Origin of the sequence: Bacillus cereus group sp. N6 (genome assembly GCF_016483705.1) — a bacterium.
Lineage (GTDB): Bacteria > Bacillota > Bacilli > Bacillales > Bacillaceae_G > Bacillus_A > Bacillus_A wiedmannii.
Window position 1 is genome coordinate 1 of sequence record NZ_JAEHBI010000011.1, and the last position, 57,671, is coordinate 57,671.

The window sequence follows — 57,671 nt, forward strand, 5'->3', positions numbered from 1 at the left end:
ACAGTGCGAAAATATAAAGCAACAACCAATAGTAATCATCCTTACAATGTGTACGCAAACTTGTTAAATCAAACTTTTATAGCGAATAAACCGAATCAAGTATGGATGTCAGATATCACGTACATTCATACAGATGAAGGTTGGTTATATTTAGCAAGTATTATGGATTTGTACACACGAAAAATTGTCGGTTGGCACATAGATGTTCGTATGACGAAAGAATTAGTAATCCAGGCATTACAACGCGCTTTAACCCAGGAAACGATTGCCGAAGGCATCATTCATCATAGCGATAGAGGAAGTCAATATGCTTCTCATGAGTATCAAAAAATCTTAAAAAAAGAAAAATTCCAAGTAAGTATGAGCCGTAAAGGAAATTGTTATGATAACGCAGTAATCGAATCTTTTCACAGTGTATTAAAAAAAGAATGGGTCTATCCGAAAAAATATAAAACTCGAGAAGAAGCGAAATCCAGTATTTTTAAATATATTGAGGTATTTTACAATCGAAAACGCAGTCATTCTGCACTGAAGTATGTATCACCGATCCAATTTGAAAAAAAGTTTTATGAAAAGCAACAATCTCAAGCTGCTTAACGAATAAAATGTCTCTGTTTGATTTGTCTATTTTCTTGACATAGTACCAATAATTGAAACTATTTACATCTTGTGGAATCGGATCTGTTATAATCTTATCTCCGGTGTCGTTGTATAAGGTGAAATTCCCCTCCGTAGTTGTACTGCCAATTGTGACATAATTATTGTCTAAACGTTCCTTCAAATTCTGCCCTGCAGCATAAGGGTATAATTCCTCATCGATAATTCCTTTAGCATTGTGTCCCCATACTATCGTTTTACCACCCAATGTCTCTTGTGCCCACATTGCATGATCGGCCAAGTATTGCTCATGTAGCTTTAACATACTTGGATAGTCGTTAGGAATTAGCATTGTTGTATATTTCTCTATTGCACTTGCCGTTGCTTTCGCCCAGATGTACTCGGGTGAAGCCATTTCTGTGTTGGCTTGCCCATTCTCATCTTTTAGTAATTGGGCTACTCTCTCAGCGTTTGCTTTGAACTTTTCTTTTATTTCAGGAGCGAGGTCCATATATTCCTTTGTACTTCCATTAAAAGCCGACAATTCTTTATAATTTTCTTCTACTTCTGCCAGCAAATCTGGTCGATGCAGCCTTACATAATCAATTACTTTATTAAAGCAACCTTGGTCCATCTCCTTTAAGTCAAGCCCAATAAATTGTATCTTTTTTTTATTGGATGGATTAGCATTATAATCTTTCATCCACTCAATCATAGCTATAATTTCATCAGTAGGATATAAATAATTTAAAAATTCCCTAGGGTTTCCTTTTCCTGTTTGGATATATTCATTTAGTTTTAAGCCGTTTCCCCAATCTTCTTCCATTGTGAAATTTGTAAAACCCATCTCAGTAACCAAATATTTCACAAGGCGAAACTTCATAGTGAAAATTTCAGAGCTTCCATGAGTAGTCTCTCCTAATCCTACATATTGTGCGCTCCCAATCATTTTCTTAAGTGGTTTTAAATCCTCAAATTTTTTTGACGGCTCTATCGTTTTTAATGGGTAAGCCTGTGATTGTATGGATTTAACTATATTTTTTTGGATTGATTGATCTGAATTTTCGACTGCTACTGTTTGAGCCTTTCCTACTTCTACACATCCTGTGACTAATAAAGCTGTACTAACCATTGCAATTATTCTTTTCTTATTCATTTTTTTCCACCTCAATTGAATTATTTGTAAAAGCAAGATTGATTCATGTACTTGCACGAATCAATTGCCTTAATTCAATTGTTATCTATCCCATATCATATTTTCTAGTTACATATTGTCATAAGGTTAATTGACACAGGTCATATGCTAATCATTACACTTTTGTACTATCGGCTATGACAACTTATAAATAATAATTACATTGATGAGTCGTAAGTAAGACTAGATTATAAATTGGGGAGGGATTTTAAAGATGAATGGATTTGTATACAAAAATATTTTTATTCTAAGTTGTGTCTGTGGAAATGACAAGAAGTATATTCGATAAACAAGTGAATTATAGGGGAAGGGCGGATTACAATGATATTACACGCAAAATCGTTCCACAATAAAGATAAAATCCAACGTGCTAAAGTAGGACTTCAACTTTTTCTGAGTATTTTAATCATTACTTCTATTATCCTAAATGTAGTAGTAATAATTACGAAAAGTATGCCGCTTATTGTGGTATATATGTTTACCCCAGCATTATCTTCTATTTTGACTCGCATAATACTGAAAGAAGGGTTTAAAGATGTATCTTTTAGTCTCGGTAACTTAAAGATATGGAAGGGGATTGGTTTTGCTCTGCTAATCCCTATGATTATTTGTGGAATTACTTATTCTATCGCCTGGTTGAGCGGAATTGCGGGGTTTCAGCATCCCGAAGGTGGTATGTTAGAACCGATCTACAATTTACTTGGGCTTCAGTATGTAACGGCACCATTCAGTTTCATTTATCTAGTAGTATTGAGCGGCATTTTCGGAAGTTTGCTTAACTTAATCCCAGTTTTGGGAGAAGAAATGGGTTGGCGAGGTTATATGCTCACAAGGCTAGTCGATGCAGAGTTTTCACGGCCTATCCTTATTAGTGGATTGATTTGGGCAACGTGGCATGTTCCAATAGTTATTGCTGGTCTATATGTAGAGGGACCATCTGTCGTTCTTTCAGTACTGGGCATCTATCTTTGTATTGTACCATTCGGTTATATTACAGCTTATTTACGACTTATCACAGGTAGCGTTTGGCCTTCGGTTATCATCCATACTACTTGGAATGCCATTATTCAAGGACCTTTCGCACGTGCAAGTACAGGGTATCAAACTGAGATTTGGATTGGAGAATCTGGCTTGATAACCGCCCTTATTATCTTGATTACGGCAATAATTGTGTCTCGGATAATAAGATTTACTAAATATTGATTTTTCACATAAATTTTTAAAAAATGATTGTTAATCAGAAAAAACGGACTCTCAGATTGCTTTTTAAGGGTTTTTAGCGGTCGTGTGAATGTCATATGTATCGATAAGGATTAAATTTCACACGATTGAAAACAGGGTGTTTAAACGTTATTTTGTTTTTATTCGTAATTTTAAATCTGAAATACTGAAGCCAATGTAATACAATTTCATTGGCTTCAGTATTTTGATTCTTAACTAAAAATAGAGTGGAAAATTAAGGGTGTCATATATATTAATTAAAAGTAGCATACAAAGAATGCTTAAGTGACATTTCTTTTGTTATAGAATAAACAAATCCTGATATTGCAGTAACTATTATTTTGAGGTCAATTTACTGTGAAATAAGTGTCTAATGTCTACTATTAATTTGGATCTATGTGACTGCATCTCTTAATTAGGGGTGTTGTTTTTGTTAAGTAATAGCCATTGTACTTAGAAAATAAATAATATGTTTATGTGATGGAGTAATAAAGCTAGGTAGCATAAAGATTGATACTACAAAGATTAACAACATATAAAAAAATATTTATATGTTGTGTCACCGCTGCTATCCCTAATAATTTTTGAATCTATTTATTTCTTCCGCTTTTGCGGAAACTAAAACTAATGTTGCGACCAGTAATATAGTGCCAATTAGATAAAAATAGTTGGCACTATATCGTCAGTATTTTTAATATTCCATTCGCTTTTTGTGTTTTCTATTTTTATTTTTGTACTGATGATAAGACCTTTCCCTCAATTAGATCTTTAAATAACGTAGACCTATTTGGTGCTTGAATTTCTTCCAACGTGAATTTTCCGAAGCACAGTGGTTCAGAAATAGCTTTATCATTTTTATCTGCTGTTAAATTTTCGACTTCTTTATTATCTTTGTCAAAAATTTGGAATACAGCAGTTTATCAGTTTTATATTCGAATTTGCAGCATCCACTTTTTTAATCTCAGTTTGTCCAAGTGATTGAATTTTTGGCTGTTAGTTCTTACGGTGATACAGTATCTCCTTGGACTTTCACTGTATTTTTAATCTTTTTTCCAGCTTGTCCCTCGCATGGAGTACCATTGTATGCCACTCTGTATGTGTCACATCCCAAAATTCTTCGTTTTCTTTTCCTACATTAAATTTACTTTTGTCTGTATCAAATTGTATCTGTCACTGTTTAGCCTACTATTTGTAATGTACCTGGGGCATATTCTAGTTCGTCTGGCAATGTATCCGCAAAGGCTAGATTTTTCGCAGGATTAGCAAGAAGCTATTACTTACTAGAGTTGTATACTCCAATCATCCCTTGTTTCTGTATTTTGTAGGTTCTTCACTGTTTTCCCAAGTTCTATGATTAGATCTTGGAGAATTAAGAAACGACCTCAGCTCATTTCATTGTCGTTTAGAAAATTATAAGAAAAGAATCTATTTCTTTCACACTTTTCCTAACTACTCTGATATTTAGATGCTACTTACAAATAAATAATATATGATTTTCATAAAAAAAATATAGTAATATTTTGTCGTGAATTGTACTAATTTGATATTTTATAGTAATATTTTGTCTTGAGTTATACCTGACGGAAAATAATTTATGAATTTATACAGGAACGATGTGAAAATTTATCAGTAATCTAATTAAGAGGAGAAGGTAATGAATAATTCAATCGATATACAACACTTGTGTGATCTCGCACATAAAGCCTTTAATGTACCTGTTCACATTTTATCCACAGACAAAAAAATCTTATATCATTCTAATTCTGAGGATATTTGTAGTCCTTTTTATTCTTCTAAAGAAGAATATCTTAGTGACATTTATCAAGAAAATGATCCCTATAATTTGCCCCTTTTCAGATGTAACAGTTATCTTGAAAATTTTATCCTAATTCATATAGAAAATCATGATTATATAAAAGGGACTATAATAATTGGCCCCACTATACATCCAAAGGGATCGGATGATGTAACCTTTAAACTTCGAAAAGAATTTAACTCAAATGATAATATTCAAGAAAGACTAACCTATTTTCAATCCCTACCTGAGGTTAAAAAAACTTCTTTAATTGATATGGGAATTTTATTGCATTACATGATTTTCAATGAAAAGTTAGATGTTGATATTGTGGTAGAAAAAAATAAAGTGTTAGAGGAAGTTCCCTATAAAATTGTGAAACCTGATCTATATATTTTAAAACGTCAACAAAATAAACCAAAAACTCACAACATGGCATTAGTACATAATTATTTTTCAGCAATCAAAGAGGGAAATAAAAAGAAGTTGTTGCAATATATGTATGCAGTTTCGCAGGAAGATACGGAATTAATTTTAACAGCGGATCCACTCAGAAACCAAAAAAACCATGGGATTATTGCGATTACTTTAGCAACTCGATATGCGATAGAAGGTAATCTCCCACCAGACATTGCTTTTGCTCTTAGTATTTTGTATATCCAAACCATGGAACAACTAGAGAACGTGGACTCTGTAAGGCGATTGTCAGGAGATGCCTTACGTACTTTTGCAGATCGAGTGAAAGAATTCAATGCGCAAAAATTTTCAAATGCGGTTACTACATGTATGAACCATATTAGTAAAAATGTTTACGATGGAATATCTCTCAATGAACTCGCTAATCATTTGGATATTACGCCTACTTATTTATCTAAATTATTTAAAAAAGAAGTGGGAATTCCTTTAAGTGAATTTATTCAAAGGGAACGAGTGGAAGAAGCAAAAAAATTATTAACACTCACTACATATCCACTATCAGATATTTGTGCTTGGCTTAATTTTAACGACCAAAGTTATTTTACAAGGGTTTTTAAAAAATCAACTAACATGACACCTAGACAGTATCGTGAAAAATATACCGTAATATAAGCTTAGTATCAGTTTCTTGTGAAAAAACTTTAATATACGCGCAAGTAACTCTAAAACTTGAGCATACTGTTTCTTTTACTCTAGAAAGGGTATGTGATTGATCTAGAAAAGGAATATGTATTCAAATAGATCTTGAAGAGTCCATGAAACATTTAGTGAAGCCAAAGGACAAGGGTAAGATTTATAACATGTTGTTAATTTTAAAGAGTACACTATCCATTATTTTTCTAAGGAGATAAAAAAACAGAAGGCTGCAAAGGTTCTTCTCGAGAAAGCTTTGCGGCTTTTTTTATATTTTAAAACCCATAGTTATAACGAGGAATAAGTTTATAGATTAATATCTTCATGTTAAGTATTTAATAATAGTGATATTAGGGACTATTACATAAAGTTTAATAATATAACATATATCACTTGATATATCTATATTATATGCAATTATACATAACCAAATAAAAGGAAAAAAGTATAAAAAAACCTATTAAATTATTCTATAAGTATTTTTTTAAAAATAAAATTGCTTGGTTGAGCTAAAATGGTTATTTACTAACCGTATACACTTTAATTTGTAATCATTACAATTACAGAGCTGTAATTCCTAATTAATTATATTGGTATAATTAATTAGACTCATATTTTTACTTAATAGTTAAATTATCGAGCTCAATCGACAAAATTTTGCTATTTACGCATTGGAAATTTAATGTTTTAATGAACAACATAACTGGTATGACCATACAGAAGGGAGAAGAGCAAGCTAATAGAGATAGAGGTTATTAAATTTGCAAGTAACATTATGTTGTGAATAATTTTCTTAATAATCAGTTTATTTTTAAGGTATTTAGAATCTCAAAAGTAGTATTTTTGTAAAAATGGGTTTTAAGTTTCTACATAGCAAAAGTGAATTTATTCCGCAATAAAAGTATAAGCAATGTACAGTATAATTTCATCTTTTGTAGTCTTGTAAGGCTATTGCTGACAAAACTAAAAACCATATTATGAAATTGATATTAAAAAAAGGTCATGACAGGATTAACTCTAGAAGCAATGGTTATCTATCTTCACGGATCTGTAAGTTAAACAGCAGCTCTAAGGGGGAAATAATATTTTACTACTCATTGGGCAGCTAATTCAAATATAGCTGATGAATTTTTATCGTTTACTATTTGAAAAATAGAGTATCTAAATGAGAGGGAAGTAAAATCCTTAGATCCTCTTAGAAGTAAATAATAACGATAACACCCTATCCGAAAGACTTCCCATTCCCCATGCGTGTGCAAGGAGAGAGCCTAGCGCTAGGGCGTACAAGTTATATGAATCAAGTTATAAAAAACAATGGTAAAGGAGTGTACGGAATGAAAAATAAAATAATGACAGGATTTTTAATAACATCCATTGTAACTGGAGCAACTATTCCTATCAATACTCTCGCAGCAACAATCGTTCAAGCAGAAACTCAACAGGAAAGCATGGATATTTCTTCATCATTACGAAAATTAGGTGCGCAATCTAAATTAATCCAAACGTATATTGATCAATCTTTAATGAGTCCTAATGTACAGCTAGAGGAAGTCCCAGCTTTAAATACCAATCAATTCCTAATTAAACAAGATATGAAGGAATGGTCATCGGAACTCTATCCACAGTTAATTCTATTAAATTCAAAAAGTAAAGGATTTGTAACGAAATTTAATAGCTATTACCCGACATTAAAATCGTATGTAGACAATAAAGAAGATGGAGAAGGGTTTTCGGATAGACTTGAAGTTCTTCAAGAAATGGCTATGACGAATCAAGAAAATGCGCAACGACAAATTAATGAATTAACAGATCTTAAATTACAGCTTGATAAAAAATTAAAAGATTTCGATACTAATGTGGCAACTGCGCAAGGCATATTAGGTACAGATGGAACAGGAAAAATAGATCAGTTAAAAAATGAAATATTAAATACCAAAAAAGCAATTCAAAATGATTTACAACAAATTGCATTAATACCAGGAGCTTTAAATGAGCAGGGATTTGCTATATTCAAAGAAGTTTATAGTCTTTCAAAAGAAATTATTGAACCGGCTGCTCAAGCAGGGATGGCAGCGTATAACAAAGGAAAAGAAATTAACAACTCTATTCTAGAAGCGGAGAAAAAAGCGGCGCAAGAAGCGACAGAACAAGGTAAAACTGCTCTAGAGATTGAATCGGCCAAAAAAGCAGCTCGTGAAGCAATTGAGAAAAGCAAACAAGGTGAAATAGCTGCAGCTGCAGCCGCAAAAACGCAAGAATATGACCTGATGAAAGCCATTGATACTGAAAAGATTAAGAAAACATTTGGTGTCTTCGCAGAAGTAAATAAACTAACAGCAGAGCAGCGAGCATATTTAGATGACTTAGAGAAACAAAACCAAAAAATATATGATTTAACAACGAAACTATCAATAGCAGATTTACAAAAATCAATGCTTCTTCTTTCACAAAATGATTTGCATACGTTTGCAAACCAAGTAGATGTAGAACTTGACCTACTAAAGCGCTATAAAGAAGATTTGGATCTAATAAAAAATAACATTACAAAATTATCTACTAATGTTGATGCAACTAACGAGCAGTCTCAAAAAGATACATTAAGACAATTAAAAAATGTAATAAGTTACCTTGAAGAACAGGTATATAAATTTTGATATTACGTTTTTCAAAAAAACTATAAAGATTATAAGAATCTAGCGAAAGAAGGAGAATAGTTATGAAAAAATTCCCATTCAAAGTGCTAACTTTAGCCACTCTGGCAACGGTTATAACTGCTACTACTGGTAACACTATTCATGCATTTGCACAAGAAACGACCGCTCAAGAACAAAAAGTAGGCAATTATGCTTTAGGTCCCGAGGGACTGAAGAAAGCATTGGCTGAAACAGGGTCTCATATTCTTGTAATGGATTTGTACGCAAAAACAATGATTAAGCAACCGAATGTAAATTTATCTAATATCGATTTAGGATCAGAAGGAGGGGAGTTGCTCAAAAATATTCACCTTAATCAAGAACTGTCACGAATCAATGCGAATTATTGGTTAGATAAAGCGAAGCCACAGATTCAAAAAACAGCTCGTAATATTGTAAATTACGATGAACAATTTCAAAATTATTACGACACTTTAGTAGATACTGTACAAAAGAAAGATAAGACAGGTCTAAAAGAGGGCATAAGTGATTTAATTACTACAATTAATACAAATTCAAAAGAGGTTACAGATGTAATTAAGATGCTACAAGACTTCAAAGGGAAACTATATCAAAATTCTACAGATTTTAAAAATAATGTTGGTGGTCCAGATGGCAAAGGTGGATTAACTGCAATATTAGCAGGTCAACAGGCAACGATTCCACAACTTCAAGCTGAAATTGAGCAACTTCGTTCTACTCAGAAAAAACATTTTGATGATGTATTAGCATGGTCAATTGGTGGTGGATTGGGAGCAGCTATTTTAGTTATTGCAGCTATTGGAGGAGCAGTTGTAATTGTTGTAACTGGTGGTACAGCAACACCAGCTGTTGTCGGTGGACTTTCAGCTCTTGGAGCAGCTGGTATCGGTCTAGGAACTGCGGCGGGTGTCACGGCATCTAAGCATATGGACTCCTATAACGAAATTTCTAACAAAATCGGAGAATTAAGTATGAAAGCAGATCGTGCTAATCAAGCAGTTCTTTCGCTTACTAACGCGAAAGAAACATTGGCATATCTATATCAGACTGTAGATCAAGCGATATTATCTCTAACAAATATTCAAAAGCAATGGAATACAATGGGCGCAAATTATACAGATTTACTGGATAATATCGATTCTATGCAAGACCACAAATTCTCTTTAATACCGGATGATTTAAAAGCTGCTAAAGAAAGTTGGAATGATATTCATAAAGATGCAGAATTCATTTCAAAAGATATTGCTTTTAAACAGGAATAGAACTGAAAATTAAAACCTAAATTGGAGGAAAATGAAATGATAAAAAAAATCCCTTACAAATTACTCGCTGTATCGACGTTATTAACTATTACAACCGCTAATGTAGTTTCACCAGTAACAACTTTTGCAAGTGAAATTGAACAAACGAACAATGGAGATACGGCTCTTTCTGCAAATGAAGCGAGAATGAAAGAGACCTTGCAAAAGGCCGGTTTATTTGCAAAATCTATGAATGCCTATTCTTATATGTTAATTAAAAATCCAGATGTGAACTTTGAAGGAATTACTATTAATGGATATGTGGATTTACCTGGTAGAATTGTACAAGATCAAAAGAATGCAAGAGCACATGCTGTTACTTGGGATACAAAAGTAAAAAAACAGCTTTTAGATACATTGACTGGTATTGTTGAATATGATACAACATTTGATAATTATTATGAAACAATGGTAGAGGCGATTAATACAGGGGATGGAGAAACTTTAAAAGAAGGGATTACAGATTTACGAGGTGAAATTCAACAAAATCAAAAGGTTGCACAACAACTAATAGAAGAATTAACTAAATTAAGAGACTCTATTGGACAAGATGTTAGAGCATTTGGAAGCAATAAAGATCTCTTGCAGTCGATTTTAAAAAACCAAGGTGCAGATGTTGAAGCCGATCAAAAGCGTCTAGAAGAAGTATTAGGATCAGTAAACTATTATAAACAATTAGAATCTGATGGGTTTAATGTAATGAAGGGTGCTATTTTGGGTCTACCGATAATTGGCGGTATTATAGTAGGAGTAGCAAGAGATAATTTAGGTAAGTTAGAGCCTTTATTAGCAGAATTACGTCAGACCGTGGATTATAAAGTAACATTAAATCGTGTAGTTGGAGTTGCTTATAGTAATATTAATGAAATGCACAAGGCACTTGATGATGCTATTAACGCTCTTACTTATATGTCCACGCAGTGGCATGATCTAGATTCTCAATATTCGGGCGTTCTAGGGCATATTGAGAATGCAGCTCAAAAAGCGGATCAAAATAAATTTAAATTCTTAAAACCTAATTTAAATGCAGCGAAAGACAGTTGGAAAACATTAAGAACAGATGCTGTTACATTAAAAGAAGGGATAAAGGAATTAAAAGTGGAAACTGTTACTCCACAAAAATAGGGAAATATTAATTCTGTTGCAAAGTGAACCATAACATAGAGAGTCTATGATTACACTGTTAAACAGTAAAGCGATAATTAATAAATCCTTATATATTAAAAAGGCGGAGTCTCATTAAAGACTGCGCCTTTCACTTATATATAAGTTTTATCCAAATAAAAAGATAGCCATGTAGTTTACTTGTTTTTAAAAATTTGTAACAGAATCGATTAATAGGGGACAGTTTATATAGATTCGCTTAATAATATCGAATCTATGCAACTACATCGTCTTTTAATAAGAATAGGACTTGAAATCATACTCTATACAGGAGGAATAAGAAAAGATGAAAAAAAAACCTTATAAAATACTGGCTGTATCAGCATTTTTAATTATGACAACTACCTATGCAGTCACACCAGTAGCAACCTTTGCAATTGAAACTGAACAAACGAACACTGGAGATATGTCTCTTTCGGCAAATGAAGAAAAGATGAAAAAAACTGTACAAGATGCTGGGTTATTTGCAAAAGCTATGAATGAATATTCTTATTTGCTAATTAATAATCCGGATGTGAGTTTTGAAGGAATTTCTATTAATGGGTATGCAGATTTACCTAGTAAAATTGTACAGGATCAAAAGAATGCAAGAGCACATGCTGTTACATGGAATACAAAATTTAAAAAACAGCTTTTAGATACATTGACCGGCATTATTGAATACGATACAAAGTTTGAAAATTATTATGAAACATTAGTAGAGGCGATCAATAATGGAAATGGGGATACTTTAAAAAAGGGGATTACTGATTTAAGGGGGGGAATTCAACAAAACCAAAAGTCTGCAAAAGCATTAATAGAAGAATTAACTAAATTTAAAAACGCTATTGGAGAAGATGTTAGAGTATTTGGAAGCCATAAAGAGACCTTGCAATCGATTTTAAAAAACCAAGGAGCTGATGTGGAGACTGATCAAAAGCGTTTAGATGAAGTTTTAGGACAAGTAAACTATTATAAGAAATTAGAATCTGATGGATTAATAATGGTGAAAATACCTTTTATCCCCACGCTTATTTCTGGTGGCATAATGATAGGTGCTGCTAGAGATAATTTAGGTCGATTAGAGCCTGCTTTAGCAGAATTACGTAAAACTGTAGATTATAAAATTACATTAAATCGTGTAGTCGGAGTTGCATTTCATAATATTAGTGATATGCATAGTACGATTGATAGTGCTATTACTGCTCTTACTTATATGTCCACACAATGGGATGATTTAGACTCTCAATATTCGGGTGTACTGGGGCATATTGATAAAGCAGATGAAAAAGCTGATCAAAATAGATATAAATTTTTAAAGCCTAACTTGAATTCAGCTAAAGATAGTTGGAAAATATTAAGAACAGATGTTGTCACATTACTAGAAGGCATAAAAATTGCAGAGAAGAAAGAACAGGATTTTATGAATCTACTTCGTCCATCAAACGTTTTTTACTTTTATAAAAAAATCCATAACGCATACACTTTTGAAATAAAGACTGGAACAAATGCACTAAATGCGTCTTATAAAGTTATGAATTTAACTAAAAACACTGTTCATCATATGTGGAGTGGAGGTGCTAATACAAGCATGTGGGCTGACTGGCTTTCATTCAATCCAAATGATGAATTTGCGGTGGTAGCAGTAGTGGATGGGAAAGAATATGTTGTGTATAAAGACAAAGTAGAAAATATAATGAACTGAATCTGAAAGTAACGAAGTAATTGGAGCTGGACAATAAACTAGACACCAAGTTAATTGAAAAATTGCAATGGCATATATCTCCTTATATCCTAGAATAATTTGCTCAAGAAAAAGAATTTGTTCAGCGAAAAAGTAAATATTGAACCAAGGAGTTAGTTGTATTATGTGTATGGTTTTACCGAAAGGTTTCAAGTACATTACTCATACAATTATGTAGTTATCCTGAAGCATCTACAGGTGTTCTTATCGACCTTGAAGAACTACTTAGCTTCCTAAGTGGAGTGATTTTATGCAAAATTAAGTGAACGTTTTTGTACATAGATTAGTTGACATTTATATAGGTTTTTTCCATTTTCAAAGATAGTTTTGTTTTTTATGTTATTTTTCAAAAATTACTGCTGAAATTTCTATATTCATGACTCAGCATATAATCATTGTTTGATGAAATGACATACCACGTCCCTTAGAGTTTCAGACATATTACGATAACTTAAAGAAAAAAGATAATAGTAGTCAACGGTTACTATTATCTTTTTTGAACTATTTTTCATTAAAATATCTCATCTGCTGTGCTCCTTATTTACTTTTCTAGATTTTATCCTAGTTTAAAATTTATGCATTTGAACTGTTTATACAATTTGTAGGATTTTCAGTTTTTTTGTCGAATATATCTTTAATGCAAGGAGGGACATTACATGATTATTAAAGACTATTTTATCAATCTTTCTATTTTTTCTTTATTAGTTAGCGCAGCGATATTTATTCAAGTGTTTTTGATTCATTCCAGGCGATATTTCGAAAAATTCTATGGAGGGATTATTGCAGTTACTTTGATGCTCTTTTCTTTTCCATACATGGGATTTTCCTACGATCTTCGAGTTGTTCCTCTTATTCTATCTTTTATTTACTTTGGTCGCATTGCTGGTTGGATTACATTAATTAGCATTATTATAATGCGTATCTTTTACATTGGAGGTTACTGGGAACCTCCTGTGATTGCTTATTTAGGTTTGGGTATCCTATTTGTTACTTTTAAAACATATTTTAAAAACCTTCATCCTTTTAAAAGTGCATCTTTATATTTTTTTGTTTTTGTCGGAATAAAGTGGTTAGTTGGTGTATTCTTTAATACTAAGTTACTTTACACTGGAGGCTTATTATATATAGCTTTAGGGCTTTTAATTGGGCTATTTCTTATGGAAGCCTACCAGAGATTATATTATTTAACACAGGACTTATCTAAAATGAATCGGGAATTAAAAAAATCCAAGCAAGAACTCACAGATACCGTACATGAGCTTCAAGGAGGGATTTTTAAATTTAAAAAAGTGGGTAAGCACTTTATACACACTTTATGTGATGGACAGTTTTATTATCAAAAAGGATTTTATTCTGAACAGGTGGTAGGGAAAAGCTTACGGACTATTGATGCTTCTATTGTTCCACCACATTTAGTTCCACAATTGATGAAGTATTATCTTCAGGCATGGGAAGGGAAAGAAATTATATTCGAATTACCCTGGCCAGATGATAAAACGATTATTCTTATTGCACTTAGGCCGATTAAACGAAATGGACAAGTTATGGAAGTTGTTGGTTCTATAGTCGATATAACCGAAAGGAAAAAGGTAGAATCAGAATTAAGGGCTACCAAAGAATTACTAGAATCATTTATAAAGCATAATGTAGATGCTATTACCATTTCTGATCGAGAAGGGCATATTTTACAAGCAAATAAAGCTTATGAAAAGATATTTGGATGGTCATTACAAGAAATCATAGGTAAGAGATTACCCTGTGTACCAGATTTCTTAATGGAAGAATCACTTAAAAATATTCAGAAAATTCTAACAGGAGAATCCGTAGTTACCAGATTAGAAACTGTTAGACGACGTAACGATGGAAGTCTTCTTGATGTCAGTCTGACAGTTTCTCCTATACTAGACGTAAGAGGAAATGTGATAGCTTTATCTGCAATATGTAGAGACATCTCTGAAAGAAAACAAGCAGAAAGAGAGCGACAGCGATTACACCAACAATTAAAAGATAGTGAAATGAAGTACCGTGCACTAATCGAACAAGCAACTGATGCAGTATATGTAGTAGAGCTGAATGAAAATCATGTTCCAAGTCGATTCATTGAGGTAAACCCTGTTGGTTGTAAAAGATTTGGATATAGTAGAGAAGAGCTGCTCTCGTTACCATTTCCAAATGTAGTACCACAAGATTCTAAAATGATTGTAAGGTTGTTAGAAAAAATTAGAGAGGGACAAACTTCCTTCACTTTGCAAGATGAATATGTTTTTCCAACAGGAAAAATAATAACAACTGAGTTTAGTGTCCGTGTTTTTAACTTAAATGGTAGAAAAGTTTTCCTAAGTATTTCTCGTGATATCACTGAACGGCTAAAAACAGAAGAATTACTACGGAAATCTGAAAAACTTGCTGTCGTAGGACAATTAGCGACTGCAATGGCTCATGAAATTAATAATCCATTAACCGCAATGAAAGGGTTTATGCAATTACTAAAATCAACGGAAACTGAGAATAATCGGGGTTATATAAATATAGTATCATCAGAGATTGAGCGTATAGAAAGTATTACTAATGAATTTATGGCGGTAGCTAAACCACAGGTGGTAAAGATACAACCTAATGATATTAGTGTGCTAATGGATCAAGTTTTAATGTTACTGCAACCCCAAGCAATGATGAATAATATAAAAATTAGAATTGATTTTACACCTGGTATTCCACTGATTCCATGTGAAGGAAATCAATTAAAACAAGTATTTGTTAATATTATAAAAAATGCAATTGAATCCATGCCAACAGGAGGAGAAATTTTGATTCAATTTGATAAACTTGATAATAATCAAATAAGGATTCGCTTTATCGATCAAGGATGTGGGATTCCAAAAGAACGTATACCATATTTAGGAGAACCTTTTTACAGTATTAAGGAAGAGGGAATCGGCTTAGGATTAATGGTCTGTTATAAAATTATTGAAACACACCAGGGGAAGGTATTTATTGAGAGTGAAGTGAATAAAGGGACTATAGTTGAAGTCACTCTCCCAATTTGCACACTTCAAAATTAATACATTCTTTTACTGAAATTTTGTAAGTTAGTGAGCAGTTAGCTTTGGCTAGCTGCTTTTTTGTATATATTGTAATCGATTCTTCATATTACGGCTTTTTGATGTTTCATATATATATTTTATGGCTTTTAAAAACTCTGTAAGTGTTTTGTAATATTTACGAGAGACTTTTTTAACAGTTATGAGAGAGAAAAGAAAGATTTGTTATATATGATGAAATTAATCTTACTAGTAGGTGTTCTAATGGATCTAGAAACAAAGGAGGAAAAATAACAATGAAACAATTGAAGCCAGCAATTAGTGTATTAGGTAGTGTATCGATGGCACTGACTTTAGCATCTCCTGCTTTAGCAGATGTAAAACAACCGAATCCAGGAGGTACAGTTGAAATATTCAAAGAGAATGCAGATGTAAAAAAAGAAGATAAGAATTTCACGCTCGGATCTGATGGGGAAATAGGTTCACTCATTACACAAAACATTGAAATGGCAAACAAAGATTGGGATAAAGATGGTATTTCCAACGACTTAGAGATTAATGGATATAAAATTGAATTCAATTCACAAACTGGAAAAAATGAAGCGAAAGCATGGGATCCCGAGAAGGATAAAGGGAAACCAAAATTTATATCGAATCCTATGAATGCAAATACGGATGGTGATCCTTTTACTGATATGTATGAGGTTGAGAATTATAACAACGATTCTGATACTAATTTCAATCCGATAGTTGCCAACATGCCGAATTTGCAAATTGGTGTCAAACGAATTGAAGTAATTCCTATTGCAACCATTACGGATAATAATGGTGGATCAGTTAGTAGAGGATGGGAAAAAAGTGTATCTACACAACATTCATTTAATGTAGGTTTAAGTGGTTCAGGTGGTGTAGAAGGCTCAGCAGCCGGTCCTGTTCCTTCCGGAAGTGTTTCAGCAAATGTGGGATACGGATATTCAAAAACAACTACGGAAACGGAGAGTTATACAAATAATTTTGATTGGTCTACTGCAACAACTGTGGATACAGCGAACGCAGCAAAATTACGTGTACATTTGGAATATAAGAATGTAGGAACAGCATCCGCTGAAAATGTTTCGCCTCATTTTAATATTCGTTTAGGAAACAAAATTATTAATACTGTAAAGGCAACACAAGATCGTTATAAAGCAAACTATTTAAGTACAGAAAAAGGTGGACGGAATAAAACAGAAGTCGTAATTGACAGTTTAGAAGGACAAGCAGATGCGAATATTGTCTTATCTTTGGATGAATTGAAAGCTGTTGAACAAGGGGAACTTCTTTCGATTGAAGTTTTACCTACAAGTACAATGGATTTATCTATTGAAAAAGGTGAAGAAATTATGCATTTGGGGGATTCAGGGAGATATGAGTCTAGAGTAAATGCAGCTACTGAACAATTAGAAACAGATATAGGAAATATACCAAAGTTTAGGGTATATACTCCTAAAGACAAATCTCTTGCTGATAAGCCAGTTTTATCCTATAACGAAGTTTTTCAACAGGTAAATATAGATACGAAAAAAGTAAATCATATTGTAAACAAGGCTAAAAGTACTAATAACGTATCAGTGGTTTCAGCTAATAATGGAACTGATGCATTGAACGATTTAAAAGCGGGACAGGGAGATCGCGGTTATTTACATAAAGACTCTGTACACGGAGCTTTTGCAAAACTACAGCAACCAACATTAGTAGAAGGTAGTTATGATTCTGTGACGCAAAAGATTAGGGCAACAATTTTACCTGGTTTATTTGGAGTGAGTAAAGATATTCCTACTACTTATAGTAAGAAATGGAATGCTCCGTCACAAACAGTAACACTGGTTAAACGTGAAAATGGATTTACATATGAGTCTAGAGAAAATATACACCCTATTAAATCTGAAATTGCTGCGCACAGAAAAGTTACATTTGAAATCAATGACGCACACAATCTAACGCCTACACAAAAGATTGATACTGAAATTAAAGCTAATAAAGAATTTGAAGATTATGTAGTAGATAATTCAGGTGAATTTGTTACAGAAGGAGTTCCTTATACCGTGGCTTCATATGGAAATACAGCTTATTTGGGAAGTCATCATGCAGGGAATAAATGGGAGTATCTTTGGGCTGAAAAATCTAGCGATGAAAAAGTGAATGTAATTATTGAAAGAGTAGGTCAACCTAAACCTGGAAAACCAATTAAAAAGGATGAAGAGGTATTAATTAAATTTCAAAATCCTATTTATTCAGATTATGCATATTTAAAACTTCAAGATAGTTATATCCATTTAGATCAAAAACAGAACGCAAGTACTTTTAAATTTAATCATGCATATCCAAAGAATTTCACTGGACACCATAAGCAATGGAACATACTATCTAATGGTAATAAGTTAAAGGTAGGATATTTAATCGATTATATGAAATATGGTAATGGAGAGAATGGGACTGATACTATAGCATGGAATCTATCAAGAGTTCAGTAATAGATAACAGTTCTGTTGCTAAGTTTGAAAAGAGAACCGGAAATGAATTGTATCTGAAAAGTTAGATACAAAAATTTAGCTTACTAGTAAGGAATGAGTTCGATGTTGAATCGGACTCATTTCTTTTAATTTATATATGATTTAGAAACTACTATTTTAAATACTTATCTAGTCATATAAGTAATCAAATGTTAAGATTACTATCTGTATTACATGATTTATTTTCCGAATTTTCATTCGTTTCGAGGGTGAAATGTAGAATTCTGATTTATTTATGTGATTAGTTTTTATATCTTTACCTATAAAGATATTTTTATTGGATAATAGAAAAAATTTTTTTGTTATTGGTGAAAAAGAAGTGAGGATAGTATATGAAGAAAAGAATTTTAATCGTAGAAGATGAAGAAAATATTCGAGAAGTATGCAAACGGTATTCAGAAAGAGAAGAATATGAAGTTTATACCGCTGTAAATGGTAAAGAAGGTTGGGATTTATTTCTTACACATCAACCAGATTTAATTATATTAGATTTGATGATGCCAAAAAAAGATGGATGGGAATTATGCGAGGAAATTCGTCAACAATCAAATGTCCCTATTATTATGTTAACTGCTAAGGGAGAGGAAAGGGATCGAATTTTAGGCTTAACAATGGGGGCAGATGATTATTTAACAAAACCATTTTCCCCTCGTGAATTAGTATTAAGGGTTCAAATTATACTAAGAAGAGGAAGCCATGTACAAATACAAGCGAAAGAATCCTTATTGGAAGTGATAGAGTTTCCAGATTTGAAAATATATCCAAAGACAAGATATGTACTTGTTTGTAATAAGGAAGTGGAGTTAACGGTGAAAGAGTTTGAGGTACTTTATCTCATGGCAAAGCATCCAAAACAAGTATTTTCTCGCTCGCAGCTTCTTGAATTAATTTGGGATTTTGGACATGAAGGGGCATCAAACACAGTTACTGTGTTAGTGAGTCGTTTACGTGAAAAGCTCGAGAAGCATACGATAAAGAATCGTTGGATTCATACGGTTTGGGGTATAGGATATCGCTTTGAGCCAAATGGAGGAAATGAAACATGAGATTACGTATTCAATTGTTACTCATGAATCTATTAAGTACTAGTATTATGGTAATTGCTATATGGTATAGTGATACGAAAATGTTACTTGAACCGGAACAAACGCGGTTATTAACAGTAATTGCATTTGTGGCATTCATTATTTCAACGTTTATTTATTGGTTAATGACACGTCCTATCATGAGATCTATACAAAATTTAATAAAATTGACGAAACAATTTAGTGATAGACACTTTGAAACGATGTATATAATTGGGCAAGAACCACGTGAGTTTAAAGAATTGGCAACAGCCTTTCAACAGATGGCAAAAAAATTAGAAGAAGGGTTTACTAAGTTAGAGGAACAGGAAAACTCTCGTAAGGAGCTAATTACCAATATCTCACACGACTTACGAACACCTATGACTAGCATGCAAATGATGATAGAAGCATTACAAGATAACCTGATTGAAGATCCTGAAATGAAAAAGCAATACTTAGCAACGGTTTTAAAAGAAATAGAAAGATTAAATGGATTAATTAACGACTTATTTGATCTTTCAAAGTTAGAGTTTGAGCAAGTAGATTTTCACCCAAGTTTCACACATTTAGATAAAGTTCTATTAGATGTATTAGAGTCACATTCTGTCTTATTAGGAAACAAACAAATCCATGTGCAATTGGATGTCCCTGATACATTACCTCGACTTTTGATTATGCCTTGTAAAATAGAAAGGGTCATAGGTAATTTATTACATAATGCAATTCGATATTCTCCTATCTCTGGAACAATTGAATTGACTGTAGTGGAAAATAAACCAACTCAACAGGTCCAATTCACTTTGCGGGATGAAGGAATGGGAATTTCTCCAAATGATCAATTACGCGTATTTGAACGTTTTTTTAGAACAGATCGATCAAGAAGTTCACAATCTGGAGGTTCCGGACTTGGATTAGCTATTGCAAAATCATTGATTGAAATGCACAAAGGGGAAATTGGTGTACGGAATCGCGCAGATGGTAAGCAGGGAAGTGAATTTTGGTTCACTCTTCCCATCACATCAGTAAAAAAATAAGACGGCTGAAAGACTTTTGTAACATTTACGTTAGAAAAATGAAAGACCTTCTTGTTAACATACTACTACACAGTATGTTACAGGAGGTTTTTTACTTTATGAAAAGAAAATATGTATGGCTTATAGGTGGTTTGATAATTGTATTGGGGATTTTATGGTCATTGTTCCGACCAGAGAAATTATTTATTGATAAGCACGTAAATGAATCATTGCCACAAGCAGAGATACAATCAACTGAAGTAAGGCAACAAAGTGATCGAGTAATAAGGGAAGGTCAGTTTCAAAACGGTGTCCATGAAACAACTGGAACGGCAAAAATTTACCAATTAGCGGATGGAAAACGTGTTTTACGACTTTCTGATTTTGCAACATCTAATGGGCCAGATGTACGAGTTGTATTAGTTCCTACAAATCGCTTAAAAAATAATGAAGACGTGAAAAACTATCAGTATATTGAATTAGGAAAATTAAAGGGAAATAAAGGAGACCAAAACTATGAAATTCCTGAAGGGATAGATGTAAGTGAATATGGTTCGGTTTCTGTTTGGTGTAAAAGATTTAATGAAAACTTTGGTGCGGTTTATTTTAATAATTAAATATGAACTTAAAATTTCCTCTTACAGGCAAAATTCATCGGGGTAATGATAATAGTTGCAGCGGACTTAGTTGCTAAGAAGGGCACTCATAAGAGTGTTTTTTTCATATTCTTCAATTTTTGTATATTTTAGAGCTATTGGACGTTTACGGAGAGATTTTATTTAGTGTGGAAGCGTACTGTCTGTGAATAGAAGGATGAATAATATGTTACAGGAAAACATTACTCTTTTATAACTTAATTTTGAAGGAACATATACTTTTTTCATTTATCGGCTTGTAAAGAAGTATGGAAATTAAAGTTTATAATTTAAAAGTCAGCTTAAAGATGCAATAAGCAATTTGAATAGTAATCTTAAGTAAATAAAAAAGAGAGGAGCATCGATGAGCTCTTCTCTCTTTTTAAATCTAATTAGGGTTTCCATAACTGTAAAGGGGATGGTGTAAATTGTTGGATATTACCAAAATATCACTTTAAGTTAAGATTATAAAAAAGAAGTTCCTTTTTTCTGACAATGAATATTAATGCAAAATTAATGATTAATATTCAAAAATGATTTTATAGTTCATTAATTTATTACTTGCTATCTATATTAATCATTTATTACAACAGCTTTCATGTCCAAAATTAAATGTTTCAACAAAGGATAATATAAGTATCATTATAATGATTTTCCAATATAATCAATGTGTTAATGAAAGGAACTCTGTGTTATTTTTGCTTTTCTACTAACTAATACAGCTTCAAACAAAGGACACAATTGCTACATGCTAAGTGTAATCTATTACCCATTCAAGATTCTGTTTATTCAATCTTTCTAAAAATAAAAAAATATTGTACTCATAAATATACAAGCTATAATGAGGGCGTCGAGAAAGAATTTATTACCTCTAGAGAAAGTATCAAACCTAGTTTTTTTGCAAAAATCCTAATGACATTGTAAGTAACCTTTTAAATTTGGACATACTCACATGATTACTCTAAGAAAGGTATGTGATCAAAAGGAAAAGTGTATTTGACACGAGAATGAAAGCGCATTCAATTAGATCTTGTTTTGAATCAGTCATTTTAATAACTTAGATTCAACTGTAATTAAAAATAATAAATTATGGGGGTGCTTATATGAACATGAATGTAGCATCTATTAAAGAAAAAAAGGTTGTTAAATACAAAAGTTGTTTTGATGTGATTGGGCCCATAATGATAGGTCCTTCAAGTTCACATACTGCAGGTGCTTTGGCTATTGGAACGGTAGCCAATAAATTATTTCAAGGTCTTCCAAAAAAAGTCGTGGTAAGGTATTATGAATCATTTGCTGAAACCCATAAAGGTCACGGAACTGATTTTGCAATTATTGCTGGGATATTAGGATTTGCTGCCGATGACAGCAAAGTGCCAGATGCTATTGAAATAGCAGAATCTAAAGGAATTGAAATTACCTTTATTGAAGAAGCAGGTGATAGTCCTGCTGGCCATCCAAATACGGCAGATGTATATTTAGAGGATGAAAATCGAAGTATTAGAACGATGGGGATTTCGGTTGGCGGTGGATTAATTGAAATCAAACATGTTGAAATTGACGGATTTAGTTTAGATCTGCAGGGGCCATTGCCAGTTATTATTGCGATTTCTGAAAGAGCTGACTTTGAATTTGTCTTACGCAGGATCTTTAAACAATATGATGTGGAAATAAACAACTTTCATAGTTTAGAAGAAAACAGGAAATATTTATATGCATTCGCTTTGGATACGCTATTGCCTGGTAATGTCCAGGAGGAATTAGGAAATTTAAGCAATATAGCTAAGCTCATTATTCTTTAGTTACATTAAGGAGTGAAAAAATATGTATATGGCCATAAAAGAAATTATGGATGCAGCTAATAAAAGCCAAAAGACAATTTATGAATTAGCAATTGAACAGGAAATTGAACAAACTAAATCTACTTATGAAGAAGTTTGGAGTAAAATGGAACGAAATTTAGCGACTATGCAAAATGCTATAAATAAAAGTATCGAGGGCGACGGTGTATTTTCTCCAACTGGTTTAACCGGAGGTGATGCTGTTAAAATTAAAAACTATCGAGAAAATAGGAAAACCCTTTCTGGAGATTTGATGGTGTTAGGGATTCAAAGTGCTATCGGTGTTAATGAAGTAAATGCTGCATTAGGAGCTATTTGTGCAACTCCAACAGCAGGTGCGAGTGGGACGATTCCGGGAGTCCTTTTTAGTATTAAAGATACATTGCAGTTAAGTCATGAAGATATGATTCATTTTCTATTTACTTCAGCGCTATTTGGAACCATAGTCGCAAACAACGCTTGTATTTCAGGAGCGTACGGAGGATGTCAAGCTGAAGTAGGCAGTGCCTCAGCGATGGCGGCTGCAGCTGCGGTTGAAGCTGCAGGTGGAACGCCACATCAATCTTCTGTAGCTTTTTCGATTGCATTACAAAATTTACTCGGTTTAGTTTGTGATCCGGTCGCTGGTTTAGTAGAAATTCCTTGTGTAAAGAGAAACGCCATTGGAACGGCAAATGCTTTAGCAGCAGCGGACATCGCATTAGCCGGCGTAAACAATATCATCAATGCTGACGAAGTTATTGAAGCGATGTATAGAGTTGGAAGACAGATGCCTCGCGAATTAAGAGAGACAGGTTTAGGTGGAATTGCAGCTACACCTACAGGGATTGCCATTAAAAATAAAATCTTTGGAGAGAAATAATCAAATCAATGAACAATTACCGGATATATTGTGAAAAAGTTAACAATCTATTCTCTATTGTTCGCCTAAGGATGTCTGTATATTGGGGGAATTACTAATAAAATATACCACTATATAATTGGGATATTTTGTAATTTGTAACAACCCCGTCAGGTTGATGCTTCGCCAATTTTTTGATTTTGATTAACTTAGAAGAAGGATATACGATGTGGCGCACTTTATAAGCAATTCATTTTTCAAGAACGGTCTATATTCCGATGCCTTAAATAGAGAAGTAAGAATAGAAAACTAGGAGGAATTATTATATGAATGGGAATACTGCAAAAAACATAGAATTTCAAGTTGATAATACTGCAGTAAAAAATGAGAAATATCTAGACCCTAAAAAGTGGCATAAACAGGATACTACCTGGGCATTGAGTCTATTTGGAACAGCAATTGGAGCAGGAGTACTCTTCTTACCTATTAATGCAGGTTCAGGTGGTTTATTATCATTGCTGCTAATTACCATACTTGCATATCCTGTTATGTATTACTCACATAGGGCGCTTGCTAAAATGATATACGCTTCTAATTCTGCTGATGAGGGGATTACAGGTACAATAAGAGAGTATTTCGGAAATAAGGCAAGTATCATTTTTAACATAGTATATTTCATTTCAATTTATACGATCGTGCTGATGTATTCGGTTGCACTTACAAATACTGCAAGTAGTTTTATTGTGCATCAATTGCACATGCCGGAGCCTCCAAGGGCCATTTTATCACTTGTATTAGTACTCGGTCTTATCACTATACTAAATTTTGGTCAAGATATTACTGTAAAGATAATGAGCATGCTAGTATATCCTTTCATTGTTTCTCTACTTTTTATCGCAATATCTTTAATTCCACAGTGGAATACGTCAATGCTAAGTTTTTCAAGTGTTTCTACTGCTTCAACTGGAACAGGATATTTTGGAACAATATGGATGATACTACCAATCATCGTATTCTCGTTTAATCATTCTCCTATGATTTCGTCATTCGTTATGAAACAGAGAGCTACGTATGGAATAGATGCTACTGATGCCAAGTGTGCTCAAATACAAAAAGTTTGTTATATCATGACATTCGTTGTTGTTATGTTCTTTGTTTGGAGCAGTACTTTAAGTTTGACTCCAGATGATCTTAAGGTGGCAAAAGAACAGAACTTGTCAATCCTATCATATCTTGCTAATGAGCTTAATTCGCCAGTAATTACTATTGCGGCTCCTATCATTGCGTTTGTGGCTATTACAAAGTCTTTCCTTGGCCATTATATAGGAGCGTATGAGGTAATGCGTGACATGATTATCAAGTCCGGTAAAAAACGTGGGAAAGATATAGGAGAAAAAACAGTTAAGACAATGATTCTTACTTTTGTCGTATTAACATGCTGGTATGTTGCATATACAAATCCAAGTATTCTTGGAATCATTGATGCCCTTAGCGGTCCGTTAGTTGCTGCTATCTTATGTCTATTACCGATGTATGCAATCAATAAAGTACCAGTACTGGCTAAATACAAAGGGAAAATGAGTAATGTATTTGTAATTGTTATAGGAATACTTACTGTTCTAGCAAGTATTAAGTCATTATTCTAATTCTCTATTGTTCGTTCGGATGCAAAAATAGTAGGATATGAAAAGAGAATAAAAGACTTTTAGCGGAACTGAATTATATATTGTTAAACCATAGAGTTTATGGTTTTGGACAAACTATTCACCTTGGATAGTTTGTCCTTTTTTGATTATATGCATAACTTCTATTGCAGCATTTTTTAAGCTGTTTGTAATGATTTTAATCCAAGCATTTGAGGGCGCCTAACCATGTGCATCAAGCTAATATTTTAAAGTATCTCACATCTGTTTTCTTAGGTTAATGGGAATGGGCCGGTACCCCATGTATGGCGAACAACTAAACTGGCTTCCTTATATCCTATGTCCGAAGCCAGTTCATCTCTCACATACTCACTTCGCGTTCCTTGAGGAAGTACTCTTCTTGGCTAGATTTATAAACTTACCTTATTGAGCTTAGGGTGATACTCCCGTTACAATTTTGATAGTTCATTGACCACACTTTCTAAAAATTGCTCTACCTTTTCTTTTGTAGTATCTGGCGAATGATAACCAATTGTAAATGTAAGTCTCCCATTATAAGAGCTTGCCCCCATTGTAAAGAATGGTGCATACATAATTGGTGATGTTATATACCCGTCCTGAGCTTGAACTTCACCAAACTTAATAGGTTCATCAGCTATCGATCCGAAATTAGTAAGTAACGGCAAAGCCATTCCCATTTGTAAAGCCCGTTCATATTGCTGTTTATACATTTCCTTAACTTCAGATAGCTTTTTACTTGCCAGTAACTCCATTCCTGCGGCTGAAGAAAGACCTGGATTTTGAGATTTTATTGTATCCATTGATTCTTTGACTCGAACTAGAGTTTGATTAAATGAGTCATCATTTTCCATTTTAATCACTGGCATTTCCATCCCGGATAAGTTGCAAATTGAACCAGTTGTATGATTAGGGAGATATCGGCGTAAATCAATTGTTAAACCAACCATTTTTTCTGCGGTACGAGGTTCTGCATACACAGCGAAATGTGATAAAGAGCGGAAGTATGCAGTCAGAATTGCATCATTTAAGGTAGCTTGTTGTGCCTTAGTCCATAGGGTTAAACGTAGAGTTTGCTCACGGCTTAACTGTCGCACGGCCATTTTTGGATAAGCATTTTTGTTAGGTTGAGATGGAAAAGACCATAATGCTGCTTGTTGTTCTTGGCTGGGACGATACGCACTTTTTATGTCTGTTATTCCAGTATATTTGAATACAGGTGATTGATCGCGAAAACCCTCATTTTTTGCATTAAATCTCTTTATAATTTCATCCTTAGACTGTCCCAGAGAAAGGTGAGTATAAATTGCTCCCAGCAAATTAATATATTCCTTGACTCCAGCACCATCTGAACAAAGATGAGATAATTTAACAACTAATATATTTGTTGAAGTGCCTCGTAATAATTTTGTCTGAACCATAGGCCCTTGAATAGGATCTCCAGATTCCTTTATAAAATCTATTGCCATCACTTCAAGATTTTGATCATCTCCTTCTGCAAAAAAACAAATTGGTGAGTTAGTACTAGATGAATGTTCCTCCCAGTAAGGCATATCACTTTCTACAAAACGGCTGTTTAAAACGGGCTGTAATTGTAACGTTATTCTTACTGATTGTTCAAGTACTTTTTTTGATATACCTATAGGAAAATAAAGAACGGCATTAATTTGTTGATTTGCGGAATAAAGACCAAGTATATAATTCATTCGATCTTGAGGTGTTACTGAATATTTCCTTTGTTCCATAATTTTCTCCCTCTTTTCAGGCTATTTTTGGTTACAATCTTGTTTTTCATAGGGTTGTAATTTTTTCAAGGATCCATAATGTTTTCTTTTCAATTTTTTAGTATTTCACTTATGAAAGTATGTTTTCTGTACTGATTCATGTTGTTATTGGTATTAATAATATTCATCAATTTTGTTTGGTTTTTGTATAAAAAGTAGATGAATTGCATTTTCGTTTGATTATATATAAATATTTTACATAAATGTTTGTGTATAATCTACAAAAAATAATCGAGTCATTTTTATCTTTTTTCGACAGTATCTCCCATCTATTTACTAACGCTATCCCAACATCAAACAAATTAAGGAGGGGGTCTTCTGACATAAAATATACACGTTGTAACTTCTAATCTTACAATATTGTAAGATTAGAAGTTAGATAGTTAGATAGAAGTCATTAACTTATGAAAAAATCACATCTATAATCCAGATATAAATCATTAATTAAAGGAGTATTCTAGTGAAAAAAATTATAAGTTATGTGGTGGTTATTGCTATCTTTATAGGAGTAAAACGTTATGTGCAGGGTCCAGGACAACCAGTCGATGGGATTCTAGTTAGTGGTACTGCAGCTGATATAGAAAAAGTCAAACAAGAATTTAAAGATGATATTAAACAATCTAATGAAGTAAATATAAAAGTAATACAAACAAAAAGCGAATATAGATAAAAATTTTTTGATACATTTATGAGTATAAAAATTTATTTATATAAAAAAATAGATGTGGTTAGGTTATCAGAAAAAATCCAATAACTTCAATTTTAAAAAGATAAAAAAGGAGCGGAAATACGCTCCTTTTTTATTTATCTTACTATTTTTAGGAGGTTAGTATGAATAAGATATGGATAAAGGGTGAATAGCATTTTTATTGATGAAATTTCATTAAATATTCTTGTGGAATATATGTGAAACATTGTATAGAATAAGCAAGAATGCCAAAAATTATAGGGGGAAAGTTGTGAAGAAAAATAAGAGTTTAATAAGTTTTTTAGGAGTGTTTATTATGTTGTTTTCTTTTTGTTTTCAAGGAAATGTACAGGCTGATGTAAATACTGTTCAATCTGGAAAAATCAAATCAGGAAATGTAACGGTATGGGAAGTTGGAAATGTGGCGAAAGTGTTAGCTGATGTAGAGCGCTTAAATTTAAATACAGTAAATGTACCGATTCAGGTAGATATTCCGAATGTAACTTCTACGAACATGGTAATTAATCAAGAGCAAAAGCAACAGGCTATTCTTTTAATTCAAGAATTATTAAAGCGTAATATTCAAGTTATTGTGGAACCGTTCCCATATATTCAGCAAGGAAATGTTGGGGAAACGGAATGGAATCCGAGTAATATTAATGATTTCTTCTGGAATTGGAAAACGGTTATTCTACAAGATATTTTTAATTCGATTACAAGTAAATACAATGTGTACGGGCTCAAGATTGCCTCTAATTTCGTGAATATGGAATATGCAGAAGGATATTGGAGCGATACGATTGATTTCGTCCGTCAGCAATATAAAGGAAATGTTTTGTATCAAATGAATTGGTGGTTAACAGCAAGCTTTGATCCATCTTATGAAGCGAAGTTTATAGAAAAAATAAATCGTCCATATTTAAAAAAGGTGGATATTGTTAGTATTGATAGTTGGTTTGAAGTTTCAGGAAAAAGAAATCCATCATACGAAGAAGTGAAGCAAAGTTTATTTGCCACAACAGTATATAATCGTGGGCAAAATGTTGTGCAGCAGTTAGAACAATTACATAATGCAACAGGAAAACCGGTTTATTTTGGTGGATTTAACGTTCCAGCACGTGAACTTGGACTACAAAATCCGTGGAATCCAGATGTATCTAATGTGTTTTCAAAGGACGTACAATTAAACGGATGGCGTGCTTACCGAGATATATTAGAAACGAAACCGTATTTTAAAGGTTTTTCAATTTGGTTTATTGGCTCTCATAATAGTACGCATGCGTATCAAATACATAGTAAAGAAGCAGAGGCAGTTATTAACGGCTGGTATCGAAAATAATTTTTATTAAATAGGTAAGTTTTGAATTTTACCACATATATTTCTAGTGAAAGGCCTTTCACCATCTTATCACCTAGGGGGCAATCATAATGAAATTTTTGTCTTACCTTACAGTAATTTTGGTGATTCTTGGCGGTTTGAATTGGTTGTTTGTAGCGTTAGATTACAATGTAGTTGAGAAATGGTTTGGTTCTATGCCGGCGCTTGTGGACACTATTTATTGGCTCATTGGTCTTTCTGCTATTTATCAAATTTTTGATCGGTTCTTCACGGACAATTAGCAATTATACTTTATTACTAGAGTGTTAAGTACGATTATGTACTTAACACTTTTTTGTATGTTTATAAAAAGTAGTTTGCACATGCAAGCGATTCCATTGCGTCTTACGCCGTAATAATAGAAAACAAATTGACCACGTATTATATTTTAGGTTATAATTCAGAAAGTTTAAAAATTAATGAAAATAAGAAATAGGGAGGTTATCAGGGTGATGGAGAGAGTATATAATTTTTCAGCTGGACCATCAATACTCCCTTTGCCAGTTTTAGAGAAAGTGCAAAAGGAGCTTGTAAATTATAACGGGACAGGCATGTCTATTATGGAAATGAGTCATCGATCTTCTTATTTTCAAAGTATTATAGATGAAGCAAGTAGCCTAATTCGTGAATTAATGAACATTCCTGATGAGTATGAAGTACTGTTTTTACAAGGCGGTGCGTCATTACAATTCTCTATGATACCGTTAAATGTAATGAATACGTACAAAAAAGCAGGGTACGTATTAACTGGCTCATGGTCTAAAAAGGCGATGCAAGAAGCTGAAAAAATAGGGGAAGTACAAGTGCTTGCTTCTTCTGAAAAAGAGAAGTTTACTACAATTCCTAAACTGGATGGTTTACCAAATGATGAAAAACTAGATTATATACATATTACAACGAACAATACAATTGAGGGTACGAAATATGTGGACATTCCACGTTTAGATAGAGTACCGCTCGTTGCGGATATGTCCTCAAATATTTTATCAGAACAATATGATGTTACGAAGTTCGGCCTTATATATGCGGGAGCGCAAAAGAATTTAGGGCCAGCGGGCTTAACGATTGCAATTATAAAAAGAGATTTAATTGGGGGAGCAGATCGCTCTTGTCCTACGATGTTAAACTATGAAACTTACAGCAAAAATAACTCCTTATATAATACACCGCCATCCTTTAGTATTTACGTAACGAAACTTGTACTAGAGTGGTTGAAAGAGCAAGGCGGCGTATCTGCGATTGAAGAACAGAATAGAATGAAATCTTCACTTCTTTACAATTTCTTAGATGAATCAAAATTGTTTACTTCACCAGTTGATCCTACGTATCGATCACTTATGAACATTCCGTTTACAACACCGTCAGAAGAGCTGAACAATGAGTTTTTACAAAAAGCGAAAGAACGCGGCCTTGTTACGCTAAAAGGACATCGCTCAGTCGGTGGTATGCGTGCAAGTATTTACAATGCGATGCCAGTACACGGTGTACAGCAATTAGTAAATTCTATGAAGGAATTTGAGCTTGAGAATAGATAGGGAGATGGGGATATGTTTCGTGTTCAAACGTTAAATCAAATTGCGGAAAAGGGTTTGCAAGTACTTAGCGGAGAGCGTTATGAAGTAGGGGATAGAATGGACCACCCAGATGGTATTTTACTTCGCAGCTATTCTTTACACCAAGAAGAATTTTCAAAAGACTTAAAGGCGATTGCAAGAGCTGGTGCTGGTGTAAATAATATTCCTGTCGAGCGATGTACAGAAAAAGGGATTGTAGTATTTAATACACCAGGAGCTAATGCCAATGCAGTAAAGGAACTTATTATCGCCAGCCTTATTATGTCTTCACGTAACATTATTAACGGTGTAAGCTGGACGAAAAATTTAGAGGGTGAAGAAGTACCGCAGCTTGTTGAATCAGGAAAAAAACAATTCGTTGGATCAGAAATTGCAGGGAAACGTCTAGGTGTAATTGGCCTCGGCGCAATCGGTGCTTTAGTTGCGAACGATGCGTTAGCTTTAGGGATGGACGTTGTCGGATATGATCCTTACATTTCAGTTGAAACAGCATGGCGCCTTTCTACACATGTACAAAGAGCATTTAGTTTAGATGAAATTTTCGCAACATGTGATTATATTACACTTCATATTCCTCTTACGAATCAAACGAAGGGAATTATTGGTGAACACGCTGTAGAGAAGATGAAAAAAGGTATGCGTTTATTCAATTTCTCTAGAGGAGAACTTGTAGATGAAAATGTTCTTCAAAAAGCGTTAGAAGAAGATGTTATTACGCATTACGTAACAGACTTCCCGAATGAAAATGTGATAAAGATGAAAAATGTAACAGCGACGCCTCACCTTGGTGCATCTACATCTGAATCAGAAGAAAATTGTGCAATCATGGCAGCGCGCCAATTACGTGAATATTTAGAGACAGGAAATATTCGTAATTCAGTAAACTATCCAAACGTCGAACTCCCTTATATCGGAAAGAAACGTATTACAATCATGCATCAAAACGTTCCGAACATGGTAGGACAAATTACAGGATGTTTAGCAGAACATCATATTAATATTGCGGATATGATTAATCGTAGTAAACATTCTTGGGCATATACAATGATTGATATTGATAACGGAATTGATGATATAATAAAAGAGAACATTGTGGAAAATATAAGCAAAATTACAGGTGTTGTAGCCGTTCGAATGATTGTGTAAAGGAGAGAGGAAAACTTGGCAAAAATCCGACCGTTTCGAGCCATTCGTCCAGTAGAAGAAAAAGCAGCGGAAGTTGCAGCTTTACCGTATGACGTATTAAATAGTAAAGAGGCAAGAGAGGTTGTAAAAGGGAATCCGTATTCTTTCTTACACGTTGATAAAGCAGAAATTGATTTAGACCCGGCACTTTCACCGTACGATGATCGTGTATATGAAAAAGCGGGTGAAAATTTAAATCGATTTATACGAGAAGAAGTATTTATACAAGATGAAGAGCCATCACTGTACATTTATGAACTGACGATGGAAGGAAGAACGCAGTCAGGTCTTGTCGTTTGTACATCTATTGATGAGTATGAAGATGATACAATTAAAAAACATGAAAGAACGCGTCACGAAAAAGAATTAGATCGTATTCGCCACGTAGATGTGTGTGATGCAAATACGGGGCCTATCTTTTTAACGTATCGTACGAAAGAAGATGTGAAACGTATCATTGCAAGCTGGAAAGAAGAGCATGCGCCAATCTATACATTTACAGCAGAAGATGGCGTGGAGCATGTTGCCTGGAAAATAGTTGATGAGGATGTAATTGCTACTTTAGTAAACGCATTTGAAGATATTTCTAATCTTTATATTGCAGATGGGCATCATCGCTCAGCATCAGCAGCAAAAGTAGGGCTCATGCGAAGAGAACAATATCCGAATTACACAGGAGAAGAAGAGTTTAATTTCTTCCTATCTGTATTATTCCCTCACGATGAATTATCCATTTGGGACTATAACCGAGTTGTAAAAGACTTAAACGGCTTATCAGAAGAACAGTTTTTAAAGCAAATTGCACAATACTTTTATGTAGAAGAAGCAGCTGTTTCTCCGTATAAACCAAATGAGCCAAAAACATTTGGTATGTATGTAAACGAGAAATGGTATAGACTCACAGTGAAAGAGGAAACGTTTGATGCGAATGATCTCGTTAAAGGTTTAGATGTATCTATTCTGCAAGATCATTTATTAAGCCAAGTACTTGAAATACACGACCCGCGATCTGATTCACGCATTGACTTTGTCGGAGGAATCCGCGGATTAGAAGAACTAGAACGCCTTGTAAATAGCGGTGAATATAAAGCAGCGTTTTCATTATATCCGACATCAATGGAAGCTTTACTATCAATCGCAGACGCTGGAGAAATTATGCCGCCGAAGTCAACGTGGTTTGAACCGAAACTGCGTAGTGGGTTGTTTGTACATTCTTTAAAGTAAATATAGACTTCTTTAGATTGAAAAACCGAAATGATTATAGTTTCGGTTTTTCTTATTTATAAAGTGTTTTTGAGGAGGGGTATAGATGAAATTGCAAGTAGGGGAAAAAATCACCTTTGAGCGAACTTTTACGAAAGAGGATGTTGTTTTATTTACGGAAGTATCGAAAGATGAAGGTGTTCATCATGTTACACCAGATGAGCAGGGGAGATTTGTTGTACAAGGACTGTTAACATCAACGTTGCCTACAAAAATTGGCGGTGATTATAACGTACTAGCTCGCAAGATGGATTTTGAATTTGTACGTCCTGTTTTTAGCGGTGATACGATTCGTTGTGACGTAACTATTGAACAATTTGAGCCCGATGAAAAAAATCGTACAAAAATTATTGCGATGTTTATATGTAGGAATCAACTTGAAAAAGAAGTTATGCAGGGGAGTTTTTCTGGGATTATTCTTTAGTTAGTAGGAAAAGTAATGAATAGGTGGGGGCCACATGCCTCTCGAGCTTAGATTTTTAATCCCCCCCCATAACGAAAATTTTATGCATTGCTGGATACTGATAATAAGACGTTATGTAATATACCCTGTTCTTTTCTTAACTAATAGAAGAATAGTTGAATAAGCCCGTCAACAAAAAGGACATTCCTAGTATTACAAGAAATGTCCTTTCCACTAAATTATAGGATGTTTTGCTGGAATTCAAACTCTAAAATTAGTTTACTGGTTTGACCTGTAAACTGATAATTATAGGACCCTCTCAGATTTTCTAAGTTACCAGTAGCTTTAATAATTGTTCCTGGGGAATTTAGATTTCCTTTATCGAATATTCCTTGCTCTATAGCTGTAAATGTCCCTTGTTGCCCCTTATAAATTCCTTCAAAGTGTAAAAATCCAGAAATTTTAGCAGTAGCCAAGTGACCATCATTTATATTTGAGTCTAAATAATATAATAAGTATTCAACAAAAGCTTTTCCTTTTAATTCACCATCAATATCATATTCAACATGGGCAATATTAATAGGGAAATCTTTTCTAGTATCATCAATTAGTTTTTCATCCCATTTACTTACTGTAAATGTTGCTTCCATACACGTAAATCCCCCTTTATCATTAGATAAGTAATCTCCCTAAAATGAAAAAATACGCTATTCTTCCTGTAGGATCAGGAAAACATAATTATAAAACTTATGGTTATACTGATTTAAAGTTTTCCTTTATTCCACGCCACTCTCTAAAATAGAGAAAGCCCCATTTTCACAATCAATTTCTGCCATCGCACCGTAAGGTAAAATAAACTTCGGCTCGGTATGACCAAAATTTAAATTATAAAGAATCGGCAAATCTTCTAAGTTATGTTCTTTCATAACTTGCAGTATTTCATGTTTATATTCTTCATAATACATTTCGTCTTTTGGTTTACCAAAGATGATACCCTTTGCTTTTTGGAGAATGCCTTGCGCTGCATAATTTCGTAACCAATACTTTATATAACTTGGTTCTGGATGATCTTCAGAAGTTTCAAAGAAGAGAATACTATTCTCCCAATGTTTTTTCTCAGGCCAAAGCTCCGTTCCTTTTGCAAATTCCAATACTTCTATACAACCACCAATTAAGCGCCCTTGTACAGTGGTAGAGCCTTGAAGTAACGCATATCCATTGTTTTGTTGCATCGTACGCCTTGTATCCTTATTTATTTCTATCCATTCTAAACGCTGACTCGTCCATTCAGGAGCTGGTTGAATTTCGCCAATCATTTCATTGGAAAAGAGAGTTCGATTTACCATTTCAACCGTATATGGATCCATCTCTACATTTTCGGCAAAATCAGTTAAAATTGCTGGACCGTAAAAAGAGGAAATTCCTGCTTTATGACAAAACAAGTGTGAAATAGTAACGTCAGAGTATCCCATAAAAATTTTCGGATTTTCACGTATTACATTAAAATCTATATAGGGAAGTAAGCGAATGCTATCTTCACCGCCAATATTCGCAATAATTGCTTTCACGCGCGTATCCTTAAAAGCTGTCATTAAATCTTCCGCACGAGCCTGTGGATTGTTATAAATGAATTCGCTACCTTTTAAACTATTTGGCATTGGGATAACCGTAAGACTGAAAACTTCTTCTAATCTCTTTACCCCTTGTTCATAACGCCATCTTATCTCAGAATCACCTGCGCCTCCCCATGAAGGACTTACTGTTGCTACGATATCGCCTGGCTGTAATCTGTTTGGTTTCTTTAACATATTAACTCCGCTCCTACATAATGTAATGGACTACGATTATACAAACTGTAGTATTGAAAAAATATGATGCATCACATTAGTTTCTTCATCATCAATCCGTTTCCCTGCTGTGATTCAAGAATTTAGCACTCGTGTTGAATATAGGAATAATCGATTCATATTTAAAAGTTACAGTATGCAACATTGCATAAGAAAGATGGTTGCTATTTTATATAACCTGTAACTATAATAGTTACAGGTTGGTCGTATCCAATCAAAAAATATAATCATCATGAATGGAGAGGTTACATATGGGTATGAAAAAATTAATTTTAGCAGGTGCTTTAGGGATCGCAGCATTATCAGGAACGAATTTACCAGGATTAGAACTATCAAAAGCGAGTGCAGCTTCTATTGAATCGAATTTCTCGACGTTAGAAGGACGAGTAATAGAAGTAGATAACGGTGTAATTGTCGTAAAATCTAAGCAATATGAGGAGCCTGTAAGTGTATATATAGATTCTCTTTCAAATGTGAAAGTAGGAGATGAAGTAAAAGCTACTGGATCTATGATGCGTAATTTTACTGAATATATGGTTGCAAATACAGTTGAAAATACGTCAAATAAATTAGGTATGCACATGAAAGAAGATGGTTCTCCTGATTATGTGATTGGGGAAGTATCAAAAGTAGGAACGAGGGAAGAGGAAGGAGAAGGTTCTACTAAATATGTCGTAGTTGAGTATCCATCACTAAATGGGAAGAAAGTTATTATTGATGTTTTCTTAACGAAGGGACAAGTATTTCATACAGGTGAGAAAGTAAAAATTGATATGAAGTATGTGGGCTGGGGCGGAAGTTCTATTAACTGGAACACAACGGACAACATTGAAAAAGTTCATAAGGTAAAGAGCGACGTTGAAAATAATGATGATGTTTGGATTTGGTCTTAATTAGACGCTTGTAAATAACAAATGTATCATGCAGTACCCATCGAATCATCATATGTATGATAATTCGATGGGTACTTTTTTGTTTTATGGTTTTTGAGAATAACGGATTTCCGATTAGAATATGATGTTAATACTGGAGCGAAGGTGAAAAAAACAATATGGAAAGAGGTGTTTAAGGGTGGAGCAAGATGAGGTTTATTTACGAGCTAAAAAAAGGGTGGAGAATTTAAAAGCGTTTTACATTCATTTAACGGTGTATATACTAGTGAACTTAATGCTTTTTATTATAAATATAATCTCTGATTCCAGTAAATTGTGGTTTTTATATCCACTTGCAGGTTGGGGAATCGGTATCGTTATACATGGTTTGACAACTTTTCCAGTTGGGATATTCGGAAAAGAGTGGGAAGAACGAAAGATTAAAGAATATATGGAGAAGGATAAGTAAATTTATTTCTGGAAATTATGAATATAAAATCTCATATGAATCTCTATGATCACACGCTTGATGCGAAGTTTATTCTATAGCTTCGCCTATTTGTTTTGTATTTGAAGTTTGTGCGAGTGAGAGTGTTGATATACATTTTTTAGGGTGAATTGCATGGGAAATCAAAACTTTATTTGTCGTACATAATAAATACAGTTGTTTTACTTTTTAATTACATGTGGATATAGGATGAAGTTGATTTATTACCCTATATTAAAATAAAAATAAACCACTGTTCGATTTGAATATTCCACGATATAATGGTGAGAGTTTATGACAGAATAAATATTTACATAAGAAGTGAGGTACTGTATGAAAAAAAGAACGACAGACATTATTTTTATTATTATTGGTGCATTTCTTTTTGCGTTAGGTGTCAATTTGTTTGTTATCCCGAACGAGTTTGGTGAGGGTGGAGTAACTGGTATCACGATTATTACGTATTATTTATTTGAATGGTCACCAGGCTTAGTTAACTTAATTTTAAATGCGATTTTGTTAATAGCTGGTTATAAATTTTTAAATAAGATTACAACAATTTATACGATTATCGCTGTAGTTACGAACTCGCTATTCCTTCATTTGACAGAAGGTTGGACGATTGCTTCGGATGAAATGCTCGTAAATGCCATTTTCGGAGGAATATTTATTGGGTGCGGGATTGGTCTTATTATTCGTGTTGGCGGAACAACAGCAGGTACTACCATCTTAGCAAGGATGACGCATAAATATTTAGGATGGAGCATTAGCTATGGTTTACTGTTCTTCGATTTAATCGTTGCGTTTTCGTCTTATTTCATCATTGGTGCAGAAAAACTGATGATAACAATTATTATGCTATATGTAGCAACGAAAGTGATGGAATTTGTAATTGAAGGTTTAAATCCGAAGAAAGCCATTACGATTATTTCTGATAACCCGAATGAAATTGCCGGAAAGGTAACTACATTAATGGGCAGAGGGGTTACTGTGTACTCAGGTCATGGCTATTACACGAAAACGCCGAAGGAAATTCTTTATGTTGTTATTAATAAGCAAGAAGTAGTCAAGCTAAAACGGATTGTTCAAACTACAGATCCGGCTGCGTTCATTGCTATACACGATGTTCGTGACGTATTTGGAGAAGGATTCGTTGATATTTCTAAAGCATAGAAATTACTTTTCATTAAAATAATCTTAATACTAAAACGTAAGAATCTATTTTGAATAATCTTTTTTCAAAATAGATTCTTTTTATTTATCTTAAAATGTTGGTTTGTTTTTCTTTTTCTTGCAAAAAATCCAATTGTTTCTTAAGGTAAGGATGTAGAAGGATGAACAAGAGAGGGTTTAATGAAGATGATACATATTTTATTAGCTGATGATGATAAGCATATTAGAGAATTGTTACATTACCATTTGCAAAAAGAGGGGTTTAAAGTTTTTGAAGCGGAAGATGGAAAGGTAGCGCAAGGCGTATTAGAGAAAGAAAATATTCATCTTGCGATAGTAGACATTATGATGCCGTTTGTTGATGGCTATACGTTATGTGAAGAAATCCGGAAGTATCATGATATACCGGTTATTTTATTAACTGCGAAAGGTCAGCTAGTCGATAAAGAAAAAGGATTCATTTCTGGTACGGACGATTATATTGTAAAACCATTTGAACCAGCTGAAGTAATTTTCCGTATGAAAGCTCTATTGCGCCGTTATCAAATGCTTAGTGCTGATATTATTACATTACACGGAACGATAATTGACCGAAAAGGGTTTGAAGTGAAGTGTAACGGTCAGACGATTTTGCTTCCATTAAAGGAATTTGAATTATTATCACAACTTGCTAGTTATCCTGGAAGAACCTTTTCAAGAGAAGAATTAATTGAATTAGTATGGGGAATGGATTTTGAAGGAGATGAACGAACAGTTGACGTTCATGTGAAGCGACTGAGAGATCGTTTTTCAAAACGAACAGATGATTTTCAAATTACGACAGTACGCGGACTCGGTTATAAGTTGGAGTTGAAATAAAATGAAATCACTATACTCTAGATTTGTTTTTATGACGGTTGGAATCATGCTACTTAGCAGTATTATCGGTTTTTTATTAACAAATGTGTACTATCAAGTGAAGTTAAAACCGTACAATAGTGAAAAGATTTTAATGTATGCGAAAGAAGTAAAATCGTTATATGAAAAGCAAAGTGAAGAAAATCAAGAGGCATACTTACAGTCTATTGCGAAGTTAGGATATGAAATTTATATTGTCGATGATAAAAAGAATGGAAAACGTATCGGCAACGCGTTTCGTAAGACAACAATAAGTGATGATACCGTTCATAAAGTATTGAATGGCGAAACGTTTAATGGTGTTTCTACGTATCCAACACGTCTCTTTATTACAGGTTTTTTCGATAATGAATTAATAAATAGTGTCGGTGTACCAGTGCAACACGGTGATAAACAGTACGCTTTATTTATTCGTCCTGACATTCAGAACCAATTTGGCGAGATGCGAATTTTCTTAGCGGTATTACTTGGGTTTATCGTACTATTAAGTATTATCTTTATAGCGATTGCAGCAGGTTATATCGTTCGTCCCATTCGAACATTTACGAAAGCGACTCAAAAGATTGCAAGTGGTGAATATGATATCGAATTAGATGAAAATCGAAAAGATGAAATTGGTACATTAGCAACTAATTTTCAAAAGATGACGAAAAGTATAAAAGAATTAGATGAGATGAGACAAGAATTCGTTTCAAATGTTTCTCATGAATTTCAATCGCCGCTTTCTTCCATACAAGGGTTCTCAAAAACGTTACAGTCAGAAGAGATGAGTGCGGAAGAAAGAAACCATTACTTACAAATTATTGAGGGCGAAAGTAAGCGAATGTCTAGTTTATGTAAACAGTTACTTACGCTAGCTTCACTAGATAAAGAAGAAAAAGTATTACAAATAAAAGAATTCAATTTGCAGAAGCAAATTAAAGACGTTATTTTTATGCTCGAATGGAAATGGCGTGAAAAAGATATCGCCGTTGAATTTGATGTGCCGGATATTACAATACAAGGTGATGAAAACTTACTTCATCAAGTATGGAGTAATATTTTTACGAATAGCATTAAGTTTTCAAACGACGGCGGAACGATTGAATTTGTTGTAGAAGAATTAGAGTCGAGCGTGATGATCTCTATATCAGACAACGGAATCGGTATGGAAAAAGAAGAAATGGATCGTATATTTGATCGTTTTTACAAAGTAGATACTGCAAGGGCAAGAAACGTAGAAGGTAGTGGTTTAGGATTATCGATTGTGCAGAAAATTGTTGAACTGCATAACGGAAACGTTTCAGTATATAGTACGAAAGGGGAAGGGACTACTGTTCAGGTGGAGCTTCCGAAATAGATGGAAGAGGCTGCTTGGGAACAGCCTCTTCTTTTTGTCATTTTTTGTCGATAAATCGATATAATCGGAAAATCGCTGATATAATTTGAGTTGCGCCGATATATTATGAAAATCGCCGATATAATCCGAGTTGCGCTGATATATTTGAAAAATCGCCGATATAAATTTCACGTACTGCCACTTCTGCTATAAAGCTGTACTTTTCCCGCGCTCTTCTTTAAACCGAACTTCAAAAGTATCCGCTGTAATTTCATCAGCTTTCGGCAAAGCCCGTAACTTTGGATGAAGTAGCCATACGAAAGAAATAAATAAAATCCCGATGCTAGCGAACGCGAAAATGAGTTGGCTACTAAATACATTTGCAGCATATCCACCAATTAAAGAACCGAACGGCATAGCAATTGTGCCCATACTTCGCATGACTGAGTTTATGCGTCCAATATACTGATTTGGAATTACAATTTGACTAATTGTCGCAAATAATATGTTGGTTGCACCAATTGGAATCCAGGCTAGACCGAATAAGAGAATAGACAACCACTGAAACGGTACGATCGTGGAGAGAAACCAAAAGATAGCACCAGTCGCAAAGCCAATAATAGAGACACGGCCAACATTACGTTTACCAACCCATGAACTGAATAATGCTCCAATTAAACTGCCGGCTGATATAGCGGCTAAGAAGAAGCCATATGATTTCACGCCTCCTAAAGAATCAGCGAAAGAAGGGAGTATCGCCATCGTCATACCGATTGAAAAATTAGCGACTACTGAACCGATTAAGAATACGCCCATTAATGAACGGAAGACGATCGAAAAACCTTCTTTTAAATCAGTGAAATATTGTTTAGTTGAAAGTGATGTATTGGTTTCTGCTTGCTTTGGCATTTTCAATGAAAAGAACAAAAGGGCAGTAATCGCGAATGTAATAGAGTCAATTACATATAAAGTGATTGCGCCAAGTAGTGCTACTAATATGCCAGAAAGCGTCGTGCAAATTAAATCAATGCCTTGATACGCAAATGAAAAGAGTGAATTTCCTTTTAATAGTTGTGTTTTATGAAGTAGAAGTGGTAAAGCTTTTGATTGTGCGGGATAGGCGAATTGTTCGATAAAGGCTACGATGGGCATGATGATGAGTAGTAGTTGAACTGTTAATAGATCGAAGTAGTGTGTAATAGGAATGATTAAAATAAGCATGCATTGCAAAACTTGTGTAATGACGAGGGTGTTTTTTATTGCCCATCTATCAACGAATGGGCCGGTAAGGAATTGTAATGCAGAAGGTAATAATGTAAGGAAACCAGCCAATCCAGAATAAAAAGGATTACCACTCAGCTTATATACGAGCCACATCGCAGCTACATAATATAAGCTATCTCCTATGTTTGTAAAAATTCTTCCTAAAAAAAGTAAGAGGAAATTTCGGTTTTTTAATATGTCCATTTAATCTACTCCTTTATAAAAAAATTATTCGGTAAAATAATTTTGACCGTCTATGTAAAAAAAATCGTATTACGATTTTTCTTCTTTTTTCACAAAGCGCTGCATTGCTTTTTCATCGATTTGTAGTGCAGTAGTAGAAATGTAATAAGATTTACTATTTGGATCTTTATCTGCGTCTTTTGCGATATCATTTAATTCAGCCATTAATTCATGAAATTTTTTCACCCACACTTGAAATTGTTCTGGCGTGGCATCAAACTCCCAGCAAGATGAAACGTAATTCCACTCTGCTGGGTCTCCGCTTACTTTTCGTAATGTAAAAGCTTCTTCTGGTGCAGCGAGAATATGGCTTTTCGTTCTTTCTGTCATTTGTAAAAAGATTTGGCGACCTGATTCGCTTAATATTTCTAAATGAGGTAATAGGTCCGCGGCAGGGGTGAAGCCTCTAGCGACAGATTGATAAAACTTTTGAATGATGCCATTCTTTTCTTCTGTATAAACAATTTCTATAAAACCATTCTTTTCTAATTCTTTTAAATGATAATGAATTTTAGCCCTTGGAATGCCGAATTTATCAGATAGTAGTTGTCCTGTATAAGGACGTTCGCATAGACGCATCATCATTTCGACACGAAGTGGATCGCTTATTGCTTTTAGTTGGCTATAAGTAGTTAGTGTTAACATGGGCTTCAACAAGATCAACTCCTCAAATAAAATTACTCGGTCAAGATTATTTGACTGAATTGTATCAAGGATTCTGATTATTTTCAATACTTTCCGAAAATTAAATCTTCTCCTCTGTAATCTTCTGTTCATATTCCGTTCATATTTCTTTTTTATGATAAGTGCATAGAAAGAAAGAGGAAGGAGCGAGCGAAATGTTTTTAGCTCTGCGTGAATTAAAACAATCAAAATTAAGATACGGATTAATCGGACTGATTATGGTGTTATTATCATTTTTAGTTCTTGTTATTTCAGGATTAGCAAATGGATTATCATATGATAATGCTTCATCGATTCAAAATATGGAGGCAAATAAGTTCGTTTTAGCAGATGATGCGGAAAATAAATTACTTCGTTCACAAATTAAGAAAGAAGATGTAGATAACGTAGTCAATCAAGTAGGCGACAAAGAGGCCGTTCCGTTTCGTGTGAAAGTTTCAACGTATGAAAAGAAAGATAGTTCGAAAAAAGTGGATGTTGCTATTTTCTCAAGTGAACGTGATTCATTTTTAGAACCGAACATTGTAAAAGGTGAGAAATTAGGCACAGCAAATAACGAAATGGTTGCTGATGAATCTATTAAAGAAAAAGGAATCGATATTGGGGATACAATTATTGATCCTGTTTCAAAGAAAGAATTTACAATCGTTGGATTTACGAAAGATCAAATGTTTAGCCATACACCAGTCGTTTATGTAAATGAAGACGTATGGGGATCTATTTCACAACCAAACCAAAAAGATTATAGTGCAATTGCACTGAATACAGATAAAGAAATTAAAAATGCACATGTTATCGACAAAAAAGAAGTACTGCAAAGCATTCCAGGATTTAAAGAAGAGCAAGGAACATTAACAATGATCATTGCATTCTTACTTGTTATCGCTGCGTTACTAATCGGTGTATTCTTCTACGTCATTACATTGCAAAAAACACAGCAATTAGGTGTATTAAAAGCAATCGGTACAAAGAACTCTTATTTAGCAAATAGCTTAGTCGTGCAGGCGTTATTCTTATCAGTCGTTGCGATGGTAATCAGTATTGTTCTTGTACAAGGATTAGAACAAATTTTACCAGCGGGTATGCCGTTCTTATTAACAACACCGATGATTGCACAATATGCAGCAATCTTCATCGTAATTAGTATTTTAGGAACACTTATTTCGTTATACCAAGTATTAAAAGTTGATGCATTAGAAGCAATTGGAGGCGGGATGTAATGACTTCATTATTAAAATTAGACAAAGTAAGTAAAGTGTACGGAGAAGGGAATACGGAAGTAACAGCCCTTCATCCGATGTCGCTTGATGTGAAAGCTGGAGAATTTATCGGAATCGTCGGTCCTTCTGGATCAGGGAAAAGTACGTTATTATCAATCGCGGGTGCGTTATTATCACCATCAAAAGGGGATATTTACATTCGTGAGCAAAATATTACGAAGCTATCAGAAAAGGAAATGACAGACATTCGTTTGAAAAAAATCGGCTTCATTTTCCAGTTTGCAAATCTTGTTCCATATCTAAATGTAAAAGAACAATTGCTTTACATTGCAAAGCTTAAAAAAGAAAACAAACAAGACTCAGAAAAGCGTGCGGATCATTTATTAGCGGCATTTGGATTAGGAGAAAGAAAAAGTCATTATCCAAATCAACTATCTGGCGGGGAAAAACAAAGGGTAGCAATCGCTCGCGCGTTCATGAACAACCCAGATTTAATATTAGCGGATGAACCAACAGCAAGCTTAGATTCAAAACGCGCACGTGAAGTTGTAGAAATGATGAAACGTGAAGTGAAAGAGAGCCAAAAAGCAGCAATTATGATTACGCATGATGAAAGAATGCTTGATGTATGTGATCGTATATTGACGCTAAGAGATGGGAAGTTAATATAAAGAAAAAAGACAATCGCACAAGTGTGCGGTTGTCTTTTGTATAATTGCTTTATTTTGAGAATAACGCTTTAATTTTATTTCGTGTAATTAATAAAACGCCGCCTAATACAGATAACATACCTAAAGCCATATTGTTTGATTGCTCACTACCAGCGTTAGGAAGTTCTCTAGCGTTATTGTTTGTGTTTGTAGTACCAGTCTTTGTTTCTGTTTGTTTTGATTGAGATACTTCATTAATTTTGTTATCTACATTTTGCTTCGTTGTATGTACCTCAGCTAATTTGTCCTCAATTTTTTTCTCAGTATGCTTAAAGTCGTTAATTTTAATATCTAAGTCTTGTTTTTTCTTTGTTAAATCATCTGAAACAGTTTGTTTCGCTTGTTTAATTTCGTTAATTTTATTTAGTAAATCTTCTCTAGCTTTTTGTAATTCAGCTAGTTTGTTTTTTACATCTTGTTTCGCTAGTTCTAAGTTAGCGGAAAGACTATCTAAATTGCCTTTAATTTTCTTAAGTTCCTCTAACGTATTTCCAGTATGCGGCTTATTTTCTTTTAACTCAGCAAGTTTGTCCTCAGCAGTTTGTTTTGCTTTCTTTAACTCAGCTAATTTTTCATCTACCTGTTTTTTTACTTCCTTAAGTTCATTAACCTTTTGATCGATGTTCTCTTTATGTTGCTTCATTTCATTCACTTTTTCATCGACAGTTTGTTTATGTTCTTTAATCTCATTCACTTTATTATCGATATTTTGCTTATGTTCTTTCACTTCAGCAACTTTTTCTTCTACTTGTTTTTTATGCTCTTTTATTTCAGCGATTTTATCTTCGGCGATTTGCTTGTCTTGCTGAAGTTTTGCATCTAGCTCTTCTTTACGTTGTTTTATTTCGTTAATTTTTTCATCAGCAACTTGTTTACGCTCATGTAGTTCATTAACCTTCGTGTCAACATTTTCCTTAACTTGGTTAAGTTCATTCAACTTTTGATCCACGTTTTCTTTGTGCTGCTGTAATTTCGCATCTAATTCTTGTCTATGTTGCTTAATTTCAGCTAATCGATCTCCTGTACTTTGCTGAGGAGTAGCATCAGTTACTTCCGCATGAGCAGAATTTGCGCCAGCAATCATTGCTAAAGCTAGTGTAGACGCAGCGATTGTTTGTTTTGTTTTCATATTTTTGTACCTCTTTTCTTTCATATGCATGAGTTGTTTTGTGTAGAATTGAGCATATAGAAGTAGATTATCTTATCATTATATACCATGTAGGATGTCTAGAGGAAGTATTTGCATAATAATCTATCATTATGTAATGCTTATAGTCTATTATTTTTGGGTAGGGGAGAGATCTTTAGCTAGATGAACAATTTCTTCTATAGTAGAGTTTACATCCTTACGATTACGAATAACAAACAAATAATCAGCCTCGTTTTCTATAGGATTTACCACATCTTCGTGAAGTGATTCAGACTGTTGTCGATCGAGTACTTCTTTGAAACTACAATAATCACCTCTAAAAATATTGGTACTTCGCGTGCTTCGAGCTACTCTTTCGTAAAGTACATCATTTGGAATGTCAAAATGAACGAGTATACGTACATATTCCTCTTTCTGAAACAATTCATTTAGCAAATACATCCGGCCGTTTCGGCTTCTATTTGAGTTGCAAATAATAAGATGTAAACTTGTATGTTCTTTTGCATAATCAACAATGAATTTCGAAAGACCGTGTTTAAATGTATTTGGGCCTTCGCCCGGCTGTAATTTTTCATAATGCGTGTTAATGAATTCAGCTTGGTTATCTTGATCCATAACGAAAGCGTGGGGTAACTCTTTTTCTAGTTCTTTAGCAAATGTAGTTTTTCCGCTGTGTGTTTTTCCTACTGTAATGATCACTAATCGTTTCATATTGGCCTCCATATGTATTGTTATCATTTGGGACATTCGATGTGAATTGACAATTTTCCTGCTAGAGAATATACAAAATGTCGGAGTAGTAGCAGGCTGAAAACTTGACAAAAAAACTTATTTATGCTATAATTTACCAATATAAAAATAAAGTGTATAATAGGGTTCTCCTGGCCAGGGGAACCCTATTTTTGTTGTGAAAATGAAGGAGTGTATGTGCGTGAAAAAAGGTGAAGCGAGTGTAACGTCGCTAGTATCAGCTTTCGGAAGGGCGTACCATAGTGAATTTGATAGTCCTAAAATCTTTGATGATTATGTAGCTAAAGATTTCATTTCAAAAAAGAACGTAACGATATTGAAACAAATATGGTCCAAGGAATCCATTTTTTCAATACAGACATTGCACAAAAGTTTCAAGACAATCCACAAGAAATATTAAAATGGATTACACAAGTTCAATTATCACCAACACCTTTGGCACGTGCGGCATATTGTGAAAGAGTATTGCTACATGAAATTACATTAGGCGCAAAACAATACGTCATACTCGGTGCAGGCTTAGATACGTTCAGCTTTAGACAACGAGAATTAGAGAATGAAATAGAAATATTTGAAGTAGATCATCCTTCTACACAAAGGTTTAAGAGGGAGAGAATAAAAGAAGCAGCACTTGAAACTCCAAACAACCTTCATTTTGTTTCGATGGATTTTACTAAAGATTTCTTGAAGCAAAAATTAGTAAATGAAGGATTTGAAAATAAAAAGACTTTCTTTAGCCTATTAGGTGTTACGTACTATTTAACGAAAGAGGAGCTTTCTAGTTTAATAGAAAATTTATTCGAGATGGTTCCAGTGGGGAGCTCTATCGTATTCGATTATCCGGATGAAAACTTATTTACGGAAAAAGGATTGTCCAATCGAGTGGAAAATATGGTAAAAATGGCTGCAGTAGGCGGAGAACCGATGAAATCGTGTTTTTCTTACGCTGAAATGGAAGCACTATTAGAGAAGGTGGGCTTACTCATTTATGAGCAATTATCGCCAGAAGACATAAATACATTATATTTTGAAGGACGAAACGATTATTTAAAAGCTTTTGAGACGGTGCATTATGTGCATGCGGTGAAGAATTAGGAATTAGTAGGCATGGGGAGAAATCTCTGTGTCTTTTTTTGGGGGAGAACAAGGAGGTATTAATAGGAAGAGAAATTCGATAATGTAAAGAATATGAAGTATGAATGTAATAAATTAAGTAGCAATGATAAAGGAGAACATAATGTACACAATTGGACAAGTTGCTAAATTTTTAGATGTATCTAGAGATACTTTGAAGTTTTAATCAAAATGTGTGGGGTTCTTCTTTTTATAGAATAAATATTTGCAGCAATACTTTGGTCAAATTCTAATTAAAACTAAAATCCACCTTTTCTATTATAAATTTTTGTAGTTTGGAATATATCTATTTGATTAACCAAACTAGTATTTTAGGGGCCTTAACTGAAACAATAGATATAACTTCATATCAATCTTGTTAATGAATTTCATTGCCCTCAGATAAAGGACAATAGTAGATCTTTGATTTTTATTACAATTTTGTAAGGTTAAGTAATAAAAATCGATAGAACAGGATATTATAAACGTGATAAGGATATAAAGAAGCTATTAATTAGTGATGCGAAAGTCGCACAAATGGCACCAAATGTAACAGCTGACGATAGTAAAAATGTAATTGTCGGTGCAACGGAGTATATGGAGTACTCTGTAGAAGGAACGAACGAATGGTTGACGTATAATCCAGGGAATGCTCCGAAATTTGATGGGAACAAGGTTGTACACGTACGTCATAAAGGCGAAATGAATTTAGAGCCAGGATTAACACAGCTTCTTCGATTTTCGGCAAATAAGTGATTAGTAAGGGCCTACTTTTTAATAAGTGGGCTCTTTTGTGTTGTCGTTTTTTATCGGTAAGTCGATATATTTCAAGTTATGGACGATATATTTGAAAAAATCGTTCATATAAACTTCATGTACCGAAATAAAGTGAAAGTTATTAATGTAATTTCACGTACCGTATTAGAGTTAAAATTATTAATACAATTCCATTCACAAAAACCGAATTCCAACACATTTTTCACCCAGAAAGATGACTTCATCATTTTTACATGTAATAATAGTATCGTTACATACATTGTGAAAGAAGTACAAAAGGAGCGTTATTAATGAATTTAGCTAAATTCCCGAGAAAAAAATATACAGAGTCATATACTCCAATTGAAAAATTAAACAATTTTTCTGAAGCACTTGGTGGGCCGACTATTTATTTTAAACGAGATGATTTACTTGGTTTAACAGCTGGTGGTAATAAGACGAGAAAGTTAGAGTTTCTAGTTGCAGATGCACAGGCAAAAGGTGCAGATACGTTAATTACAGCTGGTGGTATTCAGTCAAATCATTGCCGTCTAACACTGGCAGCTGCGGTAAAAGAAAAAATGAAATGTATCCTTGTATTAGAAGAAGGGCTTGAGCCAGAAGAGAAGCCAGACTTTAACGGAAACTATTTCTTATATCATTTACTAGGTGCTGAAAATGTAATTGTTGTACCAAACGGAGCAGATCTTATGGAAGAGATGCATAAAGTAGCGAAAGAAGTAAGTGAAAAAGGTAATACACCATATGTAATACCAGTTGGTGGATCAAATCCTACTGGTGCAATGGGATACGTTGCTTGTGCGCAAGAAATTATGGCACAATCATTTGACCAAGGAATTGATTTCAGTACAGTTGTTTGCGTAAGTGGTAGTGCTGGTATGCACGCTGGTTTAATTACTGGTTTTGCTGGAACACAAAGTCACATTCCTGTAATCGGAATCAACGTAAGTAGAGGAAAAGCAGAACAAGAAGAGAAAGTAGCAAAACTTGTAGAGGAAACGTCAGCTCACGTTGGTATTCCGAACTTTATCCCGCGCGAAACTGTTACATGCTTTGATGAATATGTAGGACCAGGTTACGCGTTACCAACACCAGAAATGGTGGAAGCTGTTCAATTACTTGCGAAAACTGAAGGTATTTTACTCGATCCAGTATATACAGGTAAAGCAGTAGCGGGACTAATCGACTTAATTAAAAAAGGTACATTTAATAAAGAAGACAACATTTTATTCGTACATTCAGGTGGTTCACCAGCGTTATATGCGAATACGTCTTTATTTGCGTAAGTGTGAAAAGCATTGGGTATCCAATGCTTTTTTGTTATATAATGGAATTATTATGAAGTGAGAAGGGGGAGTATATGAGTACAAATGCAAAATGGACCATATATACGGTACTTAGCATTTCTATGTTACTAATTTTATTTGTGGCTTATGGAGTTTATTTATATTTCAATTAAGTGAAATGGTAACCAAACCAAAGGAAAAATAAAATAATTACTGTGTTAAATAGAGTAAAACATAAACCGATAATGGCTAAAATTTTCTTCTCAGATCGGCTACAAAAAGAGATAACTGCTAATATTATTGCTATAACAGCAGAAGCTAATATGAAATAGGCGAAAGGTACAACATATTCTACTCCAACTCTGTCTAAAATAGGTGAGAAGAGAAAGAGATTAATAGTAACGAATATACTTACAATGAGAAACGTATAACTTTTCCAAGTGTATGTTTGTAACTGCATGGAACGATACTCCTTTCTCTTTATTATGTATATTTTTAAGTTTAAATTAATTACCTTTATTTTACAAATTAAAATATTTTGTATTGAAAAGAGGGTATGAATATGAAAATTAGAAATTGGTCTCTAGTCTTTATTGCGATCTGTATACTCATAATAACCGGCTGTTCAAATATATCAGGCAATGAAGATCAAAGAATCCAAGTGCAAAAACATATTGGTGATAATGAATATGAAGATCTTAAGGTAGTGAAAGATAATAATGAAGTGTTGCAAGTAAAGAAAATATTAAATGATATTACTTTTGAAAATAAAAAAGTGGAAATGTCTCGCCCAGCTGATTATCACTTTATTTTTCAATTTAAAAATCCGAAAATAGAGGCGAAAGCTGTGTCGTATCAAATTTGGGTAAGCCCTAATAAGGATAAAATAGAAATCAAGACGGGGGAAAATCGGTACGCTCAATTAGAAGGGAAACATGCAGCCACTTTGTTTCAGATTGTTACAGGGGAGAAACTAGTTGAATAAACGTATATAGGGTTATAGGAACTCAGCTCGTATTGTTCATTTTGGAGATAATTAGTATTCAACAAAAATAGCTATCTTTTTATATTGGAATAAATATTGAGAATCGGATAAAATGGAAATTGGACATTGACTTGATGAGCATGAGGTTCTCCGCTTATAAGCAGATTAATGAACATTAAGGTGTCCATTAATCCGCCATTGAATAATAATGCTAGGAAATATATTGTTTTTACAAAGATTCGATGTTATGTTTAATTTTCTTAATATAATATTTTCCTTATATAGGAGTGGCTATTTGAAGAAGTTAATATTATTAGTTTTATTGGCTACATGCTGTCTCACCATTGCAGGATGTTCTAATAATAGGATTACACCAAAGAATGAGTCTAAAACTTCAACATCTGTAAAGATTAAACGTATCAACAAAGCGTGGTACAAACATATTTAATAGTTTTAAGAAACTTGAAATTGTTGATGATAAAGGTCATAAGGTGAAATTCGTTAGGCTGATAGTAGAGGTTGTGAAACCTGGTGAAAAGCGGGAAGCATAGTTTGCATTTGAATTTATAAAAAATGCGACATTAAAATATTCACAAAAAAGAGTCTGCATGTAGTCCTTTTTTTGTGGATATTTTTCATAAATAATAGACATTCTATGGTGCCTTCCTCTGATTTGAACCATCCGGAAATTATTTTACCAAGTTAAGTAGTGTCGCCCTTCAAAATTCGGCGAATGCGAGGGACCCGTAGTAGCTCGATTGATATGGTCCTTTTTTCACTTTATCTATCATCTTAATGTATCTGTCTATTAAAAAATCTAACTTTAATCGATTAAATGAGATGAAATCTGTTAAAAATAATGAAATTTCAGGAAAAATAAGGTACACTATTCAATGGTTTTGGTTTAAAATCGATTGACGTTAATGTATACGGGGGAAAGATTAATGAACAACAATACAGTAAATGAATCTGTTGAAGAAGTTGAGAAAAAACGGGTAAGATCAAAAAAACGCTTTACAAATTGGAAGCTTATCGCAGCGGGTGGCGGTTTAATTGCACTTCTTATTGGAGGAATGAGTTATTATCAAGCAACTCACTTCAATTCGAATGTTACGATTAACGATACAAAAGTCGGTGGTTTGAGCGCTGATCAGGCAATACAGAAATTAAAAACGTCTGGGCTAGCAAATAAAGTCTATATTGATCAACAAGAAATTTTAGATGAACAAGATACAAAAACGGAACTGACGGAAAAAGATTTGCCACAAGTTAAGAAACTATTAAAAAGTCAGTGGACATTTTTCCCTTCTGCAAAGGAAAAAGATTATTCATTGCTACCGGAAAAAGCGGATCAGTATCGTAGTGAAACGATGAAAAAACTTGTAGAAGAAAAGCTCGTTTCTATGAATGAAAAATTAAAAGCACCTCAAGATGCTATGGCGAAGCTTGAACAAGGGAAAGTTGTAATTTCGAAGAGCGTTGATGGAAAACAGTATGACGTTACAAATCTACTAAAAGATTACGACAAGCAGAAGCATAAAAGCGAAATTCATCTGAAGTCTGCATACATACAGCCTATTAAAGAAGACGATCCAATCATCAAAAAAGAAGAGAAAGCATTACAAAATCTTCTTACGCAGTCTGTTGATTATAAAGTGCAGGATGAAGTGTATTCATTAAAAGCGAAAGATCTAATTCAAAATGCTACTATGTCAAAGGATATGAAAGTAAAAATCGATGCGAGCGACATTAAGAATAAGGTTGCTGAAATTAATAAGGCTAAATCTACATTACATAAAGACTTTGCTTTTAAAACACATTCTGGCTCGGTTATTTCAGTAAAGGGACAAGGATACGGCTGGGCACTAGATGTGGAAAAAGAAACAAAACAAGTTCAACAAGCCTTTGAGAAAGGCGAGAAATCGCTTTCTGCTTCTAATATTCACGGGAATGGTTGGGAGAAGGAAGGGATCGGCTATAAAACAACATCGAATAATGGCATTGGAGACACATATGCAGAAGTTTCTATTGCAGATCAACAAATTTGGATTTATAAAGATGGGAAATTAGTTGTCACAACCAATGTAGTAACGGGTAAACATAGCACGAGTGAAGATACATCACCAGGTGTGTGGTACGTTCTATATAAACGAACACCATACACGCTTAAAGGAAGCGCAGTAGGTAAAGCTGATTATGCAGTGAAAGTAGATTACTGGGTTCCATTCACAAATAGCGGTCAAGGATTCCATGATGCAGGCTGGCGAAAAGACTGGGGAAATAATGCTTATTTAACAGGAGGATCAGGCGGGTGTGTAAACCTTCTTCCTAACGTTGCAAAAACTGTATATGATAGTTTGAACACGTATGACCCAGTTATTGTTTACTAATAGCTATGTATTAAGACCATAAACGAATAAACAAAGCAAGAAATCTTACTTGATGTATATGAAAAAAAACCTCTTGAATTCGCATGCAAATTCAAGAGGTTTTTTTGTTTGAAAACAAGAGTTCATTGCTTATAAGAAACAAAGTAGAAAGAGATTGAGATGAAGAAACAAGTATTCAAATAGTCAATAAAATTGACATTGAATATCATTTTCACTTATTATAGAATCATTGCATTTAATTAGACATGACTTTTTTATTAATATAATAGATTTTTAATAAGGTGTCCCATTAAAGAATTTAAACGTAGGAAAGGGTAATATAAAAATGAACTGGAAAAAAGGCGGATTATGGATTATTATTTTTTTCATTGTAAAAGGTACGATTTCTACACTGTTAATCGTTACAGGTGCTAAATATTTTAATTTATCATTTATGCAACTTTTCGCACTAGTACTGATCTTATTACTGATTTCTCTCATAAGCCGAAAATTGCTGTATAAACATAAACAAAACAAAAAGCAAAAAGAGCTAAATATATAATGAAGCCCCAGAGACCTTTGGATTTCTGGGGTTTTATTTTTATAGTTTTTTCTACATGTATATCAACTTAACAGAAAAGGTTGTCCAAAATGATAAAATCGATATTGTTTAAAATGTGTCAATTATTTTTACATAAATATTGAAGAGAGCTTTTGAATCAATCTTTATTTGGAAGCTACAGATGCGCATAAATTATGCTTGTTTTTCCATTGGTAGTTTAAATGTAAACGTACTGCCTTCTCCTAATTTACTTTCAACTGTAATTTCTCCTCCGTGTAGTTCGACAATCCATTTTACCATCGACAATCCTAAACCTGTGTTTCCGGTGCTTGAAGATGTTCGTGCTGCGTCAACTCGATAGAAGCGGTCCCATATTTTCGTAATATGTTGCTCGCTGATGCCTATGCCATTATCGGAGACTTTACCTATTATGTTGGTTTCATCACGGAACAGTTGCATATGCACAGTGCCGTTCGCTTTGCTATAAGCAATCGCATTCGTTAGTAAATTCATTAATAAACGCATCATCAATGTTTGATCTGCTTTCATAAACAGGTCTTCCTCTATATGAGTTGTTATATCAATCGAAGCTTCTTGAACCATTAATGAAAGCTCTTCTACAACGATTTCCGTTAATTCACTCATATTGATACATTCAAATTGGAAAGTATTATGCTTTCCTTGGTCAGCTCTTGCTAATAATAAGAGTTGTGAGATTAGCGCGGACATTTTACGTGATTGCTTTAAAATTACTTCTAACGATTCTTCCATTTCTTTCGAATTATTCCTCAGTGATAAAGCGTATTCGCATTGTGAAATAATAACAGATGTTGGCGTTCTTAATTCGTGAGATGCGTCAGATGTAAATTGTTTTTCACTTTCGAATGATGTCTCCAATCGCTCAAACATTTTGTCAAAGGTTTGTGCTAAATGATACATTTCGTCTTTCGGTGAACCTTGTAAATTAATTCTCTTCGAAAGATCTTTACCATCACCAATTTTACTAGCTGAATCACTCATTTGTTGCACAGGTCGAAACGCTCTTTGCGTAATAAAATATCCTCCCACTGCGGAAATGAGAATAAGTAATGGAAATGAGATGAGTGTTACCACAATAAGCGTATTCATCGTTGATGATAATTGGCTCATAGTCATTATTCCACGAATCCAGACTTGCTCATCGCCGCCTGCATTGTGGAGAAAATCATATACAATCCATTCTTTATTACCGTCTTTAATGGTTTGTATTTCATCGGATTTAAGCGATATCTTTTTATTAAAGCTTGTTGGACTATTTCCTGCCAGCATCTCGCCTTGTTTACTATAAATGATGATATTTACTCCATCTTCTAAGGGTTCAAAATCATCGTCCATCTTTAATTGTCCATGATTATATTCAATATCTTCCATGCTTTCTTTTACTGTGCTCTTCAATTGATCTTTCATATTAAAAAGCAAAACTTTATCTGAAGAAGTTAAAATAAAAGCTAACACGAGTGCCATAATAATTACAATTAGCCCTGTATACCACAGGGTTACTTTCATTTTAATTGATAGTCTTTTCATGATTCTACTCGCAATACGTAACCAGTTCCTCGTATTGTATGAATTAACTTCGTTTCAAACTGGCTATCAATTTTTTTACGAAGATAGCGGACGTAAACATCAATAATATTCGAGCCACCTTCATAGTCGTAATTCCACACATGTTGTTCAATTTTATCTCGTGTCAGCACAACTTCTTTATTACGAATCATATATTCTAAAATAGCAAATTCTTTACTGGAAAGAGTGATAACTTGGCCTCCTCTTGTTACTTTATGCATATTGCAGTCTACCACTAGGTCAGCGATTTCAAACACATTAGATGTGCTTCCTGTATTTCTTCGCATTAACACTCGAATTCTTGCTAGCAGTTCGTCAAAAGCAAACGGCTTTACTAAATAATCGTCCGCACCTAAGTCGAGTCCTGTTACGCGATCATCAATTGAATCTTTAGCTGTAAGAAGCAAGACAGGGGTTGTATGATTATCCGCGCGTAATCTTTGTAATACTTGTAAACCATCTATTCCGGGAATCATAATGTCAAGCACAATCAAATCGTAGGTAGCCATGTTTATATAATCCAAGGCATCTTCGCCATTCCCACATGCATCGACACTATAATGTTCTGCATTTAATCGTTTTACTAATATATTTTGTAAGTCTTGTTCATCTTCGACAATAAGAACTCGCATTACCATTCTCCTTTTCTTCTTATTAATATGTATCAGTATAATTCCAAAACATTAAAGAAAGATTAGAAACTATTTAATTATATCATTTTATTTTTTTGTATATTAATCTTCCTTTAATGTTTGTTCAGTAATATAAAGGCAAGGATAAGATGCACATGTAAAGGGAGGAAAAAAGAATGAGAAAGTGGATGTTGATTGGAGCAATGTCTTGTTTATTCTTAACAGCTTGTTCTACTCAAGCTGATAACAATACAGAAGTACAACAACTGAAAGTGGAAAATGATACATTGCAAAAAGAAAGTGCTCAACTACAACAAGAACCACACAAAACAGGGCCTGCTGCGAATGATACGAAGCAAATACAAGATTTTAAAAATGAAGTCACATCTATCGTTGAAAAGGCAAATAATACGAAACCAGTTGGAGCAAAAGAAGAAAACTTAAATACGTACTTAGCAGCAAAAAAAGAAATTGATCAATTAGATGACAATATAGATCTATCTGATAATCAGCTTGAAGCAGATTATCGTGCTGGAACGATAACTGTTGAACAATATGAAACGCAAGAAAGAGAACACGATATACTAGAAGATCAATTAGAGCAAGCAGAAAATGCACTTGAAGCAAGATTCGGAATAGATGATTAATCATGAAGGAGTGGATGAAAATGTTAAAACATAAAAAGAAAATAATTATAAGTGTAATTGCTATTTTAGTAAGTGGTATTGCTATTGTTGGGGGATATTATGGTATGGGTTACAATTATGCAAAAAAGAATGAAAACTACACAGAGAAACAAGTTCGTGAAATTTCTTTATCTCATACAAAAGGAGAAATTATTAATGTGAAAAAAGAATTCGAATTAGAAGATGACAACTTAACACAATCTACATTTGAATATGAAGTGGAAATCAAAACACCTGATAATCTGTTAAATAGTTTAAAAGTTAGTGCTAGAACAGGTACAATAGAAATCAATAGTGAAGATTAAAAAAATATCGCATATTTGAAAAAACTCCTAACAAAATTTGTTAGGAGTTTTTTCATGTTTTGTGTTTGGATATTCGCTTTTCTTAGCTTGATAGCAATGTGGCTCTACCCCTTATAAACCGTACAAAAACCTTTCAAATAGCTCTAACTTGTACAATGCTTCCCGTTAATATAATACGCCGATTCTGTGAAAACCGTAAATACAACCTCTACTTCTGGAAGTCCAAAATCCATTACATATGTAGTAATGGCCTTGGCAAATCGATCACGAATTTCCTGTCCGCGCTCGAACCATTTCACTTCAATAAGAGGAAACGCTTCTATTTCTTCTCCATTGAATACAAACGTAGAACTTGGTAGTTCCAACGTAAAATTATCCGTACCACACTCACAAATCTCTGCGAGCTCTTCTACTAATGGCTTGCTTATGCGTTTTAATTGTTCAATAGTAATTCCACGAAATACAACATGCGGCATATGAATCCCTCCGTTAAATAGCTTTATATTTGCTCACATCATAACACAATTTATTTTACTGCACTAATATCTATTGGTACATTTCAATGACATTCTTAAGAATGATCATATGTTATTGAAGCAATACATGTATTATAACTATTTAAAACATTTGAGAGCTCGGTAATTGGGTAAATAAAAAAAGCCTTATCATTCTCCCTGTAAGGAAGCATGAGGGGAGGCCTCTGCTAGGAAAGGGATAGTACGCTTATATATTTTAAAAAGAAAAGACACCTTAAGGTGCCTTCCTCCGACTTGATAACCGCTTTAATTTTAATAACATTGGATTCGCATCCGAATACTATTTTACTATGTTAAGTAATGTTGGTCATTGAGAAAGTCAAATACGTAGTGTTCATATATAGTGACACCTAGGAGGATGCAAGATGTAATACAGTTTTTTATTTATACAACAACAAAAAAGAATCCTAAAACCGTGCCGGGATAGGAATGTATAAAAAAATGCATAGATCGATAGAACAAAGAAAGGGGGTTCCCTTGTAAGGGGAAGATGC

At 33.8% G+C, this 57,671-nt stretch carries 48 protein-coding genes and 2 pseudogenes; 37 read left to right on the top strand and 13 right to left on the bottom strand.

From position 1 onward, the window contains the following. Nucleotides 1–597, top strand: a 597-nt coding sequence (locus JDS99_RS10800; RefSeq protein ID WP_199695060.1) for an IS3 family transposase, incomplete at its 5' end; no start/stop codon positions are given. On the opposite strand, the gene JDS99_RS10805 is transcribed toward JDS99_RS10800, so the two are convergent. Next, nucleotides 482–1,753 carry an erythromycin esterase family protein gene (locus JDS99_RS10805; protein ID WP_242475723.1) on the bottom strand — a complete coding sequence of 424 codons (1,272 nt, stop codon included), beginning with the start codon at nt 1,751–1,753 and terminating at the stop codon, nt 482–484. The two genes, JDS99_RS10800 and JDS99_RS10805, sit on opposite strands and share 116 nt — an antisense overlap. A 360-nt stretch (nt 1,754–2,113) precedes the next feature. Here JDS99_RS10805 and JDS99_RS10810 point away from each other — a divergent pair, with 360 nt between their 5' ends. After that, nucleotides 2,114–2,995 (top strand): CPBP family intramembrane glutamic endopeptidase, encoded by an 882-nt coding sequence (locus JDS99_RS10810; RefSeq protein ID WP_199695061.1) that lies wholly within the window; start codon nt 2,114–2,116, stop codon nt 2,993–2,995. 743 nt (nt 2,996–3,738) lie between these two features. Here JDS99_RS10810 and JDS99_RS32675 read toward each other — a convergent pair. Continuing rightward, nucleotides 3,739–3,915 carry a SpaA isopeptide-forming pilin-related protein gene (locus JDS99_RS32675; protein ID WP_199695099.1) on the bottom strand — a complete coding sequence of 59 codons (177 nt, stop codon included), beginning with the start codon at nt 3,913–3,915 and terminating at the stop codon, nt 3,739–3,741. Between the two features lie 752 nt (nt 3,916–4,667). Between JDS99_RS32675 and JDS99_RS10820 the strand changes: the two genes are divergently transcribed. From JDS99_RS10820 to JDS99_RS10880, 13 genes are all read left to right on the top strand, one after another. After that, entirely contained in the window at nt 4,668–5,897 is a 1,230-nt protein-coding gene (locus JDS99_RS10820; RefSeq protein ID WP_088063998.1) for a helix-turn-helix domain-containing protein, read from the top strand. A gap of 1,355 nt (nt 5,898–7,252) precedes the next feature. After that, the gene (gene hblC / locus JDS99_RS10825; RefSeq protein WP_199695062.1) at nt 7,253–8,572 is read left to right on the top strand and encodes a hemolytic enterotoxin HBL lytic component L2; all 1,320 of its coding nucleotides are present in this window, start codon (nt 7,253–7,255) and stop codon (nt 8,570–8,572) included. 62 nt (nt 8,573–8,634) lie between these two features. Further along, nucleotides 8,635–9,855 carry a hemolytic enterotoxin HBL lytic component L1 gene (gene hblD / locus JDS99_RS10830; RefSeq protein WP_199695063.1) on the top strand — a complete coding sequence of 407 codons (1,221 nt, stop codon included), beginning with the start codon at nt 8,635–8,637 and terminating at the stop codon, nt 9,853–9,855. A 36-nt stretch (nt 9,856–9,891) separates the two neighbouring features. Then, the gene (gene hblA, locus JDS99_RS10835; protein ID WP_000591974.1) at nt 9,892–11,019 is read left to right on the top strand and encodes a hemolysin BL binding component B; all 1,128 of its coding nucleotides are present in this window, start codon (nt 9,892–9,894) and stop codon (nt 11,017–11,019) included. A 325-nt stretch (nt 11,020–11,344) separates the two neighbouring features. Continuing rightward, nucleotides 11,345–12,742 carry a hemolysin BL regulatory component HblB gene (gene hblB, locus JDS99_RS10840; protein ID WP_199695064.1) on the top strand — a complete coding sequence of 466 codons (1,398 nt, stop codon included), beginning with the start codon at nt 11,345–11,347 and terminating at the stop codon, nt 12,740–12,742. Nucleotides 12,743–13,437: 695 nt separating this feature from the next. After that, nucleotides 13,438–15,843 carry a PAS domain S-box protein gene (locus JDS99_RS10845; RefSeq protein WP_199695065.1) on the top strand — a complete coding sequence of 802 codons (2,406 nt, stop codon included), beginning with the start codon at nt 13,438–13,440 and terminating at the stop codon, nt 15,841–15,843. Nucleotides 15,844–16,118: 275 nt separating this feature from the next. Then, complete coding sequence (locus JDS99_RS10850; RefSeq protein WP_199695066.1) at nt 16,119–18,335, top strand: binary toxin-like calcium binding domain-containing protein; 2,217 nt, start codon at nt 16,119–16,121, stop codon at nt 18,333–18,335. Between the two features lie 371 nt (nt 18,336–18,706). Beyond that, nucleotides 18,707–19,420 carry a response regulator transcription factor gene (locus tag JDS99_RS10855; protein ID WP_199695067.1) on the top strand — a complete coding sequence of 238 codons (714 nt, stop codon included), beginning with the start codon at nt 18,707–18,709 and terminating at the stop codon, nt 19,418–19,420. Then, nucleotides 19,417–20,475, top strand: coding sequence for a sensor histidine kinase (locus JDS99_RS10860; RefSeq protein WP_137015031.1), 1,059 nt, complete (start codon nt 19,417–19,419; stop codon nt 20,473–20,475). Before JDS99_RS10855 ends, JDS99_RS10860 begins: the two co-directional genes overlap by 4 nt. A gap of 98 nt (nt 20,476–20,573) precedes the next feature. Next, entirely contained in the window at nt 20,574–21,071 is a 498-nt protein-coding gene (locus tag JDS99_RS10865) for a DM13 domain-containing protein (protein ID WP_002017161.1), read from the top strand. Nucleotides 21,072–22,192: 1,121 nt separating this feature from the next. Beyond that, on the top strand, nt 22,193–22,891 hold the full coding sequence (gene sdaAB / locus JDS99_RS10870) for an L-serine ammonia-lyase, iron-sulfur-dependent subunit beta (protein ID WP_033716175.1): 699 nt from the start codon (nt 22,193–22,195) through the stop codon (nt 22,889–22,891). Between the two features lie 22 nt (nt 22,892–22,913). Then, entirely contained in the window at nt 22,914–23,792 is an 879-nt protein-coding gene (gene sdaAA / locus JDS99_RS10875) for an L-serine ammonia-lyase, iron-sulfur-dependent, subunit alpha (RefSeq protein ID WP_199695068.1), read from the top strand. A gap of 305 nt (nt 23,793–24,097) precedes the next feature. Next, nucleotides 24,098–25,417, top strand: coding sequence for an aromatic amino acid transport family protein (locus JDS99_RS10880; protein WP_199695069.1), 1,320 nt, complete (start codon nt 24,098–24,100; stop codon nt 25,415–25,417). Nucleotides 25,418–25,863: 446 nt separating this feature from the next. On the opposite strand, the gene JDS99_RS10885 is transcribed toward JDS99_RS10880, so the two are convergent. Further along, nucleotides 25,864–27,177 (bottom strand): condensation protein, encoded by a 1,314-nt coding sequence (locus tag JDS99_RS10885; RefSeq protein ID WP_199695070.1) that lies wholly within the window; start codon nt 27,175–27,177, stop codon nt 25,864–25,866. Nucleotides 27,178–27,676: 499 nt separating this feature from the next. Between JDS99_RS10885 and JDS99_RS10890 the strand changes: the two genes are divergently transcribed. From JDS99_RS10890 to JDS99_RS10920, 7 genes are all read left to right on the top strand, one after another. Next, the gene (locus JDS99_RS10890; protein ID WP_242475724.1) at nt 27,677–27,886 is read left to right on the top strand and encodes a hypothetical protein; all 210 of its coding nucleotides are present in this window, start codon (nt 27,677–27,679) and stop codon (nt 27,884–27,886) included. Between the two features lie 289 nt (nt 27,887–28,175). Next, nucleotides 28,176–29,243, top strand: a complete 1,068-nt coding sequence (locus JDS99_RS10895) for a glycoside hydrolase family 113 (RefSeq protein ID WP_199695071.1) — start codon at nt 28,176–28,178, stop codon at nt 29,241–29,243. A gap of 89 nt (nt 29,244–29,332) precedes the next feature. Then, complete coding sequence (locus tag JDS99_RS10900) at nt 29,333–29,524, top strand: DUF378 domain-containing protein (protein WP_000670803.1); 192 nt, start codon at nt 29,333–29,335, stop codon at nt 29,522–29,524. A gap of 210 nt (nt 29,525–29,734) precedes the next feature. Beyond that, nucleotides 29,735–30,817: a 3-phosphoserine/phosphohydroxythreonine transaminase gene (gene serC, locus JDS99_RS10905; protein ID WP_199695072.1), complete on the top strand. Its 1,083-nt coding sequence runs from the start codon at nt 29,735–29,737 to the stop codon at nt 30,815–30,817. 12 nt (nt 30,818–30,829) lie between these two features. Next, entirely contained in the window at nt 30,830–32,002 is a 1,173-nt protein-coding gene (locus JDS99_RS10910) for a 3-phosphoglycerate dehydrogenase family protein (RefSeq protein ID WP_087984206.1), read from the top strand. Between the two features lie 15 nt (nt 32,003–32,017). After that, nucleotides 32,018–33,265, top strand: a complete 1,248-nt coding sequence (locus JDS99_RS10915; RefSeq protein ID WP_088063989.1) for a DUF1015 domain-containing protein — start codon at nt 32,018–32,020, stop codon at nt 33,263–33,265. A gap of 85 nt (nt 33,266–33,350) precedes the next feature. Then, complete coding sequence (locus JDS99_RS10920; protein ID WP_048544764.1) at nt 33,351–33,728, top strand: hotdog family protein; 378 nt, start codon at nt 33,351–33,353, stop codon at nt 33,726–33,728. 218 nt (nt 33,729–33,946) lie between these two features. Here JDS99_RS10920 and JDS99_RS10925 read toward each other — a convergent pair whose 3' ends face one another. Both JDS99_RS10925 and JDS99_RS10930 read right to left on the bottom strand, forming a co-directional pair. Further along, a complete protein-coding gene (locus JDS99_RS10925) occupies nt 33,947–34,357 on the bottom strand; it encodes a DUF3224 domain-containing protein (RefSeq protein ID WP_088063988.1) in 411 nt (136 codons plus the stop codon). 126 nt (nt 34,358–34,483) lie between these two features. After that, the gene (locus JDS99_RS10930) at nt 34,484–35,515 is read right to left on the bottom strand and encodes a S66 family peptidase (RefSeq protein WP_199695073.1); all 1,032 of its coding nucleotides are present in this window, start codon (nt 35,513–35,515) and stop codon (nt 34,484–34,486) included. 290 nt (nt 35,516–35,805) lie between these two features. On the opposite strand from JDS99_RS10930, the gene JDS99_RS10935 reads away from it, so the two are divergent. The 5 genes from JDS99_RS10935 (at nt 35,806) to JDS99_RS10955 (ending at nt 40,322) form a co-directional block, all read left to right on the top strand. Continuing rightward, on the top strand, nt 35,806–36,447 hold the full coding sequence (locus JDS99_RS10935; protein ID WP_199695074.1) for a hypothetical protein: 642 nt from the start codon (nt 35,806–35,808) through the stop codon (nt 36,445–36,447). Between the two features lie 178 nt (nt 36,448–36,625). Next, entirely contained in the window at nt 36,626–36,895 is a 270-nt protein-coding gene (locus JDS99_RS10940) for a 2TM domain-containing protein (RefSeq protein ID WP_088063985.1), read from the top strand. Nucleotides 36,896–37,246: 351 nt separating this feature from the next. Continuing rightward, complete coding sequence (locus tag JDS99_RS10945) at nt 37,247–38,086, top strand: YitT family protein (RefSeq protein WP_000747488.1); 840 nt, start codon at nt 37,247–37,249, stop codon at nt 38,084–38,086. 180 nt (nt 38,087–38,266) lie between these two features. After that, nucleotides 38,267–38,944 (top strand): response regulator transcription factor, encoded by a 678-nt coding sequence (locus tag JDS99_RS10950; RefSeq protein WP_199695075.1) that lies wholly within the window; start codon nt 38,267–38,269, stop codon nt 38,942–38,944. Nucleotide 38,945: 1 nt separating this feature from the next. Beyond that, on the top strand, nt 38,946–40,322 hold the full coding sequence (locus JDS99_RS10955) for a sensor histidine kinase (RefSeq protein ID WP_199695076.1): 1,377 nt from the start codon (nt 38,946–38,948) through the stop codon (nt 40,320–40,322). A gap of 186 nt (nt 40,323–40,508) precedes the next feature. Here JDS99_RS10955 and JDS99_RS10960 read toward each other — a convergent pair whose 3' ends face one another. Next, entirely contained in the window at nt 40,509–41,768 is a 1,260-nt protein-coding gene (locus JDS99_RS10960) for an MFS transporter (protein ID WP_088063982.1), read from the bottom strand. A 69-nt stretch (nt 41,769–41,837) separates the two neighbouring features. Next, nucleotides 41,838–42,461 (bottom strand): ArsR/SmtB family transcription factor, encoded by a 624-nt coding sequence (locus JDS99_RS10965; protein ID WP_199695077.1) that lies wholly within the window; start codon nt 42,459–42,461, stop codon nt 41,838–41,840. A 185-nt stretch (nt 42,462–42,646) separates the two neighbouring features. Here JDS99_RS10965 and JDS99_RS10970 point away from each other — a divergent pair, with 185 nt between their 5' ends. Together JDS99_RS10970 and JDS99_RS10975 are read left to right on the top strand one after the other, a co-directional pair. Continuing rightward, entirely contained in the window at nt 42,647–43,711 is a 1,065-nt protein-coding gene (locus JDS99_RS10970; protein WP_088063981.1) for an ABC transporter permease, read from the top strand. Continuing rightward, complete coding sequence (locus JDS99_RS10975; RefSeq protein ID WP_000202602.1) at nt 43,711–44,382, top strand: ABC transporter ATP-binding protein; 672 nt, start codon at nt 43,711–43,713, stop codon at nt 44,380–44,382. The genes JDS99_RS10970 and JDS99_RS10975 overlap by 1 nt, the downstream gene beginning before the upstream one ends. Before the next feature lie 49 nt (nt 44,383–44,431). On the opposite strand, the gene JDS99_RS10980 is transcribed toward JDS99_RS10975, so the two are convergent. Both JDS99_RS10980 and JDS99_RS10985 read right to left on the bottom strand, forming a co-directional pair. Then, nucleotides 44,432–45,550, bottom strand: coding sequence for an LPXTG cell wall anchor domain-containing protein (locus tag JDS99_RS10980; RefSeq protein ID WP_088063980.1), 1,119 nt, complete (start codon nt 45,548–45,550; stop codon nt 44,432–44,434). A gap of 150 nt (nt 45,551–45,700) precedes the next feature. Next, a complete protein-coding gene (locus JDS99_RS10985) occupies nt 45,701–46,282 on the bottom strand; it encodes an ATP-binding protein (protein WP_088609336.1) in 582 nt (193 codons plus the stop codon). 214 nt (nt 46,283–46,496) lie between these two features. On the opposite strand from JDS99_RS10985, the pseudogene JDS99_RS10990 reads away from it, so the two are divergent. From JDS99_RS10990 to cuyA, 3 genes and pseudogenes are all read left to right on the top strand, one after another. Then, a pseudogene (locus tag JDS99_RS10990) lies at nt 46,497–47,416 on the top strand (class I SAM-dependent methyltransferase). Nucleotides 47,417–47,914: 498 nt separating this feature from the next. Beyond that, nucleotides 47,915–48,190, top strand: a pseudogene (locus JDS99_RS10995) (DUF4073 domain-containing protein); the annotation flags it as partial. A 311-nt stretch (nt 48,191–48,501) separates the two neighbouring features. After that, the gene (gene cuyA / locus JDS99_RS11000) at nt 48,502–49,497 is read left to right on the top strand and encodes a D-cysteate sulfo-lyase (protein WP_088063975.1); all 996 of its coding nucleotides are present in this window, start codon (nt 48,502–48,504) and stop codon (nt 49,495–49,497) included. 169 nt (nt 49,498–49,666) lie between these two features. Here the strand turns inward: cuyA and JDS99_RS11005 are convergent, their stop codons facing one another. Beyond that, nucleotides 49,667–49,957, bottom strand: a complete 291-nt coding sequence (locus tag JDS99_RS11005; RefSeq protein ID WP_088609341.1) for a hypothetical protein — start codon at nt 49,955–49,957, stop codon at nt 49,667–49,669. A 102-nt stretch (nt 49,958–50,059) separates the two neighbouring features. On the opposite strand from JDS99_RS11005, the gene JDS99_RS11010 reads away from it, so the two are divergent. The 3 genes from JDS99_RS11010 (at nt 50,060) to JDS99_RS11020 (ending at nt 53,413) form a co-directional block, all read left to right on the top strand. After that, on the top strand, nt 50,060–50,482 hold the full coding sequence (locus tag JDS99_RS11010; protein ID WP_097907138.1) for a YhfM domain-containing protein: 423 nt from the start codon (nt 50,060–50,062) through the stop codon (nt 50,480–50,482). 944 nt (nt 50,483–51,426) lie between these two features. Then, nucleotides 51,427–52,872, top strand: a complete 1,446-nt coding sequence (locus JDS99_RS11015; RefSeq protein WP_088063971.1) for a L,D-transpeptidase family protein — start codon at nt 51,427–51,429, stop codon at nt 52,870–52,872. Between the two features lie 325 nt (nt 52,873–53,197). Then, nucleotides 53,198–53,413, top strand: a complete 216-nt coding sequence (locus tag JDS99_RS11020) for a hypothetical protein (protein WP_001104093.1) — start codon at nt 53,198–53,200, stop codon at nt 53,411–53,413. A 192-nt stretch (nt 53,414–53,605) separates the two neighbouring features. Here JDS99_RS11020 and JDS99_RS11025 read toward each other — a convergent pair whose 3' ends face one another. Further along, entirely contained in the window at nt 53,606–54,979 is a 1,374-nt protein-coding gene (locus JDS99_RS11025; protein WP_088609342.1) for a sensor histidine kinase, read from the bottom strand. Further along, the gene (locus JDS99_RS11030; protein WP_199695078.1) at nt 54,976–55,650 is read right to left on the bottom strand and encodes a response regulator transcription factor; all 675 of its coding nucleotides are present in this window, start codon (nt 55,648–55,650) and stop codon (nt 54,976–54,978) included. Before JDS99_RS11030 ends, JDS99_RS11025 begins: the two co-directional genes overlap by 4 nt. Nucleotides 55,651–55,826: 176 nt before the next feature. Between JDS99_RS11030 and JDS99_RS11035 the strand changes: the two genes are divergently transcribed. Then, nucleotides 55,827–56,297, top strand: coding sequence for a hypothetical protein (locus tag JDS99_RS11035; protein ID WP_147787896.1), 471 nt, complete (start codon nt 55,827–55,829; stop codon nt 56,295–56,297). A 20-nt stretch (nt 56,298–56,317) separates the two neighbouring features. Then, the gene (locus tag JDS99_RS11040; RefSeq protein WP_088609345.1) at nt 56,318–56,641 is read left to right on the top strand and encodes a PepSY domain-containing protein; all 324 of its coding nucleotides are present in this window, start codon (nt 56,318–56,320) and stop codon (nt 56,639–56,641) included. Between the two features lie 143 nt (nt 56,642–56,784). On the opposite strand, the gene JDS99_RS11045 is transcribed toward JDS99_RS11040, so the two are convergent. Continuing rightward, entirely contained in the window at nt 56,785–57,117 is a 333-nt protein-coding gene (locus JDS99_RS11045) for a DUF1904 family protein (RefSeq protein WP_199695079.1), read from the bottom strand. Nucleotides 57,118–57,671 lie beyond the last annotated feature (554 nt).

Excerpts from the sequence above, each read along its gene's own strand:
- serC (WP_199695072.1), top strand. The coding sequence starts at position 29,735 with ATGGAGAGAGTATATAATTTTTCAGCTGGACCATCAATACTCCCTTTG.
- JDS99_RS10935 (WP_199695074.1), top strand. The coding sequence starts at position 35,806 with ATGGGTATGAAAAAATTAATTTTAGCAGGTGCTTTAGGGATCGCAGCA.
- JDS99_RS11015 (WP_088063971.1), top strand. The coding sequence starts at position 51,427 with ATGAACAACAATACAGTAAATGAATCTGTTGAAGAAGTTGAGAAAAAA.
- JDS99_RS10955 (WP_199695076.1), top strand. The coding sequence starts at position 38,946 with ATGAAATCACTATACTCTAGATTTGTTTTTATGACGGTTGGAATCATG.
- JDS99_RS11025 (WP_088609342.1), bottom strand. The coding sequence starts at position 54,979 with ATGAAAAGACTATCAATTAAAATGAAAGTAACCCTGTGGTATACAGGG.
- sdaAB (WP_033716175.1), top strand. The coding sequence starts at position 22,193 with ATGAACATGAATGTAGCATCTATTAAAGAAAAAAAGGTTGTTAAATAC.
- JDS99_RS10930 (WP_199695073.1), bottom strand. The coding sequence starts at position 35,515 with ATGTTAAAGAAACCAAACAGATTACAGCCAGGCGATATCGTAGCAACA.
- JDS99_RS11045 (WP_199695079.1), bottom strand. The coding sequence starts at position 57,117 with ATGCCGCATGTTGTATTTCGTGGAATTACTATTGAACAATTAAAACGC.
- JDS99_RS10960 (WP_088063982.1), bottom strand. The coding sequence starts at position 41,768 with ATGGACATATTAAAAAACCGAAATTTCCTCTTACTTTTTTTAGGAAGA.
- JDS99_RS11030 (WP_199695078.1), bottom strand. The coding sequence starts at position 55,650 with ATGCGAGTTCTTATTGTCGAAGATGAACAAGACTTACAAAATATATTA.
- JDS99_RS10860 (WP_137015031.1), top strand. The coding sequence starts at position 19,417 with ATGAGATTACGTATTCAATTGTTACTCATGAATCTATTAAGTACTAGT.
- JDS99_RS10970 (WP_088063981.1), top strand. The coding sequence starts at position 42,647 with ATGTTTTTAGCTCTGCGTGAATTAAAACAATCAAAATTAAGATACGGA.
- JDS99_RS10985 (WP_088609336.1), bottom strand. The coding sequence starts at position 46,282 with ATGAAACGATTAGTGATCATTACAGTAGGAAAAACACACAGCGGAAAA.
- JDS99_RS11040 (WP_088609345.1), top strand. The coding sequence starts at position 56,318 with ATGTTAAAACATAAAAAGAAAATAATTATAAGTGTAATTGCTATTTTA.
- JDS99_RS10845 (WP_199695065.1), top strand. The coding sequence starts at position 13,438 with ATGATTATTAAAGACTATTTTATCAATCTTTCTATTTTTTCTTTATTA.
- hblD (WP_199695063.1), top strand. The coding sequence starts at position 8,635 with ATGAAAAAATTCCCATTCAAAGTGCTAACTTTAGCCACTCTGGCAACG.
- cuyA (WP_088063975.1), top strand. The coding sequence starts at position 48,502 with ATGAATTTAGCTAAATTCCCGAGAAAAAAATATACAGAGTCATATACT.
- JDS99_RS10885 (WP_199695070.1), bottom strand. The coding sequence starts at position 27,177 with ATGGAACAAAGGAAATATTCAGTAACACCTCAAGATCGAATGAATTAT.
- JDS99_RS10975 (WP_000202602.1), top strand. The coding sequence starts at position 43,711 with ATGACTTCATTATTAAAATTAGACAAAGTAAGTAAAGTGTACGGAGAA.
- JDS99_RS11035 (WP_147787896.1), top strand. The coding sequence starts at position 55,827 with ATGAGAAAGTGGATGTTGATTGGAGCAATGTCTTGTTTATTCTTAACA.
- JDS99_RS10850 (WP_199695066.1), top strand. The coding sequence starts at position 16,119 with ATGAAACAATTGAAGCCAGCAATTAGTGTATTAGGTAGTGTATCGATG.
- JDS99_RS10820 (WP_088063998.1), top strand. The coding sequence starts at position 4,668 with ATGAATAATTCAATCGATATACAACACTTGTGTGATCTCGCACATAAA.
- JDS99_RS10880 (WP_199695069.1), top strand. The coding sequence starts at position 24,098 with ATGAATGGGAATACTGCAAAAAACATAGAATTTCAAGTTGATAATACT.
- JDS99_RS11020 (WP_001104093.1), top strand. The coding sequence starts at position 53,198 with ATGAACTGGAAAAAAGGCGGATTATGGATTATTATTTTTTTCATTGTA.
- JDS99_RS10865 (WP_002017161.1), top strand. The coding sequence starts at position 20,574 with ATGAAAAGAAAATATGTATGGCTTATAGGTGGTTTGATAATTGTATTG.
- hblC (WP_199695062.1), top strand. The coding sequence starts at position 7,253 with ATGAAAAATAAAATAATGACAGGATTTTTAATAACATCCATTGTAACT.
- JDS99_RS10945 (WP_000747488.1), top strand. The coding sequence starts at position 37,247 with ATGAAAAAAAGAACGACAGACATTATTTTTATTATTATTGGTGCATTT.
- JDS99_RS10950 (WP_199695075.1), top strand. The coding sequence starts at position 38,267 with ATGAAGATGATACATATTTTATTAGCTGATGATGATAAGCATATTAGA.
- JDS99_RS11005 (WP_088609341.1), bottom strand. The coding sequence starts at position 49,957 with ATGCAGTTACAAACATACACTTGGAAAAGTTATACGTTTCTCATTGTA.
- JDS99_RS11010 (WP_097907138.1), top strand. The coding sequence starts at position 50,060 with ATGAAAATTAGAAATTGGTCTCTAGTCTTTATTGCGATCTGTATACTC.
- JDS99_RS10980 (WP_088063980.1), bottom strand. The coding sequence starts at position 45,550 with ATGAAAACAAAACAAACAATCGCTGCGTCTACACTAGCTTTAGCAATG.
- JDS99_RS10810 (WP_199695061.1), top strand. The coding sequence starts at position 2,114 with ATGATATTACACGCAAAATCGTTCCACAATAAAGATAAAATCCAACGT.
- hblA (WP_000591974.1), top strand. The coding sequence starts at position 9,892 with ATGATAAAAAAAATCCCTTACAAATTACTCGCTGTATCGACGTTATTA.
- hblB (WP_199695064.1), top strand. The coding sequence starts at position 11,345 with ATGAAAAAAAAACCTTATAAAATACTGGCTGTATCAGCATTTTTAATT.
- JDS99_RS10910 (WP_087984206.1), top strand. The coding sequence starts at position 30,830 with ATGTTTCGTGTTCAAACGTTAAATCAAATTGCGGAAAAGGGTTTGCAA.
- JDS99_RS10920 (WP_048544764.1), top strand. The coding sequence starts at position 33,351 with ATGAAATTGCAAGTAGGGGAAAAAATCACCTTTGAGCGAACTTTTACG.
- JDS99_RS10900 (WP_000670803.1), top strand. The coding sequence starts at position 29,333 with ATGAAATTTTTGTCTTACCTTACAGTAATTTTGGTGATTCTTGGCGGT.
- JDS99_RS10805 (WP_242475723.1), bottom strand. The coding sequence starts at position 1,753 with ATGAATAAGAAAAGAATAATTGCAATGGTTAGTACAGCTTTATTAGTC.
- JDS99_RS10855 (WP_199695067.1), top strand. The coding sequence starts at position 18,707 with ATGAAGAAAAGAATTTTAATCGTAGAAGATGAAGAAAATATTCGAGAA.
- JDS99_RS10925 (WP_088063988.1), bottom strand. The coding sequence starts at position 34,357 with ATGGAAGCAACATTTACAGTAAGTAAATGGGATGAAAAACTAATTGAT.
- sdaAA (WP_199695068.1), top strand. The coding sequence starts at position 22,914 with ATGTATATGGCCATAAAAGAAATTATGGATGCAGCTAATAAAAGCCAA.